Raw genomic sequence first — 40,613 nt, 5'->3', positions numbered from 1 at the left:
CGCAGGCGGCGTCGAAGGCGGCCGCGCCGAACGCGGCGTCGGGGGTGGCGCGCACGTCGCCGCCTCTGCCGAGATCGAAGATGACGGCGGCGGGGACGATCGGCACCACTCCCCCGGTGACCGGGAAGCCGGTGCCTCGCTCGGCCAGGCGGTCCATGACGCCGCAGGCGGCGCTCAGCCCGAAGGCGCTGCCGCCGCTGAGGACGATCGCGTGAACGCGTTCGACCAGGTTGCGGGGGTCGAGCAGTTCGGTCTCCCGGGTGCCGGGGGCGGCGCCGCGCACGTCCACGCCGGCGACCGCGCCGCCGTCCGGGGCGAGGACGACCGTGGTGCCGGTACGGTAGCCGCCGTCCGTGCGGCCGTGGTGGCCGACCAGCAGGCCGGGCACGTCGGTCAGCGAGTTGAGCGGCCCGGCCTTCACGACAGGTCCCGGTGCAGGAAGCGGCGGGCGGCCTCGGCGAACACCCGGGTACAGCGGACGATCTCCTCGACCTCGACGTACTCGTCGGCCTGGTGGGCGATCCACTTGCCGCCGGGGCCGTACACGACCGAGGGGATGCCGCCCCAGTGGGTGAGGACGGTGCCGTCCGTGGAGCCCGGGACGCCGCCGTAGACCGGCTCCTCGCCCGTGACGGTGCGGTGGGCGGCGGCGAGCGCGGCCACCACCGGGTCGTCGGCCGGGACCTCGACCGGGGGGCGGTCCACGAGCACGGTGATCTCGACGCCGATGCCCTCACAGACGGCCAGCCGCCCGAGCCGCCCGGCGACCTCGGCGTGCGAGACGCCGGGGACGGTGCGCACGTCCACGAAGACGGAGGCGGTGGCCGGGATGACGTTGACCTGCTCCTCGCTGCCCGCCCTGACCACCGTGGGGGTCGCGTAGACCTCGCCGAGGTGCTCGTGCGCGGGGTGCAGCCGCTGGAGCTCGTCCTGGTAGGCGGCGAGTGCGGTCAGGAACGTTCCCACGGCGGCGACGGGGTTGCGGCCGTGCTGCGGCATCGCCCCGTGCGCCATCTTGCCGGTGAAGTCGGCCCGCACCCGGAGCGCGCCCTTGGCGACGGCGCAGATCTCGCCCGCCTCCGGCTCGGCGACGATGGCGCCGTCGACGTCCGCGCCGAGGCCCGACTCGACGAAGTGGTGGGCGCCGAGCATCAACCCTTCCTCGTCGGCGAGCGCGCACACCTTGATCCGTCCGGGGAACGGCCCGGCGAGCTGGAGCGCGCGGGTGGCGTACAGGGTGGCGGCCAGGCCGGACTTCATGTCGGCGCTGCCCCTGCCCCACAGCCGCCCGTCGCGGATCTCGCCGCCGAAGGGGTCCACCGTCCACTCCGACAGGTCGCCCTCGGTGACGACGTCGGTGTGGCCCTCGAACATGAGCGTCGGGCCGGGCAGCCCGCCCTCGACGACGGCGACCACGTTCGGGCGGCCCGGCGCGGCCGCCGAGACCACGGGATCCCAGCCCCACTCGCGCATCAGGTCGGCGACCAGGCGCGCGGCGGGCTCCTCCGAGCGCCCGCGCGCGGGATCGTTGGTGCTGGGGATCCGCACCAGCGCCTGGGTGAAGGCCACCACGCCTTCGGCGTCGATCTCGATCACAGCAGTCCTTCCAGGGTGGGTACGGCCTGCAACAACTCTCGCGTGTACGGGTGCCGGGGGTCGGCCCACACCGCGTCGACCTGCCCGTGCTCGATGATCTGCCCCTCGCGCATGACCGCCACGCTCTCGCACACGTGCCTGACCACCGACAGGTCGTGCGAGACGAACACCAGCGTGAGCCCGCGCGCGTCGACCAGGTCGGCCAGCAGGTTCAGGATCTGGCCCCGCACGGAGACGTCCAGGGCGCTGACGGGCTCGTCGGCGACGAGCACCTTCGGCTCGGGGGCGAGCGCGCGGGCGATGGCGATGCGCTGGCGCTGGCCGCCGGAGAACTGGTGGGGGTAACGGCCGGCGGCGGAGGCGGGCAGCCCGACCTCCTCCAGCAGCCGCTCGACGCGGCCCTCGACGGGGCGGCGCAGGCCGACGAGCGGTTCCGCGACGATGTCGCGGACCTTCATGCGCGGGTCGAGCGAGCTCATCGGGTCCTGGAAGACCAGTTGCAGGTCCTCGCGCAGGAAGCGCAGGTCGCGGCGGCCGGTGATCTCCTGCCCGGCGAACCGGACGGAACCGGCGGTGGGCCGGTCGAGGCCGCACAGCAGGCGCAGCAGCGTGGACTTCCCCGAGCCGGACTCGCCGACGAGGCCGAAGCGCTCGCCGGGCGCCACGCTGAGCGACACGCCGCGCAGGGCGTGCACGGCCTCGCCGGGCCTGGTCAGCGACCTTCTCGGCCGCCGGAAGACGCGGGTGAGGTCGCGCGCCTCAATGAGCGGGGTGCCGGCAGGCATACCCATGGGGCCCTCCCGTCAGCTCCGGTTCCGCCTCGCACGCGGGGGTGGCGTGCGGGCAGCGGTTCCTGAACACGCATCCGTCGGGGAACTCGCCCGCCGAGGGGACGCTGCCCGCGATCGTGGGCAGCCGGGTGCCGCGCGGGGTGAGCCGGGAGGCGGCCAGCAGTCCTTCGGTGTAGCGGTGGCGGGGCCTGGTGAAGACCTCGCGCATGGGGCCGCTCTCGACGACGCGGCCGCCGTACATGACCAGGACGCGTTCACACATCTGCGCGACGACGGCGAGGTCGTGCGTGATGAACAGCAGCGCGGGCGCGACCTCGGCGATCAGTTCCAGCATCTGCTTCTGGACGGTCACATCGAGCGCGGTGGTGGGCTCGTCGCAGATGAGCAGTTCGGGGTCGTTGGCGAGGGCGATGGCGAGCATGACGCGCTGGCGCTGCCCGCCGGAGAGCTGGTGCGGGTAGGCGCGGGCGAGTTCGGCGGGCTGCGGCAGCCGTACCCGGTCCAGCAGCGCGAGCGCGCGCTCGCGGGCCTGCGCGCGCGGGCGCCCGTGCAGCGTCATCGCCTCGGCGACCTGGGCGCCGACCCGCATCAGCGGGTTGAGGGCGGTCATCGGCTCCTGGAAGACCATCGACGCGGTACGGCCGCGCAGCCCCTTCAGCCTGCGCTCCGGTACGCCGACGAGGTCGGTGCCGCCGAGCGTGGCGGTGCCGGTGGCGGTGACGCCGTCGGGCAGCAGGCCCATGAGGGCCAGCGCGGTGAGCGACTTGCCCGAGCCGGACTCCCCGATGAGCCCGACGCGTTCGCCGGGGGCGAGGGAGAAGGACACCTCGCGCACCAGGTCGAGGTCTCCGGTGCGCACGCTCAGGCGCTCGACGCTAAGCACGGGACCTCCGGAGCTTCGGGTCGAGGTAGTCGCGCAGGCCGTCGCCGAGCAGGTTGAAGCCGAGGACGGCGACGGCGACGGCGACACCGGGCCACAGCGCCAGGCGCGGCGTGGAGAACAGCAGTTCCTGCGATTCCTGCAGCATGCGCCCCCACGACGGGGTGGGCGGCCGGGTGCCGAAACCGAGGAACGACAGCGCGGCCTCGGCGAGGATGGCGATGGCGAAGGAGACCGACGCCTGCACGATCAGCACGGAGGCGATGTTGGGCAGCACGTGCCGTACGGCGATGGCGCGCCGGGTGCGCCCGGCCACCCGGGCGGCCAGGACGTAGTCGCTCACCATGACCTGCATGGTCGCGGCGCGGGCCACGCGGGCGAAGGCGGGCACGGTGGCGACGCCGATCGCGATCATGGCGGTGAGGGTGCCCGCGCCGTACACGGCGCCGAGCATGACGGCCAGCAGCAGCGCGGGAAAGGCGAAGACGAGGTCGTTGACCCGCATGACCAGTTCGGACAGCCAGCCGTGCCCGGTCATCCCGGCGATCATGCCGAGGGGGGCGCCGAGCAGGGCGGCGATGCCGACGGCCACGACGCCGACGTACAGGGTGGTGCGGGCGCCGACCATGAGCTGGCTGAGGGTGTCGCGGCCGAACTTGTCGGTGCCCAGCGGGTGGCCCTCGCCGGACGGCCGGAGCCTGCTGGCGGCGTCCACGAACAGGGGGTCGTGCGGCGTCCAGAAGAACGACAGCACGGCGGCGAGCACGACCAGGCCGACGAGCAGGGCGCCCGCGACCAGCCCGGCGTTGATCCGGCCTCTCATCGCGCACCCCGCAGGCGGGGGTCGAGTACGGCGTAGGCCAGGTCGACCAGGAAGTTGATCACCAGGACGGCGGCGACGAGCACCATCACCACACCCTGCACGAGCAGCAGGTCGCGGGTGGCGACCCCGCTGAGGAGCAGGTCGCCGAGGCCGGGGATGACGAAGACCCGCTCGACCACCACGGCGCCGACGAGCAGCGTGGCCAGTTGCAGCCCGAGGACGGTGACGACGGGGACGGCGGCGTTGCGCAGCCCGTGCCGCCACAGCGCGCCCATGCGCCCCCGGCCCTTGGCGCGGGCGGTACGCAGGTAGTCCTCGCGCATCACGTCGAGCACGGACGAGCGCACGTACCTGGTGAGGACCGCGCCCTGCACGAGCCCGAGCGACAGCCACGGCAGCAGCAGGCCGAGCAGCCACTGCGCGGGGTCCTCCGCCATGGGCACGTACCCGCCGGAGGGCAGGACCTGCGCCTGTACGGCGAAGACGAAGACCAGCAGGATGCCCGCGAGGAAGGCCGGGACGGCGATGCCGACCTGGCTGAAGGCGCTGATGGCGGCGCCGAGCGGGTTGCGGTGGTGAACGGCGGCGAAGGTGCCTGCGGGCAGCGCCACGAGCAGGGCGATCACCATGCCGCCCAGCACGAGGACGGCGGTGACGCCGAGGCGTTCGGCGATCTGCGGCCCGATGGGGGCGCCGGAGACGTAGGAGGTGCCGAAGTCGCCGCCGATCAGTCCCCCGGCCCAGTCCGCGAACTGGGCGAGCGGCGGCCGGTCGGTGCCGAAGCGGGCGCTCAGCTCGGCGACGGCCTCGGGAGTGGCGTTGACCCCGAGCGCGATCTCGGCCGGGTCGCCGGGCAGCAGCGCCATGAAGGCGAAGACCGCGACGGCGGCGACCACGGTGCTCGCGAGGAGCACCGCGAGCCGCTTGAGCAGGTAGAGCATGGGCTACCTGGCGAGGGCGGTGAAGTCGAAGGATTCGGAGATGGCGTTCTCCGGCAGGCCGGTGATGCCCTTCTTCGCCACGATGAGGTTGGGGAACAGGAACAGCCAGTCGGCGGCGGCGTCCTCCGACAGGAGCTTGGCGGCCTGCTTGCGCTTGTCGGTCTGCTCCTGCTCGGTGCCCGCGTCGGCTTCGGCGAGGAGCTTGCCGTAGGCGGGATTGTCATACCTGAAGTAATACGACTTATCGCCAAAAATGCTCATATCGCGGGGTTCGACGTGGTTGATGATCGACAGGTCATAGTCACCCTGCTTGAACACCACGTCCAGCCAGCGGGCCGGGAACTCCAGCGGCTCGATCTCGGCGTTGATCCCCACCTGCGCGAGCTGCGACTTCACCACCTGCGCGCTCGCGACCGCGTACGGCAGGTTGGGGATGCGCATCTTGACGTCGAAGGTCCGGCCGCCCAGCAACTGCTTGGCCTTGGCAACGTCGTAGGGGTAGTCGCCCGCGCGGTCCTCATACCACGGGTCGGTCGGCGGCACCATCGAGCCGATGAGCTGGCCGCGCCCGGCCCAGGCGGTGTCGAGCAGAGCGCGATGGTCGATCGCGTGGCGCACCGCCTGCCTGACCTTCTTGTCGTCGAACGGCGGGCGGCCGTTGTTCATCGACAGCACCACCTCGCCGTTGGTCGTGCCCTCCACCGTCTGGAAGCGGGAGGCGTCGAACTGCTGGAGCGACTCCGGCGCCTGGACGGCGGAGATGACGTCGATGCCGCCGGTCAGCAGCGCGTTGTTCATCGCCGTCGCGTCCTTGAAGTACTTCAGTGTCACGCTCGCGACCTGCGGCTTGGTGCCCCAGTAGGCCGCGTTGGCACCGAGTTGGATGGAGTCGCCGCGCTTCCAGCCCGACAGCACGTACGGGCCGGTGCCCACGGGCTTGGCGGCCAGGTCGGCGACGCCGGTACGGCTGAACATGGCGCCGAGCCGGGTCGTCAGCGCATAGAGGAAACCGTTGCTCGGCTTCTTCAGCGTGACCACGGCCGTGGCGTCGCCCTTCTTCTCCACGCGGTCGACCACGTCGAGCTGCGACTTGATCTTCAGTTTCCAGTCGGTCGCGACCCGGCCGAGGGAGAAGACGACGTCGTCGGCCGTGAACGGGGCGCCGTTGGTGAACGTCACGCCCTTGCGGAGGGTGAAGGTGTAGGTCCTGCGGTCGGGCGAGATCTCCCACTTCTCGGCGAGCAGGGGGGCGACCGTACCCTTCTGGTCGAGTTTGACCAGGCCCTCGTAGACGTTCACCAGCAGCGCCTGAGGGATCGCCGCGCCCTCGGTCGCGGTGAAGTCGAGGTTGGCGGGCTCGGCGACGAACCCGACCGAGAGCGGCTTTCCCGCAGGGTTCTGACCGCTCTGCCCGGAGGAGCCGCCGCCGCAGGCCGCGGCGAGCAGGAGTCCGCCTCCGGCGATCAGTGTCGCGATTCGCCTCATCTTCCTCAGCCTCCTGGCTAGTGCACTGGTCGGACCAGTAGGCTGCACACTGCCAGCCTTCAACTGCCCGGGTCAAGGGGGCTTTCGTGTCCGGACCTCGGTTCGAACCGGTGCGCACCGTACGCGCCTATGAGCGTGTGGTGGAGCAGATCGAGGAGGCCGTCGGATCCGGCGCGCTCACGCCGGGACAGCGCCTGCCGAGCGAGCGCGAGCTGATGGTCCAGTTCTCCGTCAGCCGCTCCACGGTGCGCGAGGCGCTGCGCGTGCTGCAGGCACGCGGCCTGGTGCGCTCACGGCCCGGCGATCCGGGCGGCGCCGAGGTGCTGCCGTTCACGCCCGCCGCGCTGCACAAGTCGCTGGCCACGCTCGCCCGGGTGGACCAGCTCTCGCTGGGCGAGTTGGTCGGCTTCCGCATGACGCTCGACGCCGCCGCCAATCTGATGGCCGCGCGGCTGCGCACCGAAGAGCAACTGGCGGAGATGGAGTCGGCGATCGGCGCGATGCGGGCCGCCGCGCAGCGCGGCTACGACGCCTTCAGCGCCGCCGACGTGGCCTTCCACGACGCCGTCGCACGGGCCAGCGGCAACAAGCTGATCCAGATCTGCCAGGACGTGGTGCGCTCGATCGTGCTCGGGCTGGTCTCCGACCGCATCGCCGGAGAGGCCGACCGGGCGGCGCTGATGGCGCGCAGCATCCGCCACCACGAGGAGGTTCTGGCCGCCGTACGCGCGGGCGACGGCCCGCTCGCGGCCCGGCTGTCGCGCCAGACCATGTACGACTACTACGTCGCCTACGTGCCCGCCGCCGAACGCGCCGCGCTGCGCTCCCTCCTCGACTGACGGCGACGGAGACGAGCGCTTCCCACCGGGGTCCGGCCCATGAACCGACAGCGGTGAGGTGAGTGAGCGCTTCCCGCCAGGCCGGCCCATCGACCGGCCGCCGGTCTGCGGGGAATATGCGCGTGCCCGGAAGGCACAAGACGGACAGCCCGGGACCAGGCGGGATAATGTACCGAAGGTCCGTCGATGTTAAGTTGAGCCGTGACCACCGAGGACGGTCTCACGGAGGCGTTCCTCCGCGAACCCCGTCGCTACACCAGCCACCAGGTCGCCTACATGGCCGGGGTGCCGGTCTACCGTGCCCGCAGGTTCTGGCGGGCGCTTGGGTTCGCGAACGTGTCCGACGACGCGATGGAGTTCACCGACTCCGACGTCGAGGCGCTGAAGACGATGCTCGGCATGGTCAGCCGGGGCCTGTACGACGAGGAGCACGTGCTGCTCATGGCCCGCTCGCTGGGCCGGGCCACGGCCCGGCTGGCCGAGTCGCAGGCCGAACTCGGCGCCGAGGCGCTCGACCAGGCAGGGGTTCCGCTCACCGAGCGCCCCCGCGCATGGACCCGGCGCGCCCGGCGCGTGGTGCCCGACCTCGAAAGACTGCTCGTCTACGCCTGGCGGCGCCAGCTCGCCGCCTCCGCCGGACGCCTCGTCGACCAGGAGAAGAGCGCGGTCCGGCTGGCCGTCGGCTTCGCCGACCTGGTCGGGTTCACCCGGCTGAGCAGGCAGATCACCGAGATCGAGCTGTCGTCGCTGGTCGACTCCTTCGAAGGCCGCTCGGCCGACGTGGTGACCTCCGGCGGCGGCCGGGTCGTCAAGACGCTCGGCGACTCCGTGCTGTTCGTCTCGGGCAAGTCCCACGACGCCGCCGAGATCGCGTTGCGGCTGGTGGAGGCGCACTCGAAGGTCCGCAACATGCCCGAACTGCGGGTGGGGCTCGCGGTGGGGCCGGTGATCGGGCGCATGGGCGACGTGTTCGGCACCACCGTCAACCTGGCCAGCAGGCTGACCTCGCTGGCGCTGCCGGGCACGATCCTGATGGATCCGGACATGGCCGAGGAACTGACCGGCGACCGGGCCTTCGCCCTGCGCGCCGTGGACCGGCTGACCGTGCGGGGCCTCGGCGAACTCGTCCCCTTCACCCTCTCCCGCAGCCTCTGACCGGAAGCGCCTCGGCCTCCTCCGGCTCCTTGGGCGTCGCCCGCCCATGCCCGCCGCCCATGCCGGTTCTCGCCCGTCCAGCGGGACTGCGGCCGCACGTGAGCCCCCGTCACGCACAACGGCACCGCCCGCCCTCGTGGCCTGCCCGTCACCCACAGCGGCTCGCCCCTCGTGGCAGACGGCCGACCGGACCGCTCCGCTGCATGCCGCCGCCGATCGGTGCAACGGCCCAGGTGAGCCGATCGTGGACTGCCACGAGAATCGCGGTGTCGGCGGGCAACCGGGCTCGGCGGCCGATGCGTCAGTGGGGGTGATGACAACCACTACAAGGACCTTACGTGGCTTATAGAGCGACATTTCATGACTACGTGGCGGCCCGGTCCGACCGGTTCCTCCGGCTCGCCTACCTGCTCACCCACGACTGGGCACTGGCCGAGGACCTGCTTCAGGAGTCGCTGGCCAAGGCGTGGTCGGCCTGGCCGCGCGTGGACGAGCCGGACGCGTACCTGCGCCGGGTCCTCGTGACCACCTACACCTCCTGGTGGCGGCGCCGCTGGCGCCGCGAGGTGCCGAGCGCCGACCTGCCGGAGCGGATCAGCGAGGACGGCACCGGCGACCTCGACCGGCGCGCCTGGCTGTGGCGGTCGGTCGCGAAGCTGCCGCCGAGGCAGCGGGCCGTGGTCGTGCTGCGCTTCTACGAGGACCTGCCGGTGGCGGAGACCGCCCGGATCCTCGGCTGCGACCAGGGGACGGTGAAGAGCCAGACCGCCAAGGCGCTGGCCAAGTTGCGACTGGACGAGACGATCGCGGAGGAGACGCGCTCATGAGCACACAGGAACTGCGCGAGTTGCTGAAGGAGCGCGCCGGGGCCGTGGCGCCGCACAACCCGAAGCGGGTCCGGCAGGTACGCGCCCGCGTACGGCGCCGCAGGACCGTGCGCGCCCTGGCGGCGGGAGTCGCGGTGGCGGGACTGGCCACGGCGGGCTGGCTGGCCTTCCCCGGCACCCCCGAGGCCGCGAAGCCCGTCGACCGGGTCGCGGTCACACCCGGCTCACCGGCGCCCGAGACCTTCACCTCCCGGGACGGCACCGCCTACCGCAGGGTGGCGCTGCAGTCCGTGGACTACCCGGGAGAGAAGGCGGTGACCCTGACCATCCCGCTCAACGGGAAGCCGCTCGACCTGGCCGCGTTCTGCGAGAGTCCCGGGACGGGAGGCCCCATGGTCCGCATCGAGGCGAAGCGCTTCTACTCGTCGGCTCCGGGGAACTGCGCGCCGACGATGCGCCTGACAGGTCTCGACCTGCCCGAGCGCGCGAAAGAGGTGAAGATCGTCATCGATCCCCGGGTCGGCGGCTGGGCCTGCGTGGGCAAGCGGAAGCCGTCGGACTGCACGCCCGAGGCGAGGCAGCCCGCGCCCGAGCCGCGCGAGGTGTCCCTGGCGTTCTACGAGTGGACCCCGCCCGAGCGACCCGTCGACCCGGGTACGGTCCCCGAACCGCCCGCCGAGTTCGACGGATACCGGAAGGTCGGCGTGAAGTCGGGGGTGTGGCCCGGCAAGCGGAGTGTGACCTTCGAGGTCGAGGGCCACGGCGGCACCGTCGCCGTCGACGCGATCTGCTCCGGCGAACTGGCCGGACGGCTGCGGATCGCACGGGCCTTCAACGGCAGAGGCGGCAGCGAGGGCGGTTGCGCGATCGCCGGAAAGGACCGGTTCGGCGGGGTCATGACCGAGTTCCCCGCGCCGCGTGGCAAGCGCGTCCGCGTCACGCTCACCCTGCGGGCCGAAGGGGAGACCACGAACCGGCCCGTCGGCTGGCGGATCGGGCTCTACCGGAAGTAGCCGACGCCGCGCGGTGTTGCAGCGGACATGACTCGCCTCTCCGTTCTCGACCGTTCGCTCGTCCGCGCCGGGCAGGATCCGGCGGGGGCGCTGCGTGAGACCCTCGTCTTCGCCCGGCAGGCCGAGGAACTCGGCTACCACCGGTTCTGGGTGTCCGAGCACCACAGCGTGCCGGGGGTGGCGGGGTCGGCGCCGACCGTGCTGGCCGCCGCCGTGGCGGCGGCGACCTCGCGCATCCGGGTCGGTACCGGCGGTGTGATGCTGCCCAACCACCGGCCGCTCGTGGTGGCCGAGCAGTTCGGCGTGCTGGAGGCGCTGTATCCGGGCCGCGTCGACATGGGGCTCGGCCGCTCGGTCGGGTTCACGGGCGGCATCCGCAAGGCGTTGGGGCACGGACTGCGCGACGCCGACGACTTCGACGCGAGCCTCACCGAACTGCTGGGCTTCTTCACCGGCAAGCAGGAGAGCCATCCGGGGGTGCACGCGCTGCCCGCGGAGGGGCTGCGGCCGGCGCCGTTCGTGCTGGCGATGGGGGCGGGGGCCGATCTCGCCTCGGCGCACGGGCTGCCGATGGTGATCGGCAGCGGGCCGAAGGCGGCGGAGGCGGCCGGGCGTTACCGAGCGGGGTTCCGGCCCTCGGTGTGGGCGGCGGCGCCATACGTGATGGTGGCGGCCGACGTCGCCGTGGCGCCCACCCGCCAGCAGGCGGCGCGGTTGCAGTGGCCTGAGTCCTGGGCGACGGCGGTGTCGCGGACGCGCGGTGCGTTCCCGCCGCTGGAGCCCGTGGAGGCGATCGCCGCGCTGGGGATGAGCGAGCGTGAGCGGGCGCTGTTCGAGGAGGCCCTGCGGGGCCGGATCCACGGTACGGCGGACGAGGTCGGCGTGGCGCTGGCGGACCTGGTGGCGCGGACCGGGGCCGACGAGGTGCTGGTCACGATGAACACCTACGACCTGGACGCGCGGCTGGAGTCCTACCGGAGGCTGGCGGTGCTGTGATCGGGATGGGCGCGAGCGCGCCCATCCCCGTTGCGCGGGCCTCCGGTTCAGGAGGCCGGCCTGCGTCGGCCCGGACGCTCATCGGAGTCCGGCGCCCAGTGCGAACTGCGCCACGACCGCGACGGCGAGCGCGCCGAACGCGGTGACGGCGAAGGCGAGAAGCAACAGCCGCAGCAGTACGGTGACGACCCTGCCGAGCTGGCGGACGGCGACGACCATCGCCCAGAAGGCGAAGACGGCCAGCAGCGACAGGACTCCTCGGGCGGCGGCGACGCCCTCGGTGGTCGGAAGGCTCTGGACTAACAACACGATCATGGTGGCTCCCTTCCGGGGGTGTGACGCGGGGTGGCCTGCGGGAGGTGGTGAGGGGCCTGCTCGCGCCGTCGAGAGCGGGGCGGTGCACGGACAGTACGCATTACTGAACCTTTACTGAAGTTTCACTTCACTTCTGAAGTAGGCGTTCCCCGAAATCGGCCACAAAAACCTTCGGACCTGTCAGAGTCGACATCGTAGGATGTTGGCCTCGCGGCGGACGTGATCCGTTTTGTCGTGAAGAAACCGGTATGGCAACGTGCTCGCGACTGAGCATCAGTAGATGTTTACTTGGATACTGAAGCTCAGATGAAGGGTGTCACGATGGAACCGATGGACGACGCCGTCCGTCTGGCGCAACGGCTCAGGTCACTCCGCACCCAGCGTTGGCCCCACGTCAAGGTCACTCAGCCGATGCTCGGCGTGGCGCTGGGCGGGCTCAGCAACGCGCTCATCTCCTCGTGGGAGTCGGACACCCACCCGAAGGTCCCGCCCATCTCCCGCCTTGAGGCGTACGCCACGCTGTTCTGCACCGAACGCTCCGCCGAGGGCGGCAAGCTGCGGCTGCTCCAGGAGGACGAACTGGAGCGCGAGGAGCACGCCGAACGCGAGCGGCTGAGAGGCGAGCTGCTGCGACTGAGGGCACTGGCCCTCGGGCTCGGGCAGGAGGAGGAACTGCCCGCCCAGGGTTTCTGGCACTTCCCCGACGGCAAGCCGATCCGCATCATCTGCGCGCAGCTCCCACCGGACATGCTCGCGCGCATGCCGTACGTCGATCCGGACGAACCCGACTACGTCGAGCTCTACACCTACGCCGACGTGGACGCGCTCCTGGAACTGCACGGCCACATCCGCGCGGTCAATCCCGCGAGCGAGGTGCGCGTGCGCAAGGCCGGGCCGGGACGGCTGACCGCCGACGACTACACGGCCCACGTCGTCCTCATCGGCGGCGTCGACTGGAACCCCGTCACGCGCAGCGTGATGGAGCACCTGGAACTGCCGATCCAGCAGCGCAACGAATGGGGCGGCGAGAAGGGCCCGTGCTTCGAGGTGGGCGAACGCCGCTTCTACCCCGAACTGCACGACGGCGAACTCGTCGCCGACGTCGCCCTGTTCTACCGAGGGGTCAGCCCGCTCAACCGCAAGCGCACGCTGACCATCTGCAACGGCATGTACGGCCGGGGCACCTACGGAGCCGTCCGCGCGCTCACCCACGCGCGCTTTCGCGACAGGAACACCGAATACCTGCGCGCGCGCTTCGCCGGAAATGAGTCCTTCGCCCTGCTGACCAAGGTGCCCGTCTTCCAGCGCACGGTGATCACACCCGACTGGACCGACCAGGAACAACGACTACACGAATGGCCATAACCGGCTCACCAGACCACCACGGCTCACACCGGCACCTGCTGAAGGCGCTCGACGCGCCCGCGACCAGGGCGAGGGTGGACGCGATCATCGTGCCCACCGTCCGCCCGACCGCGTACCTCGGCCACACGGTGGAGCTGTCACGCAAACTCGACTGCCCGCTCGTCGTACTCGGCAGCGGGCCCCATTACACCGGATTCGACGGGATCAGGGCGGTGCACGACCCGGCGGCACGACTGCACGCCTTCGTCGTCGCCGACCCGGCCCGGCTGCGCCTGCCCGCGCTGGCCACGAGCCGTGTCCTGCCCGCCGAGCTGCGGCGCGGCACCGACACGGCGGCCAAACGCAACCTGGGCCTGGCGATCACCCGCATGCTCGGCTGGGAGCGGGTGATCTTCATGGACGACGACATCGAGGTGCCCTCGCCCGACGACCTGCGCCGGGCCGCCACCCTGCTGGACCAGCACGCGGCGGTGGCGCTGTCGGTGGACGACACCGGCTTCCCCGACAACTCCGTGGTCTGCCACGCCTACCGGGAGGTGGGCGGCGACCAGGAGTCGTTCGTGGGCGGCGGCGCGCTGGCGGTGGAGACCACCCGCCACGTCTCGTTCTTCCCCGACGTCTACAACGAGGACTGGTTCTACCTGCTGGACGACGACGGGCTGCGCTCGCTCGCGGTCGCGGGCACGATCAGGCAGCGGCCGTACGACCCATTCGCCGACCCCGGCCGCGCCCGCACGGAGGAACTCGGCGACGTCCTGGCGGAGGGCCTGTTCTGGCTGCTGGACGAGGGCAGGGGGCTGGCCGACGCCGACCACGCGCACTGGGCGGAGTTCCTCGCCCGGCGCGAGCGGTTCGTCGCGGGCATCGCGGACCTGGTGCCCACCCGGGCCCCGGCCGGGCGCAGGGCGGCGATGCTCGCCTCGCTGACGGCCGCACTGGACCGGCTGCGGCTGATCACGCCGGAGCTGTGCCTGGCCTACCTCGCCGCCTGGCGTGAGGACCGGCGCGTGTGGCGCGACTACCTCGACGGGCTGGAGGCCGTGGCGTCGGCACCGGACCTGCGGCTCACCCGGGAGGGGGCCGCCCCGCTGGATTCGCTCCACCTCGGCTGATCCCTGTGAACATCCACCGAAGAAGAACCCCGAGCTTCGTTGGAAAACGACAGTTGTGACACGCCGAACCCGGGCCCGAAGGTTGAGGTTATGCGTCACATCCAGATCTCGCAGGCCGCGACCGACGACCTGCCCGCGCTGGTGGACGCGCTCGGCCAGGAGCGCTACTTCACCGCCCACCTGGCCAGGCAGCGCGACGGTCACGGCGTGCTGCTGGTCGCCTGGTGGGCGGGCGTTCCGGTGGGTGACGTCTACCTGTGGCTCGGCAGCGCGGAGGAGGCCGAGGTCCGCGCCCGGCTGCCCGGCGTGCCGCTGCTGACCCACCTGGAGGTGGTCGGACGCCACCGCAACAAGCGCATCGGCACCCAGCTCGTCGCAGCCGCCGAACGGCGCCTGCGCGCGCTCGGCCACACGCGCGTGGCCCTCGGCGTCGATCTCGACAACCCGCGCGTGTGCCGCCTGTACAAACGCCTCGGCTTCGAGGAGTGGGGCTATCCGCCCGTACGCACCACGCGCGTCGACTACCGGGCCGGGCGGGCGGTCCGCACCGCCGACGTCTGCCGGATCCTCGTCAAGGACCTGTCCCTGTCACTGGCCTCCTGAGGGCTCCTGCCAGGCAATTCACAGGTACGGTGGCTACCCTCCCCCTGCATGACATGGCAGCGCACCTTCAACGACGCGCTGGTCAGGTACACCGGATACCACCTCAGGAAGGCGGAGCGCCCGAAAGCGCCCCCACGGTCCCCGGTCAGGCCGCCAGCCGACGCCCGTACCGACCGGCTGCTGTCGGCTCCGGTCTTCATCCTGTGCCCGGTGCGCTCCGGCTCGACCCTGTTGCGCGCGCTCCTGAACGCCCACTCGGAGCTGCACGCACCGCACGAGCTGCACGTCAGGCGGCTCGGTGTCGGGCTCGGCACCCGGCTGGCCGAGCAGGCCATGGAGGCTCTCGGCCACAACCGGGCCGACCTGGAGCACCTGTTGTGGGACCGGGTGCTCCACCGGGAGCTGGTCCGCAGCGGCAAGCGTCACATCGTGGACAAGACGCCCGCCAACGCCTTCGCCTACGAGCGCATCGCGACGTGCTGGCCGGACGCGCGGTTCGTCTTCCTCCTGCGGCATCCGGCCTCGATCGCGGCCTCCTGGCACGAGGCCGCGCCCGAGCGGCGCAGCCGGGAGGAGGCCGCCGGGGACGCGCTGCGGTACATGAAGGCGGTGCAGCGGGCGCGGGCCGGGTTGCGCGGGCTGACCGTACGGTATGAGGACCTGACGGCGGATCCGGCCCGGGAGACGCGGGCGATCTGCGACTTCCTCGGGCTCGGCTGGGAGCCGGGCATGCTTGAGTACGGCACGCCCGACGTGGTGCGCAAAGGGCTCGGCGACTGGAAGGACAAGATCGTTTCCGGCACGGTGCAGCCCGGCCGGGCGGCCCCGCAGGACGTCCCGGAGGTGCTGCGGCCGATGTGCGAGACGTGGGGGTACCTCCCGTGAGGATCCGCTACCTGCTTCTGCACGCCTACGGCCTAGGCGGCACCATCCGCACCGTGGTCAACCAGGCCAACGCGATGGCCGCCGCGGGCCACAGCGTCGAGATCGTGAGCGTGGTACGGCGGCGCGAGTCCGTCGCCTTCCCCCTCGACCCGAGGGTGACTCTGTCCACGCTGGTCGATCAGCGGGCCGGGCGCCTGCCCGACTCGGTGGCGCGGCGGGCGTGGCGGCGGGTGCGGGGCCGGATGGTGCCCGTGGGCGAGTTCGCCGCCGGATATTTCACCGAACGGGTGGAGAGAGCGGTGATGGAGTACGTCGCCGGACTCGACGACGGCGTGCTCGTCACCACCCGGCCCGCGCTCAACCTGATCTCCGCCCGCCGGGGCTCACGGCGTGTCGTCCGCATCGCCCAGGAGCACATGAACCTGACCGCCTACCGCGAGCCGGTGCGCAGGGAGATCCTGCGCCACTACGGCAGGCTGGACGCCGTGGCCGTGCTCACCGGCGCCACCCGGGACGAGTACCGCAGCGCGCTGCCGCGTACGCCGGTGGTGCGCATCCCGAACGCGGTGCACACCGTCGAGACGACGCACTCACGCCACGAGCGGCCCGTGGTGCTCGCGGCCGGGCGCCTGGTGCGCCAGAAGGGCTTCGACCTGCTGATCCCCGCGTTCGGCGCGGCCACGGAGCGGCATCGGGAGTGGGAGTTGCGGATCTTCGGCACCGGTCCGCGCAGGGAGCGGCTGGCCGCGCTCGTCGAGGAGCACGGGCTGCGGGGACGGGTCCGGCTGATGGGCCGGACGAGCAGCCTCGGCGCGGAGATGGCCGGGGCTTCGGTGTTCGCGCTCAGCTCGCGCTTCGAGGGGCTGCCGATGGTGATGATCGAGGCGATGAGCCACGCGCTGCCCGTCGCCGCCTTCGACTGCCCGACCGGCCCCGCCGAGGTGCTCACCGACGGGTCGGACGGGCTGCTGGTCCCCCCTGAGGACGTCTCCGGCCTCGCCGCCGCGCTGGAGCGGCTGATGGGCGACGTGTCGCTGCGTTCCCGGATGGGCACGGCCGCCGCCGAGACCGCCCGCTCGTACGCTCCCGACCGGGTCATGCCGCTCTGGGAGGATCTGTTCGCCGAACTGCTCGCCGGCGAGCGGGTGACAGACGGCTACTGGCCCGACTGAGGCGGCCCGCCGGTGGTTAGCGTGGAGGCATGACCACAGATCAGCATGGGCTCGCCGTCACCGGCTCCGAGCAGGCGGTGCACCACTACGACCGGGCCGTCGACGAGCTGCTGCACTTCCGCGCCGAGGTGGACGCCGAGGCCGGGGCGGCGCTGGCGGCCGAGCCCGGCTTCGCGATGGGCAACGTGCTGGCCGCCTACCTCGGGCTGCTGACCACGCAGGCCGACGACGCGCGGGCCGCCCGCGAGCGGTTCGCCGCCTTCAGGGGCCGGGTGGGGACCGGCGGGCTGCTCCCCCGTGAGCGCGCCCACGTCGAGGCGGTCCAGGCACTGCTCGACGGCGACTTCACGACCTGCGGCGCCCGGCTGCAGGCCATCAGCGAAGCCTACCCGCGCGACGCGCTCGCCCTGCTCACGGGCCATCAGGTCGACTTCTTCACCGGCGACGCGCGCTCACTGCGCGACCGCGTCGGCGGGGTGCTCACCTCCTGGTCGGAGGACGACCGCCACTACGGTCACGTCCTCGGCATGTACGCCTTCGGCCTGGAGGAGGCCGGGCACTACGACCGTGCGGAGGAGGTGGGGCTGCGGGCCGTGGAGTTCAACGCCCGCGACGTGTGGGGCATCCACGCGGTGGTCCACACCTACGAGATGCAGGGACGCTTCGGCGACGGCGTGCGCTATCTCGACGCCCGCGTGGACGACTGGTCCACCGGCACCTTCTTCAACGTGCACAACTGGTGGCACTACGCGCTGTACTCCCTCGAGTCCGGCGACACCGCCCGCGCCCTGTCCGTCTACGACAGCGTGCTGGCCGACGGGCAGAGCGCCATGGATCTGATCGACGCGGCGGCGCTGCTGTGGCGCCTGTACCTGGAGGGCGACGTGCGGCACGAGCGCTGGCGGGCGCTGGCCGAGGCGTGGGTGCCCAAGGTGGAGGAGGCGTTCTACGCCTTCAACGACGCCCACGCCGTGATGGCCTACGTCGGCGCCGGGCGGATGGCCGAGGCCGAGCGGCTGATCGCCGAGCGTACGGCTTACCTGGCGGACCCGCCCGCGAACTCCTCCAACGCGGCCATGACCGCCCGGGTCGGGCTGCCCGTGTGCCGGGCGCTCGTGGCGTACGGGCGGGGGGAGTACGAGCGGGTGGTGGCGGAGCTGTATCCGATCAGGCACCGGGTCAACGAGTTCGGCGGCAGCCACGCGCAGCGCGACGCCGTGCAGAAGACCCTGCTGGAGGCCGCGCTGCGCGGCGGGCTGCACGACGTGGCGCGCACGCTGCTGAGCGAGCGCGTCTCGGTGCGGCCGTGCAGTCCCTTCAACTGGCTCAAGCAGGCGGACCTGGCCGAGCGGCTCGGCCGCAACGGGGCCGCGGCGACCGCCCGGCTGCGGGCGGAGGAACTGGTCCGCACAGCGTGAGCACCGAAATGTCGGTTGCGGCGAGTAGGCTCCACCCCCATGGGACGACTGACGCTGATGGCCGTGCACGCACATCCTGACGACGAGGTTCTCAGCACGGGCGGCATCCTCGCGCGCTACGCCGACGAGGGCATCCGCACCGTGCTGGTGACCTGCACCAACGGCGAGCAGGGCGACGGCCCCGGCGGGGTGAAGCCCGGTGGCGAGGGCCACGACACGGCCGCCGTGGCGCGGCAGCGCCTCGACGAGTTGCGCGAGTCGGCCGGGCATCTCGGCATCGACCACGTCGAACTGCTCGGCTACCAGGATTCCGGCATGGACGGGTGGGAGGCCAACCACGACCCGGCCGCCTTCGCCAACGTGCCGGTCGAGACCGCCGCCACGCGGCTGGCCGAGCTGATCGAGCGCTACCGGCCGCAGGTGGTGGTGACCTACGACGAGAACGGCGGCTACGGCCACCCCGACCACATCCAGGCGCACCGCATCGCGGTCGCGGCGACCGAGTCCACGGGCATCCCCGACAAGCTCTACTACACGGCGATGCCCCGCGAGGCCATGCGGAAGATGTTCGAGCAGATGCAGGCGGCGGGGGTCGACTTCGGCGACGACTTCGAGCCCGGCGACGACTTCGGCACCCCCGACGAGCTGGTCACGACCACGGTCGACGTGTCCGAGACGGTGGGGCGGAAGATGAAGGCGCTGCGGGCGCACGCGAGCCAGGGCGACAGCATCTTCGTGCTCCAGATGCCGGAGGAGGTCGCCAACGCGGCCTTCTCCCACGAGGCGTTCGTCCGGGTGGTCAACAAGGTCGCCTCGGCGCCCGAGCGTGAGGACGACCTGTTCGCCGGTCTGCGCTGAGCCCGCCCGCTGAGGGCTACCGGTGCTGCTGGCCGTCCTGCCGCTGTCCGGCGAAGACGGGCGCTGTGGCTGCGGTCCGTGGCTGCTTCGTGATCGCCGCGTCCTGCCGCTGTCCGGCGGAGGCGGGCGGGTCGTTGGGGGAAAAATCACCTTAAGAGGGGCTGTTTCCATCCAATGGAAGGCGGGGCGTGCGCGGGGGTGGAGGCGCTTGGATCGCCGTACCCGCAGCTGCGTCACCCTCACCGCCCTGGTCGCCGGGGGCCACCTGGACGAGCTGGCCATGCATGTGCGGGCGGCGCTGCGGAGCGGCCTGACGCCGGAGGAGATCGGCGAGGTGCTGCTGCAGTGCGCGATCTACTGCGGCGTACCCGCCGCGAACGCGGCGTTCGCCGTCGCCCAGCGGGTGCTCAACGACGTGGCGGACGGGGCCGGTTGACGGCGCGCAGCAGCACGAACTTCGGGTCGCTGGCCACGACCTCGCACCCGCCGAACAGCCGGCGCAGTTTGGCGTGATAGCCGAGGTGCCGGTTGCCGATCACCCACAGCTCGCCGCCGGGCCGCAGCGCGCGGCGGGCGCCGGTGAACATGCGCCAGGCGGTCTTGTCGGTGCTGGTCTGGTGCGAGTGGAAGGGCGGGTTGTTGACCACGAGGTCGAGGGAGCCGGACTCAAGGTCGCCGATGCCGTCGCAGACGAGGAAGCGTGCGCAGCCCGCGACCGCGTTGGCACGGGCCGAGGCGATGGCCTGGTGGGACTCGTCGAGGTAGACGAGTTCGGCTTCGGGGTTGGCCAGCGAGACGGCCAGGCCGACGACGCCGTTGCCGCAGCCGAGGTCTGCCACCCGGACCGGACCGTGCGTCGCGGGCAGGTGGGTGAGCAGGAAGCGGGTGCCGATGTCGAGCCGGTCGGCGCAGAAGACGCCCGCGTGGTTGACGATCTCGCGCCCTGACACGACGCCGGCGTCGCGGGGCAGCCGGTAGGTGTGGGGCCACGGGTTGGCGGGCCGGACCAGGCCGGGGTCGGGGGTGGCGAAGACGAGGCGGGCCTTCTTCTCGGCGAGGGAGGTCCTGGTGGGCCCGACGAGCCGTTCGAACAGGCGCAGCGTCGAGGTGTGGATCTCCTTGACCATGCCGGTGCCGACGACGACGGAGTCCGCGTGCAGGGCGGGGGCCAGCCGGTGGAGCTGGTCTTCGAGCAGGGCGAGGCTCTTCGGGACGCGGACCAGCAGCGTGTCGATGCGCTCGGGCGGGCTGTCCTGGGTGGTGAGCAGGGTGGCGGTGCCGCCGTTGCGCTTCAGGTTGGCGCGGGTGGCCTCCTGGGTGAGGAAGGAGTCGCTGATCTGCACCGGGTCGCAGGCCGCGAGGGCGGTGGTGAGCGCGCCCCAGCGGTCGCCGAGGACGACCACGAGGCCGGTGGGTGTGCCGACGTGGCGCAGCAGATAGGCGTCGGCGGCGTCCCAGGCGCGCAGCGGGTCGCGCGGATCCTCGGGGTAGCGGGTGAGGTCGGCGCTGAGGAGTCGGTCCATCGTGGACCCAGGCTAGCGCGGGCCGGAGCTCACCGGCCCCGCTCGCGCGGCCACCGCGGCAGGCCGGTCGATCCGGACGCCGCCTTCGGCTCACCGGCCCCGCTCGCGCAGCCACCGCGCCACGGCCGCGCTCATCTTCGCGCCCTGGTCGAGGACGGCTGCCTTGGCCGCGGCCGGGCCGGCGCCGGTCGCCTGGCCGAGGATCACACCGAGCACCAGCCTGCCGCGCACCCGGGAGGCCCACACCAGGTTGCCTCCGGCCACGGTCCCCGAGCCGGTCTTGACCCCGATGACGCCGTCGCGCCCGAGCAGGGTGTTGGTGTTGGGCAGGCTTCTGCCCTCCCCCGGTACGACGGTGTGGGTGCCGGCCACCACCTCGCGGAAGACCGGGTCCGCCATCGCCTTCCTGGCCAGGATGAGCTGGTCGGCGGCGGTGCTGACGGTGCTGTCCTCGTTGCCGCTGGCGCCGGTGTACCTGGTGTCGTCCATACCGAGGCGGCGGGCGGCGGCGTTCATGCGTCCGACGAAGCGCTCCTGCGACCCCGCCTCCCAGCGGGCGAGCAGCCGCGCCACGTTGTTGCCCGAGGGCACCAGCATGAGCTCCAGCGCGTGGCGCAGCCGGATCCGCTGACCTTCCCTGACCGGTGCGGTGGACTCCACCCGGGTGTGGGACTCCTCCGCCGCCGCCGCGTCCACGGTGATCAGCGGACCGTCGTCGCCGGGCGCCAGCGGGTGGCGGCCCAGGATGACGTGGGCGGTCATGATCTTGGTGACGCTGGCGATGGGGACGGGTCGCTGTTCGCCGCTGACGCCGAGGCTGCCGATTCCCTCGACCTCGACGGCGGACTGCCCCTCCTCCGGCCACGGCAGGGACACCGACGCCGAGGCGGTGCCGGATCCAGGCGGCAGGCTGCCGCAGCCGGTGAGGGTGACCAGGAGAAACATCAACACTCTTCGCATACCGGTCAGGTTGCGCGGCGGAGGTGTCCCGGCGGCCGCGACCGCGTCGCCGTACCGGCTTGGTCGGGTATCGGTCCTGTATCAGCGTGGCAGGCGCAGCCTGGCGACGGCGCCGCCGTCGGGGGCGTTGGCGAAGGTGAGCTCGGCGCCGATGACGGCGGCCTGGCCCAGCGCGATCGTGAGCCCGAGCCCGTGCCCGCGCCCGCGTTCCTCGGCGCCGGTGCGGAAGCGCTGCGGCCCGTCGGCGAGCAGTACGGCGGGGTAGCCGGGGCCGTGGTCGCGGACCGCGATCTCCTCGGCGGCGACCACGACCTCCACGGGCGCCGCCCCATGGCGCTGGGCGTTGACCAGCAGGTTGGCGAGGATACGGTCCAGGCGGCGCGGGTCGGTCTCCGCAACCGGGTCGCCGAAGGCCCGCACCCGGGCCTCGACCCCGGAGCGGGCGGCCGACTGCGCGGCGAGGTCGGCGAGCGGCACGCGGACACGTTCGGCCACCTCGGCGCCCGCGTCCAGCCGGGAGATCTCCAGCAGGTCCTCGACCAGGGCGCGCAGCACCCGCACCCGGTCACGTACCAGGCCGGCGGCCTCGCCGTCGTCCAGCAGCGCGGCCGCGGCGCCCAGCCCCATCAGCGGGGTGCGCAGGTCGTGGGCGACGTCGGCGGTGAAGCGCTGCTCGGCGAGCAGCCGGTGCTGCAGGCTCGCGGCCATGGAGTCCACGGCGGCGGAGATGTCGGCGATCTCGTCGCCGCCGGCCCGGCGCGCGCCCACGCGGGCGTCGAGGTCACCGTCCGCGATCTTCCGTGCGGTGACGGCGACCCGGCGCAGGCGGCGGTTGACCGGTTCGGCCAGCAGGACCGACAGGGGCACCGCCACGGCCAGCGCGGTCAGCGCCGCCTTGACCATCGCGCGGTCGAGGGCGCGCAGCCGCAGGAGGTCGGAGGCCATCTCCGTCTGGGAGACCGAGACCATCCCGTCGTCGAGCAGCAGGCCCGCCCACATCCACGGCTGTTCGGGCTGGGTGTCGTCGTACCAGGTGACGGGCTCGCCTCGGACGAGCCGGGCGCGCAGCGGCTCGGGCAGCGCGGTGGGGTGCCTGATCCAGTCGGTCCACGGGGTTACGCCGCTGGGCGGCCGGCGGGTGCGGTACTCCTCGGCGGTCTGCGTGACCTCCCGCATCGCCCGGCCCTCGCCCTCGCGCATGCCGCGTTCCCGGAACATGTCGTGCACGAGCACGCCGACGACGGCCGTGACCGCGCCGCAGGCGAGCACGATCAGCGCCGCGATCTTCCAGCGCAGCGAGCCGGGTCTCATGACCTGCGCAGCTTGTAGCCGAACCCGCGCACGGTCTCGATGCGCTCGGCGCCGATCTTCTTGCGCAGCCGCTGCACGCACAGGTCGACGACACGGCTGTCGCCGTCCCAGCCGTAGTCCCACACCTCGCGCAGCAGCGTGGCGCGTTCCAGGACGATGCCGGGGTTGGCGGCGAACACCAGCAGCAGCCGCAGTTCGCTCGGCGCGAGCTCGACCGGGGTGCCGGCCAGCCGTACCTCCAGAGCCGCCGGGTCGACGCTCAGGTCGCCGAAGGTGAGCACGCCCGTCGCCGCGACCGGCGCGGCCGTACGGCGCAGCAGCGATCGGATCCGCGCCACCAGCACCGGGATGTCCACGGGTTTGACCACGTAGTCGTCGGCCCCCGCCTCCAGCCCCGACACGACGTCGAAGGAGTCGCCGCGCGCCGACATCATCAGGATCGGCACCTGGCTGGTCTCCCTGACCCTGCGGCACAGGCCGATGCCGTCGAGGCCGGGAAGCATGATGTCGAGCACCAGCAGGTCGTGCCCGCCCGCCCGGAAGGTCTCCAGCCCGGCCAGCCCGTCGCCGGCGGTGGCCAGGCGGTAGCCGTAGCGTTCGAGGGCCATCGAGACGGTCCTGCGGATCACGTCGTCGTCCTCGACGAGCAGAATGGAGGTCACGCCACAGCCTATGGCAGCTCGGAGAAGCGCTCGACGGCCTCGGTGGCGCCCGAGACCAGGACCACGTCGTCGTAGGTCAGCTCGGTCTCGGCCGTGGCGTAGGTGAACTCCTCGCCCCTGCTCTTGACGGCGACGATGGTGACGCCGTACTTGCGGCGCAGGCTGGAGCGGCCGAGCGGCACCCCGACGTACTCCTTGGGCGGGCGGGTCTTGACCAGTGCGAAGCCCTCGTCGACCTGCATGTAGTCGAGCATCCGGCCGCTGACCAGGTGGGCGACCCGCTCGCCCATGTCGTGCTCGGGGAAGACGACGTGGTGGGCGCCGATGCGGCGCAGGATCTGGCCGTGCTGGCGGCTGACGGCCTTGGCCCAGATGTCGTCGATCTCCAGCTCCGACAGCAGCGCCGCGGTCAGGATGCTGGCCTCCAGGTCGCCGCCGATCGCGACGACGGCCCGGTAGAAGTCGGGCACGCCGAGCTGGCGCAGCGCCTCCAGGTCGGTGGCGTCGGCGGTGGCGATGTGGGTGATGCGACCGGCCAGGCTCTGCGCCACCTTGGGACGGTTGTCGATCGCCAGCACCTCGGTGCCGCGCCGCGTCAGCTCCAGCGCCAGCGAGGTGCCGAACCGGCCCAGGCCGATCACCACGACCGGGTCGCTGTTCTTGTCAGCCAACGATGACCCTCTCCTCGGGCAGCTCGTAGCGGCGGCTGCGCTCCCGGAGCGCCAGCGCCCACCCCAGCGTCAGCGGGCCGGTACGGCCCACGAACATCAGCAGGGACAGCAGGATAAGCCCGACGGGCGAGAACTGGGAGGTGATACCCGTGGACAGGCCCGTCGTGGTGAACGCGGAGATCACCTCGAACAGCACCCGGTCGAGCCCGAACGGGCTGATCACGAGCAGGACGTAGGTGGACGCGGCCACCAGCATCCCGCTGATCAGCGTGATCGCGATGGCCTGACGCTGCACCGCCCCCGACACGCGGCGGTTGCCGATGTTGACGTGCGGCTCGCCGCGCAGCTCGGCCCAGATGACGTAGGCGAGGACGCCGAACGTCGTGACCTTGATGCCGCCCGCGGTGCTGGCGCTGCCGCCGCCGATGAACATGAGCAGGTCGCTGAACAGCCAGCTCGACGAGTGCATCTGGCCGACGTCGACGGTATTGAGGCCGGCGGAACGGGTCATCGAGGAGGCGAACAAGGCGGCCATCAGCTTGTCGCCCTCGCTGAGCGGGCCGAAGGTGCCCGCGTTGTCCCACTCGGCGACCAGCAGGAACAGGGTGCCGACGGCCAGCAGCGCCAGCGAGATCCACACGGTCAGCCTGGTCATGATCGACCAGCGGCGCGGGCGCAGCCAGTTGCGGCGCAGCTCGAAGACAACGGGGAAGCCGAGGCCGCCGACGACCACCGCGAGGGTGATCGTCACGCTGATCCACGGGTCGGCGACGAACCGGTTCAGGCCGTCGGGCCACAGCGCGAACCCGGCGTGGTTGAAGGCCATGATGCTGTGGAAGACGCCGTAATAGACGGCGCGCAGGAACGGTTCGCCGTACCCGATCATCCAGCGGGCGGCGAGGACGGCGGCGAAGACCACCTCGCACGTGAGGCTGAAGACGACCACCCGGCGGGCGATCACCCGCACGTCGGCCATGCTGAGCATGCTGGTCTCCGCCTGCGCCATCAGCCGGAAGCGCAGCCCGACACGGCGGCCGACCAGCACCGCGAACAGCGTCGCGAACGTCATGATGCCGAGGCCGCCGACCTGCGCCAGCCCGGCGATCACGAGTTCGCCGAAGACCGACCAGTGGGCCTGGGTGTCGACGACGGCCAAGCCGGTGACGGTGACGGCGGAGGTGGCGGTGAACAGCGCGTCGACCACGTCCGCGGGCCTGCCCGTGGTGGCGATCGGCTGCAGCAGCAGGACGGTGCCGACGACGACCAGCAACCCGAAGGAGGTCACCACCAGCTGGGCCGGGTGCTGGAAACGCGACAGAAGGACGCTCGTCCAGCGGGAGCGCCTGGACAAGCCGGTCATGGTGTGGCGGCCTCCGGCCGGCGTCGCCGGGCGGATGCACGGCGAATGCGGACAATGCCGGTCATGGCGCCGATCCTACGCCCGCCGTCGCCCCGCTCGTGCGGCGAGGCGCTACTTGACCTGGAGCGCGCTCCAGCATCCACACTCCGGGACATGGAATACCGTGAGATCGGAACCGACCCTGCCACCCGCCGCAAGGTGAGCGTGCTCTCTCTCGGCGCGATGCTCTTCGGCACCCGGACGGACGAGCGCACCTCGTTCGCCGTCCTCGACCGGTTCGTCGAGGCGGGCGGCACCTTCATCGACACCTCGAACAACTACGCGTTCTGGGCCGACGGCGGCCAGGGCGGGCAGAGCGAGGCGGTGCTCGGCCGCTGGCGCCGCAGCCGGGGTGTCACCGACGAGGTGGTGATCGCCACCAAGCTCGGCGCGCGCCCGCTCTCCCCCGGCACCGGCTACGAGGACAACCCCGAGGGTCTGTCGGCCCGGGTGATCCGTGAGCAGGCGGACCTGAGCCGGGAACGGCTCGGGGTCGAGCGGCTCGACGTCCTGTACGCCCACATCGAGGACCGTACGGTGCCGCTGGAGGAGACCGTCGCCGCCTTCGGCGCCCTGGTCGCCGACGGGACGGTCGGCCTGCTCGGCGCCAGCAACCACGCCGTGTGGCGGGTGGAGCGCGCCCGCGCGCTGGCGGCCTCGGCCGGGGTGGCGGGCTTCGAGGTGCTGCAGTACCAGCACAGCCTGCTGCGGCCGCGCTTCGACGTGCCCTCCGGCCTCTTCCCCGACGGCAGCATCGGCCACGTCGGCCCCGAGCTGGTCGGCTATCTGCGGGCCGAGCCGGGCCTGACCCTGGTGGCGTACTCGCCGCTGCTGGCCGGGGCCTACACGCGGACGGACAAGCCGCTGCCGCCCGACTACGACCACCCGGGCACGCCGCCGCGCCTGGCGGTGCTGCGCGAGGTCGCGAAGGAGACGGGGGCGACGCCCAACCAGGTCGTGCTGGCCTGGCAGCTCGGCCTGCCCTTCCCGGTGATCCCGCTGGCGGGGGCCTCGTCGCTGGAGCAGTTGGAGGAGAACCTGGCCGCCGTGGAGCTCGCGCTCAGCGACGACCAGCGGGCCCGTCTGAGCGCGGCGCACTGACCGACTGCGGCAGGGTCGTCGTCCCGCGCTTCGGCGCGGGGGCCGACGGAGGGGGTACGACGGGGCCGAGGTCGCCGTCCGGCGCGGTGTCGAGGTCGGCGATCACCGGGGCGTGGTCGCTGGGACCGGTGCCCTTGCGGGCGTGCCGGTCGACCCAGGCGGCGCGCACCCGCGCCGCCACCGGGGCGGTGGCCAGGACGAGGTCGATGCGCATGCCGAGGTCCTTGTGGAACATGCCGGCGCGGTAGTCCCAGTAGGTGAACACGCGGGAGTCCGGCCAGCGTTCGCGGACCACGTCGTGCAACCCGGCCGACAGCAGCCGGGTCAGGGCGGCGCGCTCGGGTTCGGTGACGTGGGTCTGGCCGGCGTAGGCGTCGGGGTCGAAGACGTCGGCGTCGGCCGGGGCGATGTTGACGTCGCCGCACACCAGGACGTCGGCCGGGCCCTGCTCGACCTGCTCGCGCAAGGCCGCCAGCCAGTCGAGTTTGTACCGGTAGTGGGGGGAGCCGGGGGTGCGGCCGTTGGGCACGTACACGGAGTGGACGCGCACGCCACCGCAGGTGGCGGACACGGCGCGGGCCTCCTCGTGCGGGAATCCCGGCGCCCCCGGCACTCCCTTGACGACGTCGGCGAGGCCGACCCTGGACAGGATCGCCACGCCGTTCCAGCGGGGTTCGCCGTTCAGGGCGGCCTCGTAGCCTCTGGCGGCCAGTTCGCCGCCGAGCACCGCCGTGAGGGCGTCGTCGGCGAGCTTGGTCTCCTGCAGGCAGACGACGTCGGGGCGGCGCTCGTCGAGCCACGGCAGCAGCCGGGGCACCCGTTGCCTGATCGAGTTGACGTTCCAGGTGGCCACACGCACCGGTCAACGATAGCAACGGGCGGCCCTCACAGCCGGGCGAGCAGCTCCCGCGCCTGTTCGGCGAAGGATTCGTCGCCGGTGCCCGCCGCCCTCTCCAGCATGCGGCGGGCCTCGGCGAGGTCGCCGCGCTCGTAGCGGATCTCGCCGAGCCGGTGGGCGGCCTCCGCGACCAGGTCGGACTGCTCGGTGAGGTTCAGCGTCAGCTCGTAGTAGCGCAGGGCGCCGTCCCTGTCGCCGAGCCAGTAGCACAACTCGCCGAGGTGGGCGGCGGCCAGGCCCGCCTGCTCGTCACCGGAGTCGATCACCCGCAGGTACCAGGTGAGGGCCTCGGGCAGGTCGCGGGACTTCTTGGCCAGGGCGCCCAGGTACATCGCGGCGAGCGCGGCCATCCGTGGGTTCGCGGAGTCGGCGGCACGCAGGTACCAGGCGCGTGCCTGGAGCGGGTCGTCCTCGTGGTGGCTGTTGCCGAGCGCGACGGCGGCCCTGGGCCCGAGGGTGTCGTCGGTGCCGGCGAGTCGCTCGTAGATCTCGCGGGCCTCCTCCACCTGCCCGGCCTCCATGAGCTCGCGGCCCAGGGTCCACAGCGCCATCGGCTCCCCGGACTCGGCGTTGGCCCGCAGGTCCTCGATGGAGACCCGGGGCTGGTCGCCCGTGCGCAGGTCGTTCACCACACTCATGAACAGCGCGCGCATCGGGCTGCTCTCGTCGGCCGCGTGGCGGGCCGCCACCTCGTACAGTTCCTCGGCCTCGGTCTGGGTGTCGAGCGTGGTCAGCAGTTCGCCGCCCGCCCGCATCCGCACGAGCGGGTCCTCGTGGTGCTCCAGCCGACGCAGGATCTCCTTGGCGGCCTCGACCTCCCCCAGGTCCTTCAGGCGTCCGGCGAGCGCGATCTCGGTGGCGGGGTCGGTGCCGACCAGTGTGTAGTAACCCCGCAGCGCCCCGGCGTCCTCGCAGTCGGCCGACAGCTCCTCCGCCCAGGCGCCCCGGTGCTCGGCCGGGGCGAGTTCGAGTACCCGGACGGCCAGCGTGTGCTCGCCGTTCTCGGCCGCGCGGCGGGCGGAGCCGTACAGGCGGTTCAACGCGTCGGCGGCGAGGCCGCTGTCCATGGCGCTCGCGGCGGCGAACCGCTCGGCGGCGCCCAGCGGGTCGCCCGCCTCCGCCAGCCATACACCGGAGCTGACCGTCGCCCTGGTGACGGTGTCCGGGTCGCCGGAGTCCAGGGCGTGCCTGAGCGCCTCTTGCGCGGCCGTCGGGTCGCCCTGCTGACGGAGGACGATCGCGAGGTCGACGCGGGCGCCGACACCGGGTTCGCCGACGGCGATCGCCTTGCGGAACATCTGGACGGCGCCCGGCAGGTCCCCGACCTCCTTGCACGCATCGCCCCACATCCAGTACCCGGCGGCGACGGTGTCGGGGTCCCCGGTCGCGACCGCGCGTTCGGCGAGGTCGGCCACGGCCTCGTGTTCCTTCCTGAGGGCGAGGCCGCCCAGCAGGTAGCGCAGGGCGGCCAGATCGCCGCCGTCGGCCGCCCCGGTCAGCAGGGCGGCGGCGCCGTCGTGGTCCTCCAGTTCCTCCAGCAGCCGCACGGCCGGCCGCCAGGCGGCGGGCAGCGCGCTCCGGTAGGCGGCCACGGCGCCCCGCCAGTCGCCGCGTTGCTCCCTGTAGTGGCCGATCCTGGTCCAGGCGTGCTCCTCCAGGCGGGTGTCGCCGCACGTGGTCGCGGGCAGCGCGGCGACCTCTGCGGCCGACGGGCTGCGCCGGTCGAGGAAGAGATCGCCGAGTACGAGCCCGGCCTCGGCGGCCAGGACGGTGTCGCCGTACTCGGTGACCAGGGTCAGCAGCCCCAGGTCCGCCGTGGCCCTGGCGTGCGCGTACACACGGGCCGCCGCCTCCTCCGACGGGCGGGCGGCGAGCAGGCGGCGGACGGCGAGGGCGTCCTCGTCGTAGAGGGCCAGCATCAGCTCGACGGTCTCACCGCCGAGGGCCTCGGCGAGTTCGGCGGCAGCCGTGTCCCTGTCGCCTTCGCGCAGCAGCACGGCCACCCGCTCCGGCGGGGACAGCTCGCCGAGCCGCAGCCGCGCGGAGCCGGCCACGCCGGAGTCGTCCTGCTCGGCCGCGCGCCGGAGCGCGTCCCGCGCGTCCTCCGGCCGACCGGCCGCCTCCAGGTGCGTGGCCAGGTCCAGCAGGGCCGCCGGGCTCGCAGCGGCCTCCAGGGCGGCCACGGCGCCGGGCAGGTCGCCGGTCTCGGCCAGCATGGCGCCGAGCAGGCGAGCGGGCTCGGCGTGCCCTGCGGCGACGGCCGCCCGTGCCACGCCGATCGCGCCGTCCAGATCGCCCTGCTCCCGCATCAGTACGGCGAGGCGCTCGGAGACGGCCCCGCCCAGCTCGGGGTGGGCGGCCAGGGGAAGGAACCCCTCGATGGCCTCCGCGGTGCGCCCGGCGTCGGCCAGCGCACCGGCGAGCAGGTACGGCGCGGCCTCCGTGTATTCCTCGGCGAGCAACCGGCGGGCGTCGTCGGTCCGGCCGAGCGCCGCCAGCGTCCCGGCCAGCCGCGTGATCGCCCACTCGGCCACCTCGTCGTCCTCGTGTTCGAGCAGGGGCCGAAGGTGCTCGGCCGCCAGTTCGGGGTCGGCGAGTTCGCCGACGCGCTTCCTGAACTCGGTGGTGAGGTTCTCGCTCTCCTCCTCGGCGTCGAGCCCCGCCAGGTAGGCGGCGACGGCGCCGGGCGTGTCGCCGTTCTCCTGGCGGAGCGAGCCGAGGTACAGCGCCGCTTCCTGCCGGTACGACGGCTCCCCGTGGGACAGCGCCAGCGCCAGCGCGCCTTCCGCCAAGACGGGTTCGCCGAGCCGGTGCCGGTAGTGGGCGAAGTCGATCACGACCCGGGTGAGCTGCGCCCTGAGCTCCGCCTGCGCCAGTGCGTCCGCCGCGCCGGCGAAGTCGTGATCGAGCAGGAGGCGCAGGCACCGGGCGTCGGCCGCCGACGGGTGCCCGTCCGGGATCCGGGTCAGGGGTCCGCGGGCCAGGTCGGGCTGCCCCAGCCGCAGGCGGGTCGCGGCGAGCAGGAGTGCGTGGAGCGGCGCGGTCTCCTGGCCGCCGTCGGCGAGCCCGTCCTCGTGGAGGGCGCACTGGGCGAGCAGGTCGTCGTCGTGCAGCAGGATCCGCAGCAGACTGTGCCTGGATTGCTCGCGGACGCCCCGGTTGACGCACTCCCCTGCGCGGGCGAAGGCCGCGCGCGCATGGGCCACGTCGTCCTCGAACTCGGTGAAGTCCGGCTGGTTCAGGAAGATCTCGCCGAGCGTGTGGGCGACCCAGGGGGCCACCAGCGGGTGGCTCGCGGGCAGGGCGAGGCGCAGCCTGCGGATCCGCTCCTCGTCGTCGTCCTTCACCAGGGCGACGGCGTGGACGGCCGCGTATCCCAGGGCGAGCGGGTCGCCGGAGACGATCGCCTTGTGGTAGAGGTCGGCCGCCTGCGCCGGGTCGCCGCCGGCGAGCGCCGTGGCGGCGAGGAAGACGTTGCCGAGCGCCGCCACCTGCGGGTCGGGGTGCGCGGCGGCCTCCTCGTAGGCGGCGACCCCCGCTTGCCGGCCATGCCGCTGGTGCGCGGCGAAGGCGTGGAGGATCGGGTGCGGGTCGGCTCCCTCCTGCTCCAGCAGGTGCAGGAGCAGCGCGCAGAGCAGCCCCTGCTCGGCGTCCCGGCCCTCGCTCACGAAGCGCAGCAGGTCGTCGGCCTGCTCACGGTCGCCTTCGCCGAGTTCGAGCAAGGCCAGGGATATCATCGCGCGCAGGGCGTGCGCCGACTCGCCGGAGTCCGAAGCGCGGCGGAGCAGGGTGCGGGCCCCGGCCAGGTCGCCCGCGCGCAGCCGGTCCAGCCCGGCGCCGGTGTCCTGGAGCGCCTGCTCCTCGACGGGGTCCTCCAGCGGCTCCCTGGCCTTGGCGCGCGTGAGCTGGATCTCGGCCAGCAGGCGGGTGTCGAGGTCGGGGTGGTGCTCTGCAGTGGCGGCCAGGAGGTCGAGGGCCTCGTCGCGGTGCGCGGCGGCGGACTCGGCCACCGCGCCGAGCAGTGCCACGCCGGCCTGTGCCCATTCGGCCTCGCCGGACTCCAGGACGGCGCGCAGGTGGGGCAGGGCCGGGCCGTACTGCTCGGACTCGATGTCCATCTGGGACAGGCAGGCGTGCGCGTTGACGGCGAAGCGGGGGTGGCCGCTGGCGGCCACTCGCTGGAACAGGGCGCGGGCGCCGTCCTCGTCGCCGACCAGGGCGCTCAGCCTGGCCTGCTCGATGAGGACCTCCAGCCGGAAGTCGGGCCTCGGGTCCTCCGCCGCCCGCCGGTAGGCCGCCAGCGACTCGCCGTACTCCTCCAGGTCGTAGAGGACGGCGCCGAGCAGCTTGTAGGCGAGCGTGCGGTGTTCGGGGTCGCCGACGGCGATGGCGTGCTCGCACACCTCGCGGGCGGCGGTGTAGGCGCGCTCTTCGGCGTAGGCGCTGTAGAGGTGGAAGGCCGACAGCGACACGATCTCGGGGTCGCCGCAGGTCAGCAGGTGCTGGAAGGCTTCCAGGTCGCCGGTCTGCTCGGCCAGTTCGAACACCTCGCGGGCGGCCTCGGGGGCGGGGCGCGACAGTTCGGGCAGTTGCAGGCGTTCGGCCAGTTCGGCGACCGAGGGGCTGGCGCACGCGCGGGCCCGCTCCAGCGCCTCCTGGGCGCCGCCGAGGTCGCCGAGCTTGGTGAGGACGAGCACGAGCGCGGTGTCGGCGAGGGCCGCGACCTCGAAGTCGGCGCCGCCCGAGGCGAGCGAGAGGACCCGGTGGGCGGCCCCCCACTCCTCGGCGTTGACCAGGAGCATACCCATCGACATCGCCGAGCGCTGGCCGTAGACCGGGTCGCCGGACTGGATCACCGCCCGGTGGGCGGCCTCGGCGCCGTCGAGGTCGGAGCGGAGTTCGAGCAGGAGGGCCAGGCGGTGCGACGCCTCCGCGTCGCCGGTGGCGGCGACTTGGCGGAGCAGGACCGCGGCGCCGTCGAGATCGCCTTCCTGCCAGAGCCGGAGTGCCTCAGCAATCCCCGCATGTGACGACATGTTCCCCCTACCACCGAAATCGCCTGACAAGGTGCAAAATTTACACATCTGTCACTCCGGCCACAGGGGATTCGCGGATCTTGCCTCAAGGACGTGTCAGAGCCCGGCGCACTGGTCCTCCTTGTCGCCCGCGACCGTGTTCGCCCCGCCCTTGGGCGCCGGGGAGTTCTCCTTGCACTGCAGGTCGCCCTTGACCCGGTTGCCGGTGATCTCGGCCGTACCCCGGTTGCCGACGACCTGGACGTTGCCGCCCACCTGGCTGCCGCGCACCTTCAGCCCACCCCGGTTGGCGTCGTACTGGATGTCGCCGTCCACCCGCGAGGACGTGACGCTCGCGGCGCCACCCTGCTTGACCTGCACGTTGCCGCCCACGCTCGACGAGCGGCCCACGCTGACCGACCGGGCGTTCTCGCCCTGTACGTCACCGGTGACCTTCACGCCGCGCGCCACGAGCGTCGCGCCGCGCTCGACCTTCACCGTGCCCTTCACGCGGGTGCCGGTGAGGGCGCAGGTGGCGCCCTCCGGGACCCGTACGTCGTCGAGGGTCACCGCGCCGACGCGGCCCTCACAGGTCCGCTCGTCCGCCAGCGCCGGGACGGCGAGCAGGCCCGCCCCCAGCCCCACGCCCAGCCCCACACCCGCGATCACCATCGTCATCCTGCCCATTTCCGGCCTCCTCTGCTTATTGCTTGAGAAAAGCCTCAATGCGGGCGATGAGACGGTCCTGGGATCCGGATGAGAGAGCTCTCATCAGCTCATGAAGACCACCCGGTCGATCAGGCCGCCCCTGACGCGGTAGGCGACCATCAGCACCGCCTCTCCCCTGGAGGTGCCGACCGCGTGCTCGTGGTCGACCGCCCACTCGCCCGCCTCCATCCGGCCGAGGAGGTCGGCGCGGCAGGTCCGGGCGGCGAACTGCGCTGTGTACCGCTCGCGCAGGAACGCGCGGCCGCGCCCCGCCACCTCGTCGCCCGACAGGACGACGACGTCCTCGGCGTAGCAGGCGACGAACGCGTCGAGGTCGTGCGCGTTGTAGGCGTCGAGCTGACGCTGGGCGAGCGCGGCGGGGGTGGTGCTCATGTGCTCTCCTCGATGATCATCTGTGGGCGACCGGTGACGAGCAGCCAGGCGGGCAGTACGGCGAGGCACAGCACCGGCAGCAGGTCGAGGTCGGCCACCATCGTGGCGGCCATGAACAGGCTGAGCCAACCCTGCTGGGTGATGGCGAGCGTCACACCCATCACCGCGCAGGCGATCGACAGCGTCACCGGCACGCCCGGGACCAGCGCCGTGACCAGCAGGCCCAGCGCTCCGCCCGCGAACACCACCGGGAAGATCCGGCCGCCGACGAACCCGGCCGTCGCCGCCACCAGCAGCGCGGCCATCTTCACCGCGAGGACCAGCGCCAGCGTCGCCGCGCCGTCGTGCGCGGCCACCAGTTCCTTCAGCTCGCTCAGCCCCTTGAACAGGGTGATCTGGCCGCCGATCACGCCCAGCACGCCGAGGACCAGGCCGCCCAGCATCAGACGCGGCACCGGGTGGGGAACGCGGTGGAAGAACGTGTGAACGTACGGGAAGGCGTAGACCGCCGCCAGCCCGACCAGCACGCCCGCGACCGCCACCAGCGCGCCGGCGACCAGGTCGCCCGCCCGGAAGGTGTAGCCGGGCAGACCCAGGTCGAAGACCGGGGCCGCGACCAGCACCGTCGTGATCGCGCCCGCGCCCGCGGCGATGAGCGGCGCGAACAGCCGGTCCCACAGCGGCTCGTCCTTGGAGCCGAGCGCCATCTCCGACAGGATCAGCGCCGCCGCGACCGGTGTGCCGAACAACGCGCCGATCGTGCCCGCCGCCCCGAGCGCCGCCCAGACCGGGATCCGGATGCCCGGCAGCACCCGGGCGCCGACGGCCACCGCGAGCGCGACGTTGGCGGCGGTGATCGGATTCTCCGGGCCCAGGCTGACGCCGCCCGCCAGGGTGATCCCCGTGGCCAGCAGCATGCCGGGTACCACCCGGACCGGCAGCGGGGGGCCGACCAGGCCCTCGGTCGCCGGGTCCGGGCCGATCGGGACCTTCCACACCACCAGCCCGGCCACCAGGCCGACGGCGGTCAGCATGCCGAGCGTCCACCAGCCGGAGCCGCCGTCCAGCCCGAGCGAGGCGGGCAGGTGCTTCCACAGCACCTCCTGCACCCACTCGGCCGCCAGGCTGACCACCAGTAGCACCAGGCTGGAGGCCACGCCGACGACGAGTGCGGGCAGGGCCGGCCGAGCCAGCGCGCGGGCGGTGGTGCCGCCGGTCAAGTGGCGGCACCGGGGTCGGGCGTCATGGTCTGAGCCTTGCCCGCGGGCGCCCTGCCCAGCGTCAAGCGGGGTTAACTTTCTGCCCCGACCGGGCATTCCCGGCCATGGCCGCGATTCGGCCATGGGCCAGGCTCGACCCCGGTCGGGGGTCGTACCGCCGGGCGGGCTCGCGCCGTCGGGCCGGGCTCCTCTCGGGGTCTCGGACGAGAGTGCGCTACCGCACCGGCAGGCCGGTGACGGCGCGGCCGATGATGAGGCGCTGGATCTCCGACGTACCCTCGAAGATGGTGAAGATCTTTGCGTCCCGGTGGAAGCGCTCCACCGGGTGCTCGCGGGTGTAGCCCGCGCCGCCCAGGATCTGGATGGCCTGCTCGCTCACCCAGACCGCGTTCTCGCCCGCGACCAGTTTGGACATCGAGCCCTCCGCCCGCTCGAACGGGCGCCCGTTGCGCGCCATCCACGCCGCCCGCCAGGTCAGCAGCCGGGCCGCGTCGACGCGGGTGGCCATCTCGGCCAGCAGGAACGCGACCGCCTGGTTCTCGCCGATCCTGCGGCCGAACTGCTCGCGCTCGCCCGCGTAGTCCCGGGCGTACTCGTAGGCGGCGCGGGCGATGCCGACGGCCATGGCGGCCACCGACGGGCGCGTGGTCTCGAAGGTGCGCATCGCTGCCTGCTCGCCCGAGCGCCGCCCCTCGCGCGCGCCCGCCAGCCGGGCCTCCAGCTTCTCCGCACCGCCGAGCAGGCAGGACGCCGGGAGGCGGACGTCGTCCAGGATCACCTCGGCGGTGTGCGAGGCGCGGATGCCGTGTTTGCGGAACTTCTGCCCCATCGACAGACCGGGCGTCCCGGGCGGGACGATGAAACCGGCCTGGCCCCTGGTGCCGAGGTCGGGGTCCACGGAGGCGACGACGATGTGGACGTCGGCGATGCCGCCGTTGGTGGCCCAGGTCTTGACGCCGCTGAGCAGCCAGTCGCCCGACGGCTGCCGTACGGCGCGCGTCCTGATGGCGCCGACGTCGGAACCCGCGTCCGGCTCAGAGGCGCAGAAGGCGCCCAGTTTGACGTCGTCGGCGGTGCCGAACAGTTGCGGCAGCCACTCCCCCATCTGCTCCTGGGTACCGCCGGCCGACAGGGCGGCGGCCGCGAGCCCGGTGCCGACGATGGACAGGCCGATTCCGGCGTCCCCCCAGAAGATCTCCTCGAACGCCACGGGCAGGGCCAGGCCGCTCGGCTCGAACCACTGGGTGGCGAAGAAGTCGAGGGAGTAGAGGCCGATCTTGGCGGCTTCCTGGATGACGGGCCAGGGGGTCTGTTCGCGTTCGTCCCACTCGGCGCCTGCCGGGCGGATGACGTCGCGAGCGAAGACGCGGACCCAGTCGCGCACGTTCACCACGTCGTCGCTCAGGTCAAGGCTGAAGCCCGACATAGCGCCACCTTCCCGATATTTGGTGATCTCGGGTATGGACGGTCACACCCTACCGGCGAGTAGCCTCAGCCGCCAGGGCGGAACACCCCCGGACTGTCGGTGACCCTCGGTAGCCTTTCGCTCACCATCAGCCCCCTGCCCGGAAGCCCCCGATGAACCGCTGGCTCGCCGCCCTCCTCGCCGCGCTCGCCGTCGCGGCCGGCTACCTCCTGCTCCGACCGGCCGACGCGACCGCCGTCACCGCCTACTTCGACCGCGCCGTCGGCCTCTACCCCGGCTCCGACGTCCGCGTCCTGGGCGTCAAGGTGGGCGAGGTGACCGCCGTGACGCCCGAGGGCGGGCGGGTGCGGGTCGAGCTGACCTACTCCGCCGCGCACAAGGTCCCGGCGGAGGCGGAGGCGGTCATCGTGGCCCGGTCCGTCGTGGCCGACCGGTATGTGCAGTTGGCGCCGCCGTACACGGGAGGGCCGGTGCTGAGCGACGGCGCCACGCTCGCGCGCGGGCGGGCGCCCGTCGAGATCGACGAGGCGCTGCGCAGCTTCAACACGCTCACCAGGGCGCTCGGACCGGACGCGGCGGGCTCGGGAGGGGCGCTGGCCCGGCTGCTGCGGGTGTCGGCCGATACCTTCGGCGGGCAGGGAGAGACGGTGGGGGCGACCGTACGGGGGCTGTCCGACGCCACAGCGGCGCTCACCGCCAATCAGGACGACTTCTCCCAGACCATCCGCAACCTCGCGCGCACCACGCAGACGCTCGCCGAGGACGACGCGCGGGTGCGGGCCTTCATGCGCGACCTGTCCACCGTCTCGGGGCAGTTGGAGGGGGAGCGCGAGGAACTGCGCGCGGTGCTGCGGTCGCTGTCGGGGACGCTGGCAGAGGTGGCCCGCTTCGTCGAGGACAACCGCGGGGAGATCTCGGCGAACGTCCGCGACGTGGCCGCCGTCACGCGACTGCTGGTGAGACAGCGGCGCTCGATCGAGACGTTCCTGGACGTCGCGCCGCTGACGGCCGGCAACGCCAACAACGCCTACGACCCCCGGGCCGGGGTCTTCCGGACGCGGCTCGACCTCAACGGGCAGACCGACGACCTGGGGATGTGGCTGTGTTCACTGGCGTACTCACTGGGCACGCCGCCGTCGCGGTGCGGGCCCCTGCTGCGTCCGCTGACGCCGCTGGGACAGGCGCTCGACAAGGTCGGGGTCGATCCCTCGACGCTGCTGCCGGACGCGCGGGTGGAGACTCCGGATTTCAGCATCGGCGGCCTGCTGCGCACACCGCCGGGCCGTACCCGCGAGTGACACCGCACGTCCGCCGACGCGGTGCGGCGGACACGGACCACCGACGCGGAGCAGGACGCGCAGCCACCGACGCGATGCTGCGGACGCGAAGTCACCGACGCGCAGTTACCGGCGCCGTGCGGCGGACGGTGGTGTCCGGGGTCAGCGGCGGCGGTGGAGGCTGACCGCGTAGCCGTCGTCGGCGAACGGTCGCGTGTCCCACGTGGAGTAGCGTCGTTCCAGTGTCAGACCCGCGGCGGCGCACCAGCGGTCGTACTCGGCCAGGGTGAAGGTCGGTGCGACGGGCAGATGGGCGGCGTCGAGACCGAATCCGGTCACCACGAGCCCGCCGGGCTTCGCGGCGGCGGCGAGGTTGGCCATGATGCGCGGCTCGGTGCCCTCGGCCAGCAGCGGGATGACGTTGCCCGCCGCCACCACCAGGTCGAACTCCCCCAGCCCGGCCAGCCCCTCCCGCCCTGCCAGCCCTGCCGGGTCGGCCAGGTCGGTCGGCCCTGCCGGGTCGGCCAGGTCGGCGAGATCGGCGGCGACCCAGGTGAGGTCCGGCGCCAAGCGGGCGGCCACCGCCAGCATGGAGGCGTCGAGGTCGACGCCGACCACGTCGTACCCGAGTTCGGCCAGCCGGATCGCCACCCGGCCGGTGCCGCAGCCGGCGTCCAGCACCCGGGCACCGACCGGCACCAGCGACGCGCACAGCGTGGCCTCGCCGTGGACGTCCGCGCCGGAGGCGGCGAGCGCGGCGAAGCGCTCGGCGTACCTCTCACCGCCTCTGCCACCGGTCAGATCCGTCCAACGGCTCATCGAAGCCCCTTTCCAGCCGTCGCCATTCTCCCACGCCCGCCTGCCGACGGCGTGAGCAGCGGGACGGCCTGCAGCCGGCCGCTCAGCCGAGGCCCACCACCGGTGGAGCGCCCGCGCTGTTGTCGAAGACCAGCATGACGGCCAGCACGCCGAGCATGCCGCCCATCACCACCCGCTGGACCCGCAGCCAGAAGGGGCGGGCGGCCAGGAATCCGGCGACGCCGCCGGCGATCAGCACGATCGACAGGTTGACCGTCGTGGCCACCGCGATCTGCAGGCCGCCGAGGACGATTCCCTGGAGCAGCACGTTCCCCTTGTCGAGAGCGACGAACTGCGGGATGACGGAGATGTACAGAATGGCGATCTTGGGGTTGAGCAGGTTCGTCATCAGCCCCATGCCGAACAGCCTGCCCGGCGCGTCGTGCGGCACCTCCTGCACGGTGAAGACCGACGCCCCGCCGGGTTTGACGGTCTTCCAGGCCAGCCACAGCAGGTAGGCGGCGCCGGCCAGCCGGATGGCGGTGAGGATCTGCGGGAACGCGGCGAGGAGCACCGCCAGGCCGAGGTTCGTGGCGAGGAGGTAGACGAGGAAGCCGACGACGACACCGGCCAGCGAGATGACACCCGCCCGGCGGCCCTGGCCGATGCTCCGCGACACCAGGTACATCATGTTCGGGCCCGGTGACAGCACCATTCCGAGCGCCACGGCGACGACGCCCAGCACCGCACTCTGTTCGATCACCGATGCCGCCTTCCGTCGGAAATCGATGCTCCGGAGTCACGGCACCGACCGCCTTGTCAGCGTATTCGACCGCAGATTCCGAGTGCAATATTCGAAATTGCACTCGGTGCAATATGATGAATGCTCGACTGCGGTGAGACTCGACTGCGGTGAGGGGAGAGCGCAGTGAGAGGAGAGCGCAGTGAGAGGAGAGCGCAGTGAGAGGAGAGCGCGGTGGACGATTACCGGCGGGTCGCCGACGAGGTGGCCTCGGAGATCACATCAGGACGCCTGCGGCCCGGCGACCGGCTCCCGCCTCAGCGCGCCTTCGCCCGTGGCCGGGGCATCGCCGACTCCACCGCCGCCCGTGTCTACCGGGAACTGACCCGGCGCGGGCTGACCGTCGGCGAGGTCGGCAGAGGCACCTATGTCCGGGCCGCCGCCCCGCGCCCCGGCCCCTCCCTGACCGAGCCCGGCAGCAGCCGGATCGACCTTGAGTTCAACTACCCCGACCTCCCCGGGCAGGCGGAACTGCTCGGCGAGGCCATGGCGCCCCTGCTGCGTCCCGACGTCCTGGGCGCGGCGATGCGGCCGGTGGGCGCGGCCGGCACCCCTCTCGCCCGTGAGGTCGCCGCCGATCTGCTCTCCCGCCACGACTGGCGGCCTCGGCCCGAGCAGGTGCTGTTCACGGGCAACGGCCGGCAGGCTGTCGCGGGCGCCATCGCCGCCCTGGTGCCGCCGGGCGCGCGCCTGGGTGTCGAGGAACTCACCTATCCCGTCCTCAAGACGATCGCCGCCCGCCTCGGGGTCACGCTCGTCCCGTTGGCCATGGACGAGCACGGACTGGTGCCCGACTCCGTGGTGGCCTCAGCGCGCAGGGCGCCGCTGGCCGCGCTCTATCTGCAGCCGACGCTGCACAACCCGCTGTCGCTGACGATGCCGCCCGCCCGGCGGGCCGAACTCGCCGAGGTGCTCACCCGGCTCGGCCTCCACGCGATCGAGGACGCCGTCTGGTCGTTCCTCGCCGACGACCGGCCGCCGCTGGCCGCGTTCGCGCCCGAGCGCACGATCCTGGTCGACAGCCTGTCCAAACGGCTCGCGCCCGGCCTGAGCGTCGGGTTCGCCGTCGTCCCGGACGAGGTGAGCGCCGGCATGACCGCGGCGCTGCACTCCGGCGCCTGGACGCCGATACGGTTCGCGCTGGAGGCGGCGACCAGGTGGGTGGGCGACGGCGTCGTCGGCTCGGTGACGCTCGGCAAGCGGCGGGAGGTGGCCGTGCGGCAGGAGATCGTCGCCCGCCACCTCGGCGGGTTCGCCGTCCGCACCGACCCGCGCTCCTTCTACTGCTGGTGGGAACTGCCCGCCCCGTGGCGGGCCGACACGTTCGTGGCCGCCGCCGCGCGGTACGGCATCGCCGTCACCCCCGCGGCGGCCT

Annotated in this window: 37 protein-coding genes and 1 pseudogene; 16 read left to right on the top strand and 22 right to left on the bottom strand. The window is 72.7% G+C overall.

Annotated elements, in window-relative coordinates:
* The 7 genes from ABD120_RS29285 to ABD120_RS29255 all read right to left on the bottom strand — a co-directional run.
* Nucleotides 1-421, bottom strand: a 421-nt coding sequence (locus ABD120_RS29285) for a P1 family peptidase (RefSeq protein WP_343953378.1), incomplete at its 3' end; no start/stop codon positions are given.
* On the bottom strand, nt 418-1,596 hold the full coding sequence (locus ABD120_RS29280) for a M20 family metallopeptidase (RefSeq protein ID WP_343953377.1): 1,179 nt from the start codon (nt 1,594-1,596) through the stop codon (nt 418-420). The genes ABD120_RS29280 and ABD120_RS29285, both read right to left, overlap by 4 nt.
* Complete coding sequence (locus tag ABD120_RS29275; protein WP_343953376.1) at nt 1,593-2,387, bottom strand: ATP-binding cassette domain-containing protein; 795 nt, start codon at nt 2,385-2,387, stop codon at nt 1,593-1,595. The genes ABD120_RS29280 and ABD120_RS29275 overlap by 4 nt, the downstream gene beginning before the upstream one ends.
* Nucleotides 2,356-3,270 carry an ABC transporter ATP-binding protein gene (locus tag ABD120_RS29270; RefSeq protein ID WP_343953375.1) on the bottom strand — a complete coding sequence of 305 codons (915 nt, stop codon included), beginning with the start codon at nt 3,268-3,270 and terminating at the stop codon, nt 2,356-2,358. Before ABD120_RS29270 ends, ABD120_RS29275 begins: the two co-directional genes overlap by 32 nt.
* Complete coding sequence (locus ABD120_RS29265) at nt 3,263-4,090, bottom strand: ABC transporter permease (protein ID WP_343953374.1); 828 nt, start codon at nt 4,088-4,090, stop codon at nt 3,263-3,265. Before ABD120_RS29265 ends, ABD120_RS29270 begins: the two co-directional genes overlap by 8 nt.
* Nucleotides 4,087-5,031 (bottom strand): ABC transporter permease, encoded by a 945-nt coding sequence (locus ABD120_RS29260; protein WP_343953373.1) that lies wholly within the window; start codon nt 5,029-5,031, stop codon nt 4,087-4,089. The genes ABD120_RS29265 and ABD120_RS29260 overlap by 4 nt, the downstream gene beginning before the upstream one ends.
* A 3-nt stretch (nt 5,032-5,034) precedes the next feature.
* Nucleotides 5,035-6,516: an ABC transporter substrate-binding protein gene (locus tag ABD120_RS29255; RefSeq protein ID WP_343953372.1), complete on the bottom strand. Its 1,482-nt coding sequence runs from the start codon at nt 6,514-6,516 to the stop codon at nt 5,035-5,037.
* Nucleotides 6,517-6,602: 86 nt separating this feature from the next.
* Between ABD120_RS29255 and ABD120_RS29250 the strand changes: the two genes are divergently transcribed.
* From ABD120_RS29250 to ABD120_RS29230, 5 genes are all read left to right on the top strand, one after another.
* Nucleotides 6,603-7,355 (top strand): FadR/GntR family transcriptional regulator, encoded by a 753-nt coding sequence (locus tag ABD120_RS29250; protein WP_343953371.1) that lies wholly within the window; start codon nt 6,603-6,605, stop codon nt 7,353-7,355.
* Between the two features lie 201 nt (nt 7,356-7,556).
* Nucleotides 7,557-8,510 carry an adenylate/guanylate cyclase domain-containing protein gene (locus tag ABD120_RS29245; RefSeq protein WP_343953370.1) on the top strand — a complete coding sequence of 318 codons (954 nt, stop codon included), beginning with the start codon at nt 7,557-7,559 and terminating at the stop codon, nt 8,508-8,510.
* 338 nt (nt 8,511-8,848) lie between these two features.
* The gene (locus ABD120_RS29240; protein WP_343953369.1) at nt 8,849-9,337 is read left to right on the top strand and encodes a SigE family RNA polymerase sigma factor; all 489 of its coding nucleotides are present in this window, start codon (nt 8,849-8,851) and stop codon (nt 9,335-9,337) included.
* A complete protein-coding gene (locus tag ABD120_RS29235; protein ID WP_343953368.1) occupies nt 9,334-10,350 on the top strand; it encodes a hypothetical protein in 1,017 nt (338 codons plus the stop codon). The genes ABD120_RS29240 and ABD120_RS29235 overlap by 4 nt, the downstream gene beginning before the upstream one ends.
* 27 nt (nt 10,351-10,377) lie before the next feature.
* The gene (locus ABD120_RS29230) at nt 10,378-11,346 is read left to right on the top strand and encodes an MsnO8 family LLM class oxidoreductase (protein WP_343953367.1); all 969 of its coding nucleotides are present in this window, start codon (nt 10,378-10,380) and stop codon (nt 11,344-11,346) included.
* A 78-nt stretch (nt 11,347-11,424) separates the two neighbouring features.
* Here the strand turns inward: ABD120_RS29230 and ABD120_RS29225 are convergent, their stop codons facing one another.
* Nucleotides 11,425-11,661, bottom strand: coding sequence for a hypothetical protein (locus tag ABD120_RS29225; protein WP_343953366.1), 237 nt, complete (start codon nt 11,659-11,661; stop codon nt 11,425-11,427).
* Between the two features lie 321 nt (nt 11,662-11,982).
* Here ABD120_RS29225 and ABD120_RS29220 point away from each other — a divergent pair, with 321 nt between their 5' ends.
* The 8 genes and pseudogenes from ABD120_RS29220 to ABD120_RS29185 form a co-directional block, all read left to right on the top strand.
* Entirely contained in the window at nt 11,983-13,026 is a 1,044-nt protein-coding gene (locus tag ABD120_RS29220) for a hypothetical protein (protein ID WP_343953365.1), read from the top strand.
* On the top strand, nt 13,017-14,138 hold the full coding sequence (locus ABD120_RS29215; protein ID WP_343953364.1) for a hypothetical protein: 1,122 nt from the start codon (nt 13,017-13,019) through the stop codon (nt 14,136-14,138). The genes ABD120_RS29220 and ABD120_RS29215 overlap by 10 nt, the downstream gene beginning before the upstream one ends.
* 90 nt (nt 14,139-14,228) lie before the next feature.
* Nucleotides 14,229-14,741, top strand: coding sequence for a GNAT family N-acetyltransferase (locus tag ABD120_RS29210; RefSeq protein WP_343953362.1), 513 nt, complete (start codon nt 14,229-14,231; stop codon nt 14,739-14,741).
* Nucleotides 14,742-14,789: 48 nt separating this feature from the next.
* Complete coding sequence (locus ABD120_RS29205; RefSeq protein WP_343953361.1) at nt 14,790-15,626, top strand: sulfotransferase family protein; 837 nt, start codon at nt 14,790-14,792, stop codon at nt 15,624-15,626.
* Nucleotides 15,623-16,798: a glycosyltransferase family 4 protein gene (locus tag ABD120_RS29200; RefSeq protein WP_343953359.1), complete on the top strand. Its 1,176-nt coding sequence runs from the start codon at nt 15,623-15,625 to the stop codon at nt 16,796-16,798. The genes ABD120_RS29205 and ABD120_RS29200 overlap by 4 nt, the downstream gene beginning before the upstream one ends.
* A 29-nt stretch (nt 16,799-16,827) precedes the next feature.
* Entirely contained in the window at nt 16,828-18,216 is a 1,389-nt protein-coding gene (locus ABD120_RS29195) for a tetratricopeptide repeat protein (protein ID WP_343953357.1), read from the top strand.
* 39 nt (nt 18,217-18,255) lie between these two features.
* Nucleotides 18,256-19,074, top strand: coding sequence for a PIG-L family deacetylase (locus tag ABD120_RS29190; RefSeq protein ID WP_343953356.1), 819 nt, complete (start codon nt 18,256-18,258; stop codon nt 19,072-19,074).
* A 199-nt stretch (nt 19,075-19,273) separates the two neighbouring features.
* Nucleotides 19,274-19,510 (top strand): annotated as a pseudogene (locus ABD120_RS29185) (carboxymuconolactone decarboxylase family protein); the annotation flags it as partial.
* On the opposite strand, the gene ABD120_RS29180 reads toward ABD120_RS29185, so the two are convergent.
* The 6 genes from ABD120_RS29180 to ABD120_RS29155 form a co-directional block, all read right to left on the bottom strand.
* A complete protein-coding gene (locus ABD120_RS29180) occupies nt 19,482-20,597 on the bottom strand; it encodes a methyltransferase (protein ID WP_343953355.1) in 1,116 nt (371 codons plus the stop codon). The pseudogene ABD120_RS29185 and the gene ABD120_RS29180 overlap by 29 nt on opposite strands.
* 90 nt (nt 20,598-20,687) lie before the next feature.
* The gene (locus tag ABD120_RS29175; RefSeq protein WP_343953354.1) at nt 20,688-21,557 is read right to left on the bottom strand and encodes a D-alanyl-D-alanine carboxypeptidase family protein; all 870 of its coding nucleotides are present in this window, start codon (nt 21,555-21,557) and stop codon (nt 20,688-20,690) included.
* Nucleotides 21,558-21,638: 81 nt separating this feature from the next.
* Complete coding sequence (locus ABD120_RS29170) at nt 21,639-22,868, bottom strand: sensor histidine kinase (RefSeq protein ID WP_343953353.1); 1,230 nt, start codon at nt 22,866-22,868, stop codon at nt 21,639-21,641.
* On the bottom strand, nt 22,865-23,530 hold the full coding sequence (gene cseB, locus ABD120_RS29165) for a two-component system response regulator CseB (protein ID WP_343953351.1): 666 nt from the start codon (nt 23,528-23,530) through the stop codon (nt 22,865-22,867). Before cseB ends, ABD120_RS29170 begins: the two co-directional genes overlap by 4 nt.
* Nucleotides 23,531-23,538: 8 nt before the next feature.
* The gene (locus tag ABD120_RS29160; RefSeq protein ID WP_343953350.1) at nt 23,539-24,201 is read right to left on the bottom strand and encodes a potassium channel family protein; all 663 of its coding nucleotides are present in this window, start codon (nt 24,199-24,201) and stop codon (nt 23,539-23,541) included.
* On the bottom strand, nt 24,194-25,561 hold the full coding sequence (locus ABD120_RS29155; RefSeq protein ID WP_343953349.1) for a TrkH family potassium uptake protein: 1,368 nt from the start codon (nt 25,559-25,561) through the stop codon (nt 24,194-24,196). Before ABD120_RS29155 ends, ABD120_RS29160 begins: the two co-directional genes overlap by 8 nt.
* A 153-nt stretch (nt 25,562-25,714) precedes the next feature.
* On the opposite strand from ABD120_RS29155, the gene ABD120_RS29150 reads away from it, so the two are divergent.
* Complete coding sequence (locus ABD120_RS29150) at nt 25,715-26,701, top strand: aldo/keto reductase (protein WP_343953348.1); 987 nt, start codon at nt 25,715-25,717, stop codon at nt 26,699-26,701.
* Here ABD120_RS29150 and ABD120_RS29145 read toward each other — a convergent pair.
* The 6 genes from ABD120_RS29145 to ABD120_RS29120 all read right to left on the bottom strand — a co-directional run bounded on the left by ABD120_RS29145 (nt 26,661) and on the right by ABD120_RS29120 (nt 36,361).
* A complete protein-coding gene (locus ABD120_RS29145) occupies nt 26,661-27,560 on the bottom strand; it encodes an exodeoxyribonuclease III (protein WP_343953347.1) in 900 nt (299 codons plus the stop codon). The two genes, ABD120_RS29150 and ABD120_RS29145, sit on opposite strands and share 41 nt — an antisense overlap.
* A gap of 26 nt (nt 27,561-27,586) precedes the next feature.
* Complete coding sequence (locus ABD120_RS29140) at nt 27,587-32,635, bottom strand: hypothetical protein (protein ID WP_343953346.1); 5,049 nt, start codon at nt 32,633-32,635, stop codon at nt 27,587-27,589.
* 96 nt (nt 32,636-32,731) lie between these two features.
* On the bottom strand, nt 32,732-33,301 hold the full coding sequence (locus ABD120_RS29135) for a hypothetical protein (RefSeq protein WP_343953345.1): 570 nt from the start codon (nt 33,299-33,301) through the stop codon (nt 32,732-32,734).
* A gap of 84 nt (nt 33,302-33,385) precedes the next feature.
* A complete protein-coding gene (locus ABD120_RS29130) occupies nt 33,386-33,715 on the bottom strand; it encodes a nuclear transport factor 2 family protein (RefSeq protein WP_343953344.1) in 330 nt (109 codons plus the stop codon).
* Nucleotides 33,712-34,935: an ion channel protein gene (locus tag ABD120_RS29125; protein ID WP_343953343.1), complete on the bottom strand. Its 1,224-nt coding sequence runs from the start codon at nt 34,933-34,935 to the stop codon at nt 33,712-33,714. The genes ABD120_RS29130 and ABD120_RS29125 overlap by 4 nt, the downstream gene beginning before the upstream one ends.
* A 214-nt stretch (nt 34,936-35,149) precedes the next feature.
* On the bottom strand, nt 35,150-36,361 hold the full coding sequence (locus ABD120_RS29120; RefSeq protein WP_343953342.1) for an acyl-CoA dehydrogenase family protein: 1,212 nt from the start codon (nt 36,359-36,361) through the stop codon (nt 35,150-35,152).
* 152 nt (nt 36,362-36,513) lie between these two features.
* Between ABD120_RS29120 and ABD120_RS29115 the strand changes: the two genes are divergently transcribed.
* A complete protein-coding gene (locus ABD120_RS29115; protein WP_343953341.1) occupies nt 36,514-37,659 on the top strand; it encodes an MCE family protein in 1,146 nt (381 codons plus the stop codon).
* 141 nt (nt 37,660-37,800) lie between these two features.
* On the opposite strand, the gene ABD120_RS29110 is transcribed toward ABD120_RS29115, so the two are convergent.
* Together ABD120_RS29110 and ABD120_RS29105 are read right to left on the bottom strand one after the other, a co-directional pair.
* Complete coding sequence (locus tag ABD120_RS29110) at nt 37,801-38,457, bottom strand: class I SAM-dependent methyltransferase (protein ID WP_343953340.1); 657 nt, start codon at nt 38,455-38,457, stop codon at nt 37,801-37,803.
* Between the two features lie 82 nt (nt 38,458-38,539).
* A complete protein-coding gene (locus ABD120_RS29105) occupies nt 38,540-39,199 on the bottom strand; it encodes a LysE family translocator (protein WP_343953339.1) in 660 nt (219 codons plus the stop codon).
* Between the two features lie 213 nt (nt 39,200-39,412).
* Here ABD120_RS29105 and ABD120_RS29100 point away from each other — a divergent pair.
* The coding region (locus ABD120_RS29100) for an aminotransferase-like domain-containing protein (RefSeq protein ID WP_343953338.1) at nt 39,413-40,613 on the top strand (1,201 nt) is incomplete at its 3' end.

The sequence above is a fragment of the Nonomuraea longicatena genome, assembly GCF_039525605.1.
Lineage (GTDB): Bacteria > Actinomycetota > Actinomycetes > Streptosporangiales > Streptosporangiaceae > Nonomuraea > Nonomuraea longicatena.
Note: the sequence above shows the minus strand (reverse complement) of the source record. Positions and strands in the feature narration are given on the sequence as shown.

Coding starts and splice junctions, on each gene's coding strand:
- ABD120_RS29220 (WP_343953365.1), top strand. CDS start 11,983: ATGGAACCGATGGACGACGCCGTCCGTCTGGCGCAACGGCTCAGGTCA.
- ABD120_RS29260 (WP_343953373.1), bottom strand. CDS start 5,031: ATGCTCTACCTGCTCAAGCGGCTCGCGGTGCTCCTCGCGAGCACCGTG.
- ABD120_RS29115 (WP_343953341.1), top strand. CDS start 36,514: ATGAACCGCTGGCTCGCCGCCCTCCTCGCCGCGCTCGCCGTCGCGGCC.
- ABD120_RS29275 (WP_343953376.1), bottom strand. CDS start 2,387: ATGGGTATGCCTGCCGGCACCCCGCTCATTGAGGCGCGCGACCTCACC.
- ABD120_RS29190 (WP_343953356.1), top strand. CDS start 18,256: ATGGGACGACTGACGCTGATGGCCGTGCACGCACATCCTGACGACGAG.
- ABD120_RS29170 (WP_343953353.1), bottom strand. CDS start 22,868: ATGAGACCCGGCTCGCTGCGCTGGAAGATCGCGGCGCTGATCGTGCTC.
- ABD120_RS29195 (WP_343953357.1), top strand. CDS start 16,828: ATGACCACAGATCAGCATGGGCTCGCCGTCACCGGCTCCGAGCAGGCG.
- ABD120_RS29175 (WP_343953354.1), bottom strand. CDS start 21,557: ATGCGAAGAGTGTTGATGTTTCTCCTGGTCACCCTCACCGGCTGCGGC.
- ABD120_RS29225 (WP_343953366.1), bottom strand. CDS start 11,661: ATGATCGTGTTGTTAGTCCAGAGCCTTCCGACCACCGAGGGCGTCGCC.
- ABD120_RS29210 (WP_343953362.1), top strand. CDS start 14,229: ATGCGTCACATCCAGATCTCGCAGGCCGCGACCGACGACCTGCCCGCG.
- ABD120_RS29130 (WP_343953344.1), bottom strand. CDS start 33,715: ATGAGCACCACCCCCGCCGCGCTCGCCCAGCGTCAGCTCGACGCCTAC.
- ABD120_RS29215 (WP_343953364.1), top strand. CDS start 13,017: ATGGCCATAACCGGCTCACCAGACCACCACGGCTCACACCGGCACCTG.
- ABD120_RS29265 (WP_343953374.1), bottom strand. CDS start 4,090: ATGAGAGGCCGGATCAACGCCGGGCTGGTCGCGGGCGCCCTGCTCGTC.
- ABD120_RS29110 (WP_343953340.1), bottom strand. CDS start 38,457: ATGAGCCGTTGGACGGATCTGACCGGTGGCAGAGGCGGTGAGAGGTAC.
- ABD120_RS29135 (WP_343953345.1), bottom strand. CDS start 33,301: ATGGGCAGGATGACGATGGTGATCGCGGGTGTGGGGCTGGGCGTGGGG.
- ABD120_RS29205 (WP_343953361.1), top strand. CDS start 14,790: ATGACATGGCAGCGCACCTTCAACGACGCGCTGGTCAGGTACACCGGA.
- ABD120_RS29155 (WP_343953349.1), bottom strand. CDS start 25,561: ATGACCGGCTTGTCCAGGCGCTCCCGCTGGACGAGCGTCCTTCTGTCG.
- ABD120_RS29180 (WP_343953355.1), bottom strand. CDS start 20,597: ATGGACCGACTCCTCAGCGCCGACCTCACCCGCTACCCCGAGGATCCG.
- ABD120_RS29230 (WP_343953367.1), top strand. CDS start 10,378: ATGACTCGCCTCTCCGTTCTCGACCGTTCGCTCGTCCGCGCCGGGCAG.
- ABD120_RS29150 (WP_343953348.1), top strand. CDS start 25,715: ATGGAATACCGTGAGATCGGAACCGACCCTGCCACCCGCCGCAAGGTG.
- ABD120_RS29235 (WP_343953368.1), top strand. CDS start 9,334: ATGAGCACACAGGAACTGCGCGAGTTGCTGAAGGAGCGCGCCGGGGCC.
- ABD120_RS29120 (WP_343953342.1), bottom strand. CDS start 36,361: ATGTCGGGCTTCAGCCTTGACCTGAGCGACGACGTGGTGAACGTGCGC.
- ABD120_RS29255 (WP_343953372.1), bottom strand. CDS start 6,516: ATGAGGCGAATCGCGACACTGATCGCCGGAGGCGGACTCCTGCTCGCC.
- ABD120_RS29140 (WP_343953346.1), bottom strand. CDS start 32,635: ATGTCGTCACATGCGGGGATTGCTGAGGCACTCCGGCTCTGGCAGGAA.